Annotated in this window: 40 protein-coding genes (1 of these 40 running past the window's edge); 24 read left to right on the top strand and 16 right to left on the bottom strand. The window is 40.4% G+C overall.

Annotated elements, in window-relative coordinates:
• Positions 1–1,237, bottom strand: partial view of an SLC13 family permease gene (locus BM294_RS12695; RefSeq protein ID WP_091208982.1) — the 5' portion only. 41 nt of this gene lie to the left of the window's left edge; 1,237 of the gene's 1,278 nt are visible here — the first part of the coding sequence; it begins with the start codon at positions 1,235–1,237; its stop codon lies beyond the left edge, outside the window.
• 156 nt (positions 1,238–1,393) lie between these two features.
• Between BM294_RS12695 and BM294_RS12690 the strand changes: the two genes are divergently transcribed.
• From BM294_RS12690 to BM294_RS12680, 3 genes are all read left to right on the top strand, one after another.
• Positions 1,394–2,398 (top strand): LysR family transcriptional regulator, encoded by a 1,005-nt coding sequence (locus BM294_RS12690; RefSeq protein ID WP_091208979.1) that lies wholly within the window; start codon positions 1,394–1,396, stop codon positions 2,396–2,398.
• 108 nt (positions 2,399–2,506) lie between these two features.
• Positions 2,507–3,412 (top strand): LysR family transcriptional regulator, encoded by a 906-nt coding sequence (locus tag BM294_RS12685; protein ID WP_091208977.1) that lies wholly within the window; start codon positions 2,507–2,509, stop codon positions 3,410–3,412.
• A 143-nt stretch (positions 3,413–3,555) separates the two neighbouring features.
• Entirely contained in the window at positions 3,556–3,834 is a 279-nt protein-coding gene (locus BM294_RS12680; protein WP_091208974.1) for a hypothetical protein, read from the top strand.
• A gap of 301 nt (positions 3,835–4,135) precedes the next feature.
• Here BM294_RS12680 and BM294_RS12675 read toward each other — a convergent pair whose 3' ends face one another.
• The 4 genes from BM294_RS12675 to BM294_RS12660 all read right to left on the bottom strand — a co-directional run bounded on the left by BM294_RS12675 (position 4,136) and on the right by BM294_RS12660 (position 17,664).
• On the bottom strand, positions 4,136–6,163 hold the full coding sequence (locus BM294_RS12675; RefSeq protein WP_091208972.1) for an FAD-binding protein: 2,028 nt from the start codon (positions 6,161–6,163) through the stop codon (positions 4,136–4,138).
• Between the two features lie 413 nt (positions 6,164–6,576).
• Entirely contained in the window at positions 6,577–13,392 is a 6,816-nt protein-coding gene (locus BM294_RS12670) for a S8 family serine peptidase (RefSeq protein WP_091208969.1), read from the bottom strand.
• 66 nt (positions 13,393–13,458) lie between these two features.
• Positions 13,459–16,686 (bottom strand): N-acetylmuramoyl-L-alanine amidase family protein, encoded by a 3,228-nt coding sequence (locus BM294_RS12665; protein ID WP_091208966.1) that lies wholly within the window; start codon positions 16,684–16,686, stop codon positions 13,459–13,461.
• 303 nt (positions 16,687–16,989) lie between these two features.
• Positions 16,990–17,664, bottom strand: coding sequence for an RraA family protein (locus tag BM294_RS12660; protein ID WP_091208963.1), 675 nt, complete (start codon positions 17,662–17,664; stop codon positions 16,990–16,992).
• Positions 17,665–17,948: 284 nt separating this feature from the next.
• On the opposite strand from BM294_RS12660, the gene BM294_RS12655 reads away from it, so the two are divergent.
• Entirely contained in the window at positions 17,949–18,851 is a 903-nt protein-coding gene (locus BM294_RS12655) for a LysR family transcriptional regulator (protein WP_091208961.1), read from the top strand.
• A gap of 230 nt (positions 18,852–19,081) precedes the next feature.
• On the opposite strand, the gene BM294_RS12650 is transcribed toward BM294_RS12655, so the two are convergent.
• Both BM294_RS12650 and bcp read right to left on the bottom strand, forming a co-directional pair.
• Positions 19,082–20,332, bottom strand: a complete 1,251-nt coding sequence (locus BM294_RS12650) for an HAD family hydrolase (protein WP_091208959.1) — start codon at positions 20,330–20,332, stop codon at positions 19,082–19,084.
• A gap of 288 nt (positions 20,333–20,620) precedes the next feature.
• Positions 20,621–21,076, bottom strand: a complete 456-nt coding sequence (gene bcp, locus BM294_RS12645) for a thioredoxin-dependent thiol peroxidase (protein WP_091208956.1) — start codon at positions 21,074–21,076, stop codon at positions 20,621–20,623.
• Positions 21,077–21,409: 333 nt separating this feature from the next.
• On the opposite strand from bcp, the gene BM294_RS12640 reads away from it, so the two are divergent.
• Positions 21,410–22,324 (top strand): TrmH family RNA methyltransferase, encoded by a 915-nt coding sequence (locus BM294_RS12640; RefSeq protein ID WP_091208953.1) that lies wholly within the window; start codon positions 21,410–21,412, stop codon positions 22,322–22,324.
• A 146-nt stretch (positions 22,325–22,470) separates the two neighbouring features.
• On the opposite strand, the gene BM294_RS12635 is transcribed toward BM294_RS12640, so the two are convergent.
• On the bottom strand, positions 22,471–24,468 hold the full coding sequence (locus tag BM294_RS12635; RefSeq protein WP_091208951.1) for a flavocytochrome c: 1,998 nt from the start codon (positions 24,466–24,468) through the stop codon (positions 22,471–22,473).
• 308 nt (positions 24,469–24,776) lie between these two features.
• Between BM294_RS12635 and BM294_RS12630 the strand changes: the two genes are divergently transcribed.
• The gene (locus BM294_RS12630) at positions 24,777–25,523 is read left to right on the top strand and encodes a MurR/RpiR family transcriptional regulator (RefSeq protein ID WP_091208947.1); all 747 of its coding nucleotides are present in this window, start codon (positions 24,777–24,779) and stop codon (positions 25,521–25,523) included.
• Between the two features lie 913 nt (positions 25,524–26,436).
• Positions 26,437–26,652, top strand: a complete 216-nt coding sequence (locus BM294_RS12625; protein ID WP_091208945.1) for a hypothetical protein — start codon at positions 26,437–26,439, stop codon at positions 26,650–26,652.
• Positions 26,653–27,003: 351 nt separating this feature from the next.
• Here the strand turns inward: BM294_RS12625 and cobI are convergent, their stop codons facing one another.
• Positions 27,004–27,672: a precorrin-2 C(20)-methyltransferase gene (gene cobI / locus BM294_RS12620; RefSeq protein ID WP_091208942.1), complete on the bottom strand. Its 669-nt coding sequence runs from the start codon at positions 27,670–27,672 to the stop codon at positions 27,004–27,006.
• A 13-nt stretch (positions 27,673–27,685) separates the two neighbouring features.
• A complete protein-coding gene (locus BM294_RS12615) occupies positions 27,686–27,994 on the bottom strand; it encodes a hypothetical protein (protein ID WP_091208940.1) in 309 nt (102 codons plus the stop codon).
• A gap of 1,376 nt (positions 27,995–29,370) precedes the next feature.
• On the opposite strand from BM294_RS12615, the gene BM294_RS12610 reads away from it, so the two are divergent.
• From BM294_RS12610 to BM294_RS12570, 9 genes are all read left to right on the top strand, one after another.
• Positions 29,371–29,649: a DUF1653 domain-containing protein gene (locus BM294_RS12610; protein WP_091208937.1), complete on the top strand. Its 279-nt coding sequence runs from the start codon at positions 29,371–29,373 to the stop codon at positions 29,647–29,649.
• 274 nt (positions 29,650–29,923) lie between these two features.
• Positions 29,924–30,754: a ParA family protein gene (locus BM294_RS12605; protein WP_091208934.1), complete on the top strand. Its 831-nt coding sequence runs from the start codon at positions 29,924–29,926 to the stop codon at positions 30,752–30,754.
• Between the two features lie 12 nt (positions 30,755–30,766).
• Positions 30,767–31,987 carry a ParB/RepB/Spo0J family partition protein gene (locus tag BM294_RS12600; protein ID WP_091208932.1) on the top strand — a complete coding sequence of 407 codons (1,221 nt, stop codon included), beginning with the start codon at positions 30,767–30,769 and terminating at the stop codon, positions 31,985–31,987.
• A gap of 1,350 nt (positions 31,988–33,337) precedes the next feature.
• The gene (locus tag BM294_RS12595) at positions 33,338–34,621 is read left to right on the top strand and encodes a replication initiation protein (RefSeq protein WP_091208929.1); all 1,284 of its coding nucleotides are present in this window, start codon (positions 33,338–33,340) and stop codon (positions 34,619–34,621) included.
• Between the two features lie 163 nt (positions 34,622–34,784).
• Positions 34,785–35,138, top strand: a complete 354-nt coding sequence (locus BM294_RS12590; RefSeq protein ID WP_139225891.1) for a hypothetical protein — start codon at positions 34,785–34,787, stop codon at positions 35,136–35,138.
• Positions 35,139–35,162: 24 nt separating this feature from the next.
• Positions 35,163–35,765 carry a 5'-deoxynucleotidase gene (gene yfbR, locus BM294_RS12585; protein ID WP_091208924.1) on the top strand — a complete coding sequence of 201 codons (603 nt, stop codon included), beginning with the start codon at positions 35,163–35,165 and terminating at the stop codon, positions 35,763–35,765.
• Positions 35,766–35,906: 141 nt separating this feature from the next.
• A complete protein-coding gene (locus BM294_RS12580) occupies positions 35,907–38,378 on the top strand; it encodes an amidohydrolase family protein (RefSeq protein ID WP_091208921.1) in 2,472 nt (823 codons plus the stop codon).
• A gap of 150 nt (positions 38,379–38,528) precedes the next feature.
• Positions 38,529–39,431 carry a L,D-transpeptidase family protein gene (locus BM294_RS12575; protein WP_091208918.1) on the top strand — a complete coding sequence of 301 codons (903 nt, stop codon included), beginning with the start codon at positions 38,529–38,531 and terminating at the stop codon, positions 39,429–39,431.
• A 44-nt stretch (positions 39,432–39,475) separates the two neighbouring features.
• Positions 39,476–40,564: a polysaccharide deacetylase family protein gene (locus BM294_RS12570; protein WP_139225890.1), complete on the top strand. Its 1,089-nt coding sequence runs from the start codon at positions 39,476–39,478 to the stop codon at positions 40,562–40,564.
• Between the two features lie 304 nt (positions 40,565–40,868).
• Here the strand turns inward: BM294_RS12570 and BM294_RS12565 are convergent, their stop codons facing one another.
• Positions 40,869–42,101, bottom strand: a complete 1,233-nt coding sequence (locus BM294_RS12565) for a helix-turn-helix transcriptional regulator (protein WP_091208912.1) — start codon at positions 42,099–42,101, stop codon at positions 40,869–40,871.
• A 304-nt stretch (positions 42,102–42,405) separates the two neighbouring features.
• Between BM294_RS12565 and BM294_RS12560 the strand changes: the two genes are divergently transcribed.
• The 3 genes from BM294_RS12560 to BM294_RS12550 all read left to right on the top strand — a co-directional run bounded on the left by BM294_RS12560 (position 42,406) and on the right by BM294_RS12550 (position 46,641).
• Entirely contained in the window at positions 42,406–43,878 is a 1,473-nt protein-coding gene (locus tag BM294_RS12560; protein WP_091208909.1) for an MFS transporter, read from the top strand.
• Between the two features lie 34 nt (positions 43,879–43,912).
• A complete protein-coding gene (locus tag BM294_RS12555; RefSeq protein ID WP_091208907.1) occupies positions 43,913–45,658 on the top strand; it encodes a glycoside hydrolase family 3 protein in 1,746 nt (581 codons plus the stop codon).
• A gap of 149 nt (positions 45,659–45,807) precedes the next feature.
• On the top strand, positions 45,808–46,641 hold the full coding sequence (locus tag BM294_RS12550) for an HAD family hydrolase (RefSeq protein ID WP_091208904.1): 834 nt from the start codon (positions 45,808–45,810) through the stop codon (positions 46,639–46,641).
• A 125-nt stretch (positions 46,642–46,766) separates the two neighbouring features.
• Here BM294_RS12550 and aat read toward each other — a convergent pair whose 3' ends face one another.
• Positions 46,767–47,423, bottom strand: coding sequence for a leucyl/phenylalanyl-tRNA--protein transferase (gene aat, locus BM294_RS12545; RefSeq protein ID WP_091208903.1), 657 nt, complete (start codon positions 47,421–47,423; stop codon positions 46,767–46,769).
• A 584-nt stretch (positions 47,424–48,007) separates the two neighbouring features.
• Here aat and BM294_RS12535 point away from each other — a divergent pair.
• Together BM294_RS12535 and BM294_RS12530 are read left to right on the top strand one after the other, a co-directional pair.
• The gene (locus BM294_RS12535; protein ID WP_091208896.1) at positions 48,008–48,913 is read left to right on the top strand and encodes a DMT family transporter; all 906 of its coding nucleotides are present in this window, start codon (positions 48,008–48,010) and stop codon (positions 48,911–48,913) included.
• Positions 48,914–49,077: 164 nt separating this feature from the next.
• Positions 49,078–50,094, top strand: coding sequence for an asparaginase (locus BM294_RS12530; protein ID WP_091208893.1), 1,017 nt, complete (start codon positions 49,078–49,080; stop codon positions 50,092–50,094).
• Between the two features lie 157 nt (positions 50,095–50,251).
• Here the strand turns inward: BM294_RS12530 and BM294_RS12525 are convergent, their stop codons facing one another.
• Genes BM294_RS12525 through BM294_RS12515 form a run of 3 tightly spaced genes read right to left on the bottom strand, consistent with a single transcriptional unit; the run spans position 50,252 to position 51,835 of the window.
• Positions 50,252–50,827 (bottom strand): carbonic anhydrase, encoded by a 576-nt coding sequence (locus tag BM294_RS12525; protein WP_091208890.1) that lies wholly within the window; start codon positions 50,825–50,827, stop codon positions 50,252–50,254.
• A 1-nt stretch (position 50,828) separates the two neighbouring features.
• Complete coding sequence (locus tag BM294_RS12520) at positions 50,829–51,104, bottom strand: DUF1294 domain-containing protein (RefSeq protein WP_091208884.1); 276 nt, start codon at positions 51,102–51,104, stop codon at positions 50,829–50,831.
• A complete protein-coding gene (locus tag BM294_RS12515; RefSeq protein ID WP_091208882.1) occupies positions 51,098–51,835 on the bottom strand; it encodes an exonuclease domain-containing protein in 738 nt (245 codons plus the stop codon). Before BM294_RS12515 ends, BM294_RS12520 begins: the two co-directional genes overlap by 7 nt.
• Positions 51,836–52,029: 194 nt before the next feature.
• Here BM294_RS12515 and BM294_RS12510 point away from each other — a divergent pair, with 194 nt between their 5' ends.
• Positions 52,030–52,419, top strand: coding sequence for a PaaI family thioesterase (locus BM294_RS12510; protein WP_175494677.1), 390 nt, complete (start codon positions 52,030–52,032; stop codon positions 52,417–52,419).
• On the opposite strand, the gene BM294_RS12505 is transcribed toward BM294_RS12510, so the two are convergent.
• On the bottom strand, positions 52,400–54,415 hold the full coding sequence (locus BM294_RS12505) for a sensor domain-containing diguanylate cyclase (RefSeq protein WP_091208875.1): 2,016 nt from the start codon (positions 54,413–54,415) through the stop codon (positions 52,400–52,402). The genes BM294_RS12510 and BM294_RS12505 overlap by 20 nt on opposite strands.
• Positions 54,416–55,052: 637 nt before the next feature.
• On the opposite strand from BM294_RS12505, the gene BM294_RS12500 reads away from it, so the two are divergent.
• Positions 55,053–55,973 (top strand): FKBP-type peptidyl-prolyl cis-trans isomerase, encoded by a 921-nt coding sequence (locus BM294_RS12500; protein ID WP_091208872.1) that lies wholly within the window; start codon positions 55,053–55,055, stop codon positions 55,971–55,973.
• Positions 55,974–56,142: 169 nt separating this feature from the next.
• A partial coding sequence (locus BM294_RS12495; RefSeq protein ID WP_139225888.1) for an AAA family ATPase occupies positions 56,143–57,671 on the top strand: 1,529 nt, incomplete at its 3' end.

Below are 57,671 nucleotides of genomic sequence, written 5' to 3'. Positions count from 1 at the left end.
GTGATACCACTTCAATGATAAATAACGGTAGCGTGAACTTCAGTGTCTGACCAACATTAAAATTGCCTGTACCAAAAGCTATCATACTTCCGGCGCAGCCTGTAGGAAGCACAAATGCCATCCATGATGAGGCTGCTGTCACAAGAACAACGGTCTGAACATTGAAACCTCCGGCAAGTGCTGTTGAGGCTGCTATAGGAATCATGAGTGCCATGGTGCCCATGTTTGAAAGGAAGTTTGTCATTACCGAAGTAACTATGCAGAATACCGCGATTACAAACATTGGTGCAGGATGTCCGCCGAGAATCTTGAGAACTGTCTGTCCAATAAGCTCACCCACTCCTGTATTTCCAAGGATGGTTGATACCGCTGACATTCCGGCGATGAGGAATATCATATCGCTGCAGATTGTTTTCTGAACATCTTCAAGGCTAATAACTCCTGTCAACATAAGAGCAAGCACACCTGCTACAGGTATCACATTCTGAACCTCTTTTGATATCACATTGGACAGGAAGAATGCTCCCATGATAACTGCAAATACTACAAATACAACCGTTTCATGCTTTTTTGAAAGAACCTTTACTTCCTTAATACTAACTTCTTCCCTTTTTATGTCCGAGTCAGGTATAAGTTTGACACATGCAACGCAGTATATAAGTCCGAGTATTCCGGGAATAAGTGCCACTTTAAAATAATCAGCTATTCCAATGGCATATTCAGGCGCAACACCCTCGAAAAAGGCATTAATGGTACCCGGCATGGTTGCACCCATAGCTACAGGAATCTTTGAAGTCCACAGTGTGTTGATAGTACAAACTGCCATCAAAGCCTTTGCCGGAGTCACCTTGGCATCATCCTGTAAAGTCTGAACGAAAAGAAGCATGATGGATATGCATGCTACCTGCCCCATGAACTGTGAAAGCCCCAAAGTTACAAGTGCCAATGTCAGGAGTACCAGCATTTCGCCTTTACCCTGCATCCTGTACATAACGTTCTTAAGCCGTTGAACAACCGATGTCTTTGATAGCTGTGTGGCAACAACTATCATTGCCGCAACCATGATTGCTGTAGAACTGGAAAAACCCGAAAATGCTGTTTTGATATCCGAAACTCCTGTAAGAACAAATGCCGTACAACAAATCATCGCTGTAAGACCATATGGCAGTTTATGTGTCAGAAGCATTACCACCATAAAGGCAAGTATGCATAAAGTAATAACTATTTGCGTGTTCATTATCTCCTCCAGATAGACGTTTAGTTTTTTAATGCATCACTTAAAGTTCCGAACTTTTGATATTAGTATTCTACTTTATGTACTTTCTTGAAAACAGTAGCCTGAGCCTATATAATCTATAAGCAAAAACTATACATCTTTCACTATTACAGAACAATGGATATCAAAGAACTTATATATATCACCACCATAGCAAAAGAAAAGAATCTGTCTAAAGCCGGAAAAGCTTTGGGTGTTTCTCAGCCTACTTTAAGCGCATTTCTTTCCGGTTTGGAGGATCGTCTGGAAACCGATCTTTTCTATAGAGAAAAGAAGGAGCTTATCCCAAGCCCTGCCGGAAAAATCTATCTTGAAGCTGCCGAAAAGATCATTGCACTTAAAGAGCATACATATCTTTCTATACATCGTCTCAATACCACAGAATCAAAGGTACTTCGTATTGCAGCTTCACCTCATAGAGGTTCCTCCATGTTTGGAACAGTTTACACTGCCTTTTCCAAACGTTTTCCTGATATTCGTTTGGAACTTAAGGAAGCTTATATGAGTTCTATCCTGAATCTCGTTGCTGATGGCAGTGTTGACTTCGGTCTGGGAGCCTTTGCAGACTCAGAAAGTGACCGTTTTGACTATATCACAACCTCTCTCGAAGAAGTTGTGATCGCAGCTCCGGCTTACTATCGTGAACTTCTGAATGTTCCTGAAGAGCTTCCGCTAAATAATCCTGATTCCCGCTCCATGATAAATTCCATTCCAACTGTGCCCATATCAAGCTTCAAAGATTCAGCATTTGTCAGACTCAGTAAAGGTAATGCCATACGCATTGTCTCAGACAGCATCCTTGCATCTGCCGGCATCAATCCGCTTAATGCCTACGAAACCGGCAATAACCTCATCATCGAAAATATGGTGAAACAGGGAGTTGGCGTAGGATTTCTTCCGGCCACCAGAGTCAGCGTACCCCAAAAGGATATAGCATTTTTTCGTACAGACACCCGATACTATGTGAATCTGGGAATCATTATGAAAAAAGGCGCCGAGATGTCAGAAGCGATCCGTTACTTTGCATTTCTTGCATATCAGGCCGACAGAAAAACAAGAACTTATCATACTCCGACAGGAAGCGAACCTATATCTTCCATAATAAAGGAATTTGCTGAATAATACTTTTGGATTCGAAGCATCGATTTCATTTGGAAATCCATATCACCAGTCGAATCATCATGATAATGTATACCATTTTTCACTATACCCACAGGAGCCTGTTCCAGTATGAATACCAAACTGCTTGAATGTATCATAACCGTATCTCAGGAGCGATCTCAGTCAAGAGCTGCTGCGAAGCTTAATATATCTCAGTCAGCCCTTTCACAACAGATAAAGAAAGTAGAAAGTGATATAGGAACAGCTCTCTTCTATAAGGAAAAAAATGAACTGTTTCTCACCGACGCCGGAAAGATCTATATTAACGGTGCTCAGGGCGCACTTAATATTTACAAAAACGCGCTTAGAGATATTCAAAAGGTCAGAACCAGAAAAAATAAAGAGATTACCTTTGTCTACACAAAGGGATTACTCAAGGATCTTGCGGGAGTTCTGACCGAATTCAGAAAGATGCATCCTGACATATACATAAACACGCTTTATGGAACAGCTGCATCCGCGAAGGATTACCTGTCGAACGGAATTGCAGACTTTGCAATAACCGCCACAAGCGATCTTTCCAATACTTTACTGGGATATATTCCTCTAAGAACCACTGAACTTCAGCTTGCATTGCCATACGGGCACCCGATGATCAATCGTTTTCGAAAAGAAGGGGTATGTTTTGAATGTCTTGCCGAAGACATTTTCATACTGCCTCCAAATGAGACATTGTCTCGACAACTCAGTTCAAGAATCTTTCAGCAGAACAGATTTATCCCTCGATCTATTCGCGAAGTCAGTGAGATTGAATCCGCCATCGAACTGATGATAAGCGGAAACGGTATATGTTTTGTGCCAAAATTCCATGAAGCACGCGATCGCTATATTGCCTTTTCACTGGTACCCGGCGCGAATTATCATATAGTAATTGCATATATGAAGAGTAAAATCTTTAGTCCTGCGTTGAAGGATCTTCTCATGATACTGATGAAAACATATGACAGTTATACCGATGAAAGTGTGCGCCGATAGTCTTTCTGTGTGATTCTGTATGAAAATATAAAATTTCAATAAATATATTGTTTGCCATTGTATTGTTTGCAATATTCATTATATAATAGGTAAGGCCTGACAGAGATAATAAGATTTTTTAACATAGTACAAAGGAGAATAATATGAAGAACTACGCAAAAACATTATTGGCTACAGCAGCCATTGTCGGAACGATGACTGTTACTTCATTTGCCGGAGTAAGACATTTTGACTCATATAACAGTAACTACCGGAATCATCACAACAGATATACGAACTGTTACCAGCAGTATGATTGCAACGGTTACTACAGTCATCCGGAATACAGTTACAGAAATAACGGAAGATATCATGATACACCTTGCCATAATTCTTTCTACTCAGGCTCTCAATCCGGAAGATCATATAGAGGCTGTTACTGATATACTGAATAATAAGTATCTGACATGTAAAGAGTTGTTCAATAGTAAGCCTATCTTGTATTCATGGCAACACAGATGTATAAGATACTTAATATATGCTGTTACAGATGTAAGTCAAATATGTTTCAATTTGAGATGGACGTAAAAAATACTTTGTAGAAAAGATGAGCGTGTATACATCATTTTATCCTGATGTATACACGCTCATTACTTTTTAGAGTTATCTGGTATATCGCATTTTGTTCAAACGGTTTCCTTCGATCACTGACTATAAGAATATGAGTGACTTACTTCGAAAACATTATCCCTTGATATATGCTGCGGCTTCAGTAGCTGCAATATAGCCGGAATCAATGCAGAGTCCGTAGCAGTAGCCCGGAACATCATAATACGGGCTGTAGTAGAGGCTTCCGTTATCAGTTCCGACAACATAAAGTCCTTCCATAGGCTGATTTTCCGGATCGAGTGCACGGAGACAGTCATCGGTTCTTACACCACCAAATGTTGACCATGCTGAAGGCTCACACTGAACAGCATAGAAAGGTCCCTTCTCTATCTTTGAGAGATACCATGGTGATGTGCCGAACTGCTCATCAACTCCCTTATCACAGAACTCATTGTATTTCTCAACTGTTTCCTTCAGATTTGTAAGTCCGAACTTTTCGCCGAGTTCATCGATAGTATCTGCCTTGGCAAGCCAGCCTTCCTCAAGACCTTCTTCGATGTCTTCAGGAAGCTTGTCGAGGATTCTCTCCTTGAAGTAGTTTCCGATAAACCAGTTCTTTTCGTTTGCCCCCTTCTTTGTGGTGTACTCATAGAGACCCTCTGTCTGCATCGCATCAACATAGGCCTGATCAACTATTCCGTACCATGGCGCATTAAGAATGATCTGTTCCGAACCATAGCTCATAGGATAGTCGCAGAGAAGTCCTTCATTGATGAAACGCTTACCCTCTCCATCAACAAGAAGATTTCCGTAAAGACCAAACTTGAAGCAAAGATTCTGATCATACTTGTCCTGTTTTGCCGGTCTGGTTGCCTTACTGTTTGTTCCGCCGTATTCACATGGGCAATATCCGAATGTCTTGCTGAGAACAGCACCTGCATCGGAGGTCATAAGGATACCGTCTCCTGTACATAAGCTGTTTCCGCCTGCTGCGGCATTGAGCTTTCTCGTCTTAAGGAACTTCTCCTGAAGATCTCTGTTTCCAAGGTATCCGCCTGCTGCAACTATAACAGCCTTGGCATTGACCGTAACCCTGGTACCGTCAGCCTTCACTGCATGGAAGCCCCTGGCAGCTCTGCCCTCCATGATAAGGTCTGTTGCCTGTGTATTGTAAAGAACTTCAACTCCCGCATCCTTCAATGCCTTCTCCCACAGTTCAACTCTCTCGTCAAGAGGATTGGTTATAAGATGGAATCCTCCCTTCTCACCAATGAAAGGTGTCTCAAAACGGAAGTTGGCCTCCTTCATCTCGTATCCGATCTCCACAAGATTCTCTACAGCATTCTTTGACTCTTCGAGACATCTTCTCATAAGAGCCGGATTAGGTGTCCAGTGTGAATACTCCATGACATGCTGGAATACTTCATCTACTGTAAGTGTGGTTCCGCCTTCCTTGGCATGAAGAACTGAAGTATCTACAGCGAAAGGTCCGGAAACCTTGATTCCGTTTACGCCTGCAACAGAGCCTGCCTTTTCTGTAGTCAGAACCTTAAGCCCTGCCTTACCGGCTGTAATTGATGCCATAAAACCTGCCGCACCACAACCTATAACCGCAAGGTCCACATCATAGGTCTCATCTGCACCAGGAGTTACTGAAAGTGTCTTTGAAAGCCACTCGGACTTGTCTCCACCAGCCTGAGCTACGCAATCTGCAATAGCTTCTTTTACAGCGCGGGATGAGTTGGTTGCACCTGTAACAGCATCAACTCCGCCTGCCTGATTCTCAATAATGGCAGGAATAAGAGTATCCTCAACCTGCTTGAAGAGAACCGGTGTCTCTCCCTGCTCCAATACCTTAACTTCTGTAAGAGCACTATCACTAAATGTACACTGTACTTTTACATTGCTGATGTTTCCATAGGCACTTGCCTCATAGGTGCCTGCCTTGTAAATCCCCTTAACAGTTTCTGATGCAGCTTTTGTTGCTGCTTCTGTGGCAGCGGCAGTCGTTGCAGCCTCGGTCGCAGCTGCCGTAGTCGCTGCTTCTGTAGCTGCTTCTGTTGTTGTTGAAGGAACACTCTGTGAAGTACATGCTCCTAACAATCCTGTTGCTGCAAGTGCAGCACTGCCTTTCAGGAATTCACGACGCGTAATCTTTTGCATTTTCCACACCCCTCCTAATTGGTTCCGGAATAAATTTAAGCCCTTTTTATTCTAAACTCTATGGGCTAACCTTATGTTCAAAGCCTTATTGGAATTACATTCCATCCCGATATTCATCCAATGCAGCTTTGAAATTTTTTTCTCCATTTCGCTCGTTAGAGAAATAACTATATAAAATGATACCGCCCGAAAATCGTTTGGTCAATATGTTGATTGTAAGATGCTTTCATGCTGATTTGATTGTATATATTTTCAGCAATTGTTGACTATTTTTTAATATACACTGTTTCCTCATACAATTATTCTCAAACCCTTATCCATTGCCGTGTGAATGCCATACAAAAAAACAGAACCATGCTTTAGCATGATCCTGCCTTTTATTATTTAAATCTTGTGTTTACTTAATCCGTTTATCACTTCTGATATCGTAGTACAGTTCCGTCAGATCTTCTTACATCGTAGCCCTCTGTTGGTATAATATTTTCATTATCAGATTCAATGACGAAACGTCCGGAGGAAACGTTATCCCTGAAAGCATTTGCCGAAACATCAGTAATCTCATGAGGTAATATGACTTCATTCAAACGATTACCTCTAAATGCATCTGCAGGTATTTCAGTGAGTCCGTCTTCATAACCTTCCATCCATCCAAGTACATTTAGTTCCGAGATCATGTTATTCTCAAATGCTGAAACTCCGATTTCTTCCTGACGCGGTGAGGTTGTAAGCTTCTCAATGAAGTTATCCTTGAAGGCCTTGTCTCCAATATGGGAAGTATAGGTTCCAAGTATTAGTTCATTTATTGAATTATTTTCAAACGCTCCGGTTCTTATCTGATGTGTAAGCTCCGGAAGTTCTACTCTTGAAAGGTCATTATTCTTGAACGCATACTCATTTATATAAACAAGCTTAGCTTTATTTATATCTTCAAGATTCCATCCGAATTCAGTGAGACCGCAGTTCATAAATGCTCCGGTTCCTATGGACTCTATGGATGGTGTAAGTTCCACAGAGTAAACCGGAATATCATAGAATGCAAAGTCACCTATCTCAGTGATTTTTCCTGCGCCGTCAATGGAGTTTGGAATGGTTACAATACTTGAAAGACCTGTATATCTCTTAATGATTCCATCCTCTGCGCAATAATCCCCCTCCGGATCCTCGTAAACCGTTGCACTATAGCTGTTTTCACCGTTAACCTTTACGGAAATCTCCGTACCCGCTTTACCCGGATCTACAGCTATTTCAAAGAATCCGTCAGCATTGGCAGTTCCTTTGTACCCGTTTTCACCAACCCTGATCTCAATCTTACTGTTTGGAACCGCAAAACCAACCATGAATTCATCAGACTCGAGTACAGGTGTACGTAGTCTGGATTCATAAGCATGATAGTAAAACTCAACTACATTAACCTTCTTAAGCTTTATTTCCTTATCAGCATCTTCACTTGTATAGGACTTTCCGGAAGATAAAACATCCGGAGCCTTCACCTTGATGGTTTCACCCATTCTGTAGAACTTATCAGCAGATACTGTCCGGTTGATTTCAGTGTTGCCCTCACCATAATAGTGAACTTCTTTAAGAACCTCTTCGTGATCTCTTGCATTTAGTGCTTTTACAGTTACAACCGTAGGATTAATCAAATACTGATGATCCTTATTCTGAAGCTCTGTGTTTTCATCTGTATAAACTCTTGGATAAGTGAAATCTCTGTTGTTCATCTCGCCAAAAGCACCATCGGCTATTTCCGTAAGCTCAGGGGCTTCGATCTCAACATCATACATTGATGTGAAGGCTCCTGCTGCTATAGTTTTCACACCCGGGAATTTTCCGATAAACTTACCGTCTTTACCTGTTGCTGCCGCTGCAAATGTATCAGCCTCTATCTCCTCGATTCCTTCAGGATATATAACCGTAAAGGACTGATCCTTGAGATTGATCTTCCACTGCTGCGAAAAAGCTCCGCTTCCAATCTTTGTAACCTTTTCAGGAACTTCTACCTTCGTAAGCATATTGTTCTTGAATGAATCTTTTCCGATTTCTGTAAGTGTGTCCGGAAGTATGAGAGTTCTTATCTTTTCCTCATCCTCCTTTCCGGTTCCGTTAAAGGCATCGTCACCAATCTTAAGAACAGTTACACCATTTATCTTTGATGGAACATTAACCTTCTGATCATTACCGTTATACCTTATGATGGTTTGTGTCTCCTCATCAAATTCATACTCTTCTTCTGATGGTTTAACATTAACCTCATCTTCCATAAAGCCTTCTGCTTCAGGATTCTTTTCAGAGCCTTCCTCATAGAGCCATGAAGCCTTTATGCCATATGCTCCGGGAGTCGAAAGTGTTGATGTTTCCGTAAAGTCACCATCATATACAAAACTGTGCTTAATAGCCTTTTCCGAAGCTTTTTCATCGTAAAGGACACCCATACTATCAGCAATTGAAATATCATCCTCATAGGTTGCAACGATATAGACCGGCTTGTCTGTTCTCAGATTATACTCACTGAAATCTATGGTATTCCATTCATTCGGTGTAAGATTCCTGTACTCTCTGAATGGAACAAGTTCCACAAGACGTCCTGTGTTGTTATAAGAGAGAACACCGATTTCAATATGATTTCCATTGAAGTACTGATTATGTACTGCGAATATATCTGCGCTCTTAAGCATTCCTCCCTTAAAAGGAGTCTGAAACTTCACAGCTGCGCCCCTCACACCACTGGTAAAGAAAATGGTTTTGTAATATCCCTCTGAATCCTTTTCCGGCTTTATGCCATAATCAGCTGTAGCAGAAAGCATTGCCCCAAGAGGACTAAGTTTAACCGTATCAAGTGTATTCTCGCCTTCCTTCAGTACCACCTCTTTCTGCAGAGAAATGTAACCATCCTTAAAGAATCTGAGTATATGCTTTCCGGCAAATGCTTCCGGCATCTCGTATGTACCATCCTCCGCTGAAGTCATAAGCTCGTATCTGTCATCGTCATCCATACGAATGCTTACGCCTTGAAGCACTTCACCTTCGCTGTCAGTTACTGTTCCCTTAATGGATGCTTTCTTTGCTTCAGAAAGAACAAGCTGATCCTTAACTACATTGTCACCTGCATTTACGGTTACCTTCTTCTCAATAGTTTCAAATCCATAGCAGGAAATAACCAATGTATATTCTTTGGACTCTCCGCCCTTACCGGATGTTAAACTCAGTGCAAAGGAGCCGTCTATCTCTGATGCCTTGGTATATGCTCCGGTTTCTTTAACAGTAATGGTAGCGGTAAGAGGTACATGTCCCTCACTGTAAAGCCCGACTCCAAGTTCATTGAGTTCTCTTGTAGAGAACTGCTCTATGGTTCTGTCTTCTTCATCGGGAAGTTCTGTAGCCTCATCATACTTACGACCAAATCCATCTATTTTTTTGCCGGTTTCTGTTGAATCATCGTCCCTGGTTGTTTCCTTTGCTTCTCTGATCTCTTCCTTTGAAAGCACACCATCATGATCTGAGTCGATTAGTTCGTAGAAGAGATCTTCGAAGGAACCTTTTACGGTTTTAGTCTTTCTTTCCTCTTCATCCTCATCATATGTTTCATCTTCTACAGTTTCATCAGATATTTCCTCGTCATCTGCTTCATCGTCTGAATCGTCAGAAATGAGATCTGAAAGTTTAACTGTTATGGTTGAAGCACTGGCAACCTTCTCTTTTTCACGTGAGTCATTTGAATCATCGTCTTTAGAGGCAATGTCATTACTCTTTTCTTTATCTTTGTTTACTGTTTCTTCATCATCCTTTGGAATCTCGGATGCTGTTGCTTTCTTCTTGTCTCCGTATCTTTCGATAGCAAGTTTTTCGAACTCAACATTTCGATTACCGACATATACATTATCCAGATACCATCCAAGATTGTATCCGTCTATCCATACAGTTTTTGAAGTTTCCGCATGGAATCTTACAGACACTTTCTTACCAACATAATCATCAAGAGATTTCTTTATCTGATGCCATGTGAAGATATGGTCATTATCCATGACTCTCTCCGATGACACAAGTTCTGTCCAGCCTTCTGCACCATCAGGTCTTATCTCTACATAAAACTCTGTTCCTGCTCCGGTCATACCCATGGCACTGTAAGAATCAAAATAAAGATAATCACCCTTCTTTACCGTGAATTCAGGAATGAGAAGGTAACTGTCAAGTCCGTTTGATGCTTTACCAGAAAGGTTTGTACCAAATACATGAGTCTTATTCTTCGCAAGTCCCTGCCATGCTTTTCTGTAGAGAAGTGTCATTTTATTGATTTCATCATCTGACGGAAATTCAGGTATTCCCCACTCCCAGTCATCAGCGGCATCTTCTGTCACAACTCCATGTGTAAAGCCTGACTCATCTTTTTCAAGGTCATAGCTTACGGAATTTTCATAAGTATTGAACTCTATGGTTAATTCCTTTGAAGATTCACTCTTGTTACCGCTCTTGTCTATGGCAAAGACACGATAAATATAATTCTTTCCATCCTCGGCAGTATCATCGTAGAACTCGACACGATAGTGTGAATTGGGTCGATTCTTGTCCTCTCCCTTATTAATGAACCGGAAGGAATCAAGGTCCTGCTCAATCTCTTTTATCTTCTTGAAGCTGCTGCCCTCCGCATCTGTCTTTCTCTCGATTACGTAGTGATCAAGGTCGGACTCTTCATTGGCAACAAAATGTATCTTAAGTCCTGTATTGTCAATGGTTCCTCTCAGATCCTGAACCTGTCCCGGAGCCACATCTTCACCCTTTGTAATCTCAAGGTTATCAAGATACCAGCCCACTCCATCATCAGAATCATGTCCAAAGAAATAAAATCTGATCTGAAGAGGTCTTCCATCCTTGTTTATCTTCTCATCATCCGGTGCATCCTTGTCATCCACATACTTATCGAGAGGTATAGTTACATGTTCCCACTTACGATCCTTGATATCAGGTCTAAGGATAACATCATAGATATCCTCCCAGTCATCCTCTCTTCCGGTGAATGAAGCCTGAACCTTTGTGGTGGATATTCCGGTGAAACCATTGTACATATCAACAGAAAGCGTAGGTATGGTCTTTGGATCATTCTTATCTATCTGCACCGCTGTAAGATCCACAGGAGGAAGATAGAGACTGCTGTCTATGCGGCGCTCAAAATATGGATATCCTGCATCGATACCTATATAGGTAGTATTTTCAGAATCATCCTTTGATTTCGGGAACTCAGGTTCAGAAGCAGATTCTCTGTGTGAAATGCCCCAGCATCCATCCATGATGAATCCTTTAAGTCCTGTGTCTGCCTTTTCAAAATCCTCTGACCAGGGAAAGCTGACACCCTTTTGGATATTTATGTCCGCGTCTGCCGACACCTTGTTTTCTGCATAATCAACTACATCTACTCTGATATGAAGTTTTCCGACATTTAATTCTTCCGAAGGAATCGTAAATGAATATGTACCATCCTTCTGTGTTCCCTTCTTCACAGACATAAGAACCGTTTTTGCGTCAGCCTCATCAGAAAACCAGTAGGTAAGCTCCGCTGAACGAATTGATACATCGTCGGAGATTTCTGCATTAACAAGCACATCTCGTCCAATGTAGGCTTCCTCTCTGATATCAAGCTTTAGTTTTGGTTCTTCCTTATCATCTCCAACCTGAAGCACTGTACCTAGAACTCTGGCCTGTTCATCACCGGCTATCTTTGACACCGCGTCGTAAACATTGATGAGACCGGCACCGTAGGCATAGTTTGGAGACTCGGGATATTGGGCATCCGTAAGAGGCTCCGCAGTTTCCATAAGAAGGTCACGGATCTCGTCAAGCTCGTCATACTCTTCTTCTTTTCCATACTTCCTGGCTGCTGCACGTATAAGAGCCACAGCACCTGTAACGTGGGGTGCAGCCATGGAAGTACCGTTCCATGACACATATCTGCCCTTTGAATTAACAGAACGAACCTGAACTCCCGGGGCGGAAATCTCAGGCTTAGTCATGGAACTGTTAAAAGCTGATGGACCCTTGTTTGAAAAGTTTCCTATCTTTTTATTCTGGTCCACCGCAGCCACAGCAATAACATCGGAATAGTTTGCCGGATTTGAAATAGTTCCTTCTCCCGGAACTTCTCCGGAAGTATTACCTGCTGCAAATACGGGTATGATTCCCCGTGACTTCCAGGCTTTTGTTATCTCCTTGAACCATTCATCTGTATCAGCAGATCCTCCCCAGGAGTTGTTTACAACATCAGGTTTCATCTGATACATCCACTCAGCTGCTGCAATAAGGTCTGAAACTTCTCCTCCATCAACACCCATGGCACGAGCAGTGATGAACTTTGCTCCCGGAGCAACACCTATACGGTTTGTATGCTCCCCTTCTTCACCTACTATGGTTCCTGCAACATGAGTCCCGTGATCATCAGAGGATGTTTTCTGAGGAGTATCTGTTCCGTCTACAAAATCTCTGTAGGCACAACCCTCCCAGATATCTTTTGTATCAGGATCATCCTGCTTGTCAGTATTGGCTTTCCCTGTCGCAGGATCATAATCCAAAAACTTCTTCTTTAATGCCGGTAGTTCATAGTTTGCGCCTCCATCGATGATTCCTACTACCGTACCTTTACCGTTAATTCCAAAATCTTCCCATACCTTATCGGCATGAATCATGCTTACTCCCCATTCGATGTCCCTTTCATCAGGAACAAAAATATGTGTCTGTTGGGTTCTCAGCATCATGTCTTTGGAGTCATCTTCGACAGGTTCAAGATTATCAACATGACCGTTACCTGTAATTCTGCACACCTCAGGAAGAGCCATCACCTTCATAATGAGGCTTTTATCTTTGGTTTTTAAATGTATAGCATTGGTAATAAAGAATGACTCCCACTCAACCACCGATCCATCGTCATCCCTGACAGCTTTCTCGATGATCTTCTTTGCATTTTTCTGTGATATCTCAGCACACTTTTCCAACGATATTGTATCATCTGAAGGATTCTCAAACTTAATGAGCACATCATAGGGACTCTTCATGTCCATGAGAAGCTCTTCGGCTTTCTCTATCATCTCTGTATTTTCCTCACCGGATTCCCAGGTTTCGTTGAGGATATCTTTATGTTTTGCAGCATACACCGTTACAGGTGATGCACAAGAAAGTATCTCCGCAGCTGCCAGTACAATGGCGGTTCCCCTGGCTGCGGTTCTGTTTAATCTATTTAGTTTCATAACTACCCGCTTTTCATTAACCCTTTATATAATATTGACGCATTCTTAACATTCACTGAATATCTTTCAATATGATTGAGACGGCTTCAATGCTATATCAATATCAACGGTCTTATATCCCGGAATATATACTGTCACTGTATATACAGGATATTTATCTCCATCCTTTACAATTTTGTTGCCAAGTCTTTCCTTGTATGAGTAAAGACTGAAGTTTAACCACTTTTCCTTTGAAGAATAGCTTTCGACCACTCCGGAGTATTCACTGAGATAAACCGGAACTCCGGACTTAATGTCTTCTCCCTGTTTATGGAAAACACCTACTGCGTGCTTTAATACATCATTGGAAATACTCTTATCCTTAACTTTGATATAAACACTTCCTGTACCTGAGAAAACAGGGTACTTTTCATCCTGAAGCTCATATTTTGTGCCGTATTCATTAACATACGCTGTTTCAACAGGAGCATCCTCACCTGAATAATCCGGTATCACGATACTAAAGTCACTGTTCTTAAACTTAGGTTTTTTTATAGTGAAGTCAGCTTTGCCATCTTTCAGATACTTTTCAATGATTTCATACGGAATAACTATCTGTTCACTGTAATACCCGGATATCACTGACCAGCCACTTATCTTTTCCTCACCTGCATATATCTCTGTATCATCCAGACTCTCTCCGTACTCAAGGTTTTCAATCTTAATATAAACCGGTGTATTCGGTATAATGGTCTCAACAATCTTTACCTTTGCAATTCTATCCTTCTTGTACTTTATGGAAGTTTTTGCGCTTTCTTCATCTTCTTTAGCTTCCACAAGTACAGTAAATGTCATATCTTCATCAAGAGAATCTGTTCCAAGGATGCTTGAAGAAATGAGAATAATCTTCTTTTCTGCAACATCTATCTTATAGTCCGTTCCCTTAACAAGAATCTTTTCATTGTTTTCACCATCTATAAGCTTTACGTATAAATCATCAATTGAAGCTTTATCAAAGGAGAAATTTTTAAGTCCTAACTCTTGATCTTCCGCAGCATAGCATCCATCATACCTGTTTACATACAATGATGGATCCGGCATGGTATATATCCTGACAGATACAGGGAATACTGCTTCACAATAGATCGTAAATCCTATGCTTCCCAAAACAGACTTTATATAGTCCTTAGGAATTCTGAACTCATATACCCCTTCTTCGTCGGTCTTCGTCAATGAGAATTTATCCTTAAGATCTTCATTACCGCTTCTAAAGGATATATTCTTAATGTCTTCCTCCGGCACATTAACGAAGCTCACAGTTGTCACAAAATCTTTCTTTTTAGATATTCCGTTGTAGATCACCGTGCCTGACTTCTTATCCTTAAAAGTAATGTTTCTGTCTGTGGATATATATATTCTTGCCTGGAACTTCTTTACACCACTGACTTTTATCGTAAGCCAGAAATTTTCTGTCATACCATTAGGCATGAAATCCTTAACGGGCAAGGTTAACTCTCCACTTGTTTCATCATATGAAAGAGCATTTAGTTTCTCAGAAAAACCGACTGCTCCTGTGATCTCCACATCACTTCCGTCACCATCATAATTCTCGAGATTAATGGTGAGATCATCACCGTAAGCGTATTGATATTGATCATATGAAGAACCGGTAACAGCCGGCTCTCTGTCAAGACTTATCTTTATTTCTTTCTGATCAGCTACAGTATCTTTTTTCTTAAATCTAATGGTAAGTGTCGGTGTTCCTACACTATCAAAAGAATCAAAAGAAATCTGTCTTCTTACTTCATAAGGGAAATCATTAAAACTGTTATCACAGCGTACTGTGATCTCTCCTCCCTCAACCAGTCCTTCCTTGATACGTGTGAAACCGTCATACCACTTTGCATCAATTGTTATATCTGTACCGTCATTGGTTTTATAGATTACAGTCTTTGGAAAATACTGCTTGTAGCTGTCTAAATCAGAATCTATATAATCAAGTTCTAATACTTCAGGCTGAACATATCCTGTGATGGTCCAGTCATCAGGATGTTTGTTTTCATAAGCAGTTGTCGACTCTTCTGTACCTGATTCTTCCTGTGTAGGATCTTCATTAGGAGCTTCCGTAGTTTCAACAGGATCTGATATCTCTTCCTGAACATTTCCTTTCAGGATATTTATCTTCTCTTCTATATCAAGCTTCTCAAACTGTTCCTGAATGTTTTTATATCTGTCTGCGACTTTTAATGTTTCAGGTTTTGCAACCAATGTTTTCCCGATCTCTGCGGTTCCTTCTATCTTCCAGCCTGTTGCAACCGCTGTGGTTCTTTTTCCGTTTGACAGATAAACCGTGACACCACTGTTTTTGAGTTTATTCTCTACAATGTTTAAAGTGCTGTCCTCTGATCCCTGATATGGAATGTTAAGGGTCTTCATAGCCTTAAATCCTGTCACCTTCACATCGCTATCTTTTGCAGTTTTTTTATCAGAATCCTTTTCGGTTTCCTTTGAAGGTATAGTCTCAGGTTGTGTTTTAGGATCCGACTCTGTTTTTTCATCGGATTTCTGATTTGGTTTGTCTTTTGGTTCTGTCTTTGTCTCCGGCCTGGATGCATTTTCATCATCTGCGTTATTGCCTGCATTACCGTTGTCTTTAATGGGTTTTGTATCCTGATCGGAATAAGATTTATTATCCTTTTTATCTTCATCTTTTACCGAAGAATCCGAGGACTGTCTTCTTCTGCTTCCCGAGCTTCCTGATCCGCCGGAACCACCTCCGGATGTCCTTGAAGTCACAAGATTGACTCTTGATTCACCAAGTACATTAGCCGTACTTAATCCCTTACCTGATACGAAGTGTGCCGTTCCGTCACTCTCTGACCACTGCCCGTTTGCATTTACATAGAATCCGTCAGGAGTATATGTTCCGAACAACATTTTTCCTGCGGCATCGAAATAATAGCAGTATCCATCGATCCACTGCCACCCTGTAATCATTTTCCCCTTTGTACCGTCACTTAAGTTGTTGAGAAAATACCAGTTTCCGTCTGATTTAAGCCACCCTGTACGCAGCTTGCCGTTAACCGGGTCAAGATAATACCTGTTTCCGTCAACTTCAGTAACCCATCCGGTTTTCTTCTGTCCAAAAGCATCCATATAGAACCAGTCCGTTCCGTCGAACTGAAAACCAATATCTTTCTGCAGCGCCATTGAATTATTCTCTGCTGCATAAGCCTTTGTGACTGATGAAAAGGGTGCACTAACCAGAGACAATGTCAGCACCGCTGCCATCACCTTATACATTTGCTTTTTCATCTGTACTCCTTATCCCCTTCGGACATCAACCATTTTAGAATTTGCCATATGCACAGGCTGATGATCCATGCCAGCAATATAACTGACATAAATGTTTATATGGTTAGTGCGCACTAACACTCGGATTTTATCAAAAGAAAAAGAGGTTAGCAACTGCTAACCTCTTAAATTTAAACTTTTATATATGTTGTTTAATTATTCTTGTTTTGTCTGTTAATACTTAACAGTATCATCAATAAGATAAAGCATAATTTAAAGACACAGTACAGAACCGCGCCGACGGGTTCCTTGCTGCACCTGGCATCAGACAATCGTACAACCGATCTGCTCAAGTCTCTCCCATACAAATGTCTGTGTCATTGAGCCTGTCTCTTCAAGCTCCTGAAGAAGCTTCTCTTCCTTCTGCTTTGTCTTGATGGTGTTCTCATAAACCTCTCTTGCATACTCCGGCTTGATGAAAACAATTCCATCCTGATCACCTACAACGATGTCTCCCGGATTCACGAGCTGACCACCGCAAACGATAGGAACATTAACCTCTCCCGGACCGTTAAAGAAAGGTCCGTTAGGACTTACTCCCTTAGCAAATACAGGGAAATCAAGCTCTGAAAGTACCATACTGTCACGAAGTGCACCGTCACAAATGATTCCTGCTGCTCCCGCCTTCATGGCATACTTTGTTGTAACTTCGCCGATAACCGCACGATCCTCAAATCCACCGGCATCGATTACGATAACGTCACCCGGCTTTACATACTTAAGTGCTGCTCTGAACATAAGGTTATCACCATGAGGAAGCTTGATGGTAAATGCTGTTCCTACCACAGTCTTTCCTGTAAATGATGAGATCTTATGGAAAACAGCCTGTGTCCTTGACATGTTGTCGTCAAGATCGGCAACCTGCAGTCCCTCAAAAAGATTTACCAGTTCTCTGTCCGGTCTCTCGAAATCCGTTATTATCTGACATCCAATTGACATATATATCTCCTTACTACCTATAGTATATACTCTGTAACTTATAGCTTTCTGACCCAAAGCCGCCACGGAATAATACTTACTTTTTGTTCAAATGCAGAATATCGAAATCTTCTGTATATCTCTGACCTGATATTCGTCGCGACATACTATAAATCCGAACCATACATTTGAAAAATACAGGATTTTTATATATTATTAGTTTTATTAATATATATGCCTTTTTATCATTTTTATTATAGTATTCATCTATAGTTTCATACATTACGCTGAAGAAAAGAGAAAATATGATAACAATAAAACAAATGACCTATTTCCTGTCTGTATGTCGGACAGAAAACCTGAGTAAATCCGCAAAGGAACTGTTTGTTTCCCAACCGACACTTTCCGTTGCAATAAAGGAACTGGAACAGGAGACATCAACACATCTCTTTATGAGAAAGGGAACTCATATAACATTAACAGAAGCCGGGAGAAAACTTCGGGAGGAAATAAAAAGAATCATGGAACAATACAACAAGATGAACTCCATGATTGAATCCGGAATACTCAGCACCGACTACCTGCGACTTGGATACTCAACCATCATAGGAAGCGAATCTGTTCCGATCATATATAGAAAATTCACAGAGAGATATCCATCCATTCACCTTGAAATTTCCGAGGGAGCGGGATGGAATCTTCTGCAAAAACTGGATGAAGATGAGCTGGATGCAGTTCTTACCGTAGAAAACTATTCTCAGGAAAAGCTATGGAAAAAGCGCTTTGAAACCAAGCAGATCAAACCTTCAATACTTGAATACTGTGTTAGCGAAAAGAGTTCTCTTGCGTCTAAGGAAACTATCACTCTTGAAGAGATTTCAAAGCATCCACTGATTCTGTTTGATCATGTATTTCCTCTTTCCGGTACCATAGAAAACATATTCAGTGACAGAGGATATAACTTAGACGTAGTTCTCAGAAGTTCTCAGATTTTCATGGTATCACGTTTTATAGAAGAAGGTTTGGGAGGAGGTTTTCTTCCTGCATCCGCCTGTCGCGAAAATGTAAAGCTGGTTCCTTTGGAGTGCCCCGAATTGAATCAGTCTGCCGGAATGGAAGCAAGAGTGTACTGGAAAAAACATTCTGCACCGGACAAACCTCTGGCACTATTTCTTGAGTTACTGGATTCAACAAATTTTGATAGTTAAATGTTACTTAATACTGGTAAAGCTAAGATGCCTTTTATCAAAAAGTAAAACAAAGGGGAACTGATTAGCTCAGTATTTCCTTAGAGCCTCCGATGTTGTGGCACGGCTTTTTCCAAAGAAATGCTACCCGTAAACGATAAACCAAACACTAAAAAAGGTAACCACTCCGGTTCATAACTGAGAGTAGTTACCTTTTAGTTAATAAGCTGATTATTTATTCAAATTATATTTTACGCTGCCGTCTTCTCTTCATTTGCTGCATTTTTCTTTGTCACGCTGTCACCATAGATAGTGGTCCAATCATTTTTCATTGATACCGGAACCCAACCATTCTCTGCACAAAGATCATACATCTTCTGAGCCTTTTCAAGATTGCCGTTTTCACGCTGAAGATCATCACAGCAAAGCATAAATGCGAGACTTTCATAAGGATTATCGGAGATGACATACTCTGCCATGCTGGAATCTCCTGTACTGTTTCCAAATGAGAGAACAGGCTGTTCACCTATTTCCTTTGCGATTGCAGTGACCTTATTCATCTTGAGATTCTTTATGATAAAATCTCCGCCGGTAACCACCTTATCATCTGTTTTATAGTTGTAGTTAAGACCATCCTCATCATCCTGTCCCGTAGCCACAAGAGATTCATCTGAACCGATAACATGGCTCATAGGCATGTGAGCAAGCGGCGAGTTTTCATCATTAATAATACTTCTTACGATAAATCTGTCAGTTCCGCTGACGATGTATACTGTGAAATCATTAACCTCAAGATAGTTTATGATCTGAAGCATAGGAAGATACCATCCGAAACCTCTTGTCATACCATCGTAGCTAAGCATTGGTGTTCTCATAAAGTCATGAACATAAGTCTCAAACTCATCTATCGTCATACCCTTAAACGAAGATGCAATGCTCTTGCCATGGTCGGTTTCAAGTCCTTTGAATGACTCACCTGTTTCATTCTGCTTTACGATCTTATCTGCAGTCTGCTTTTCAAACTTGCTGGCTTTGTCCTTATAGTTTTCATCTTCAAGTACCCTGTGTACAAGTAGCATATAATCAAAATAATTGGGATCTGTTTCGCAAAACAATGTTCCATCAAAATCAAAAACAGCGATTCTTTTCTCTACCGGAATATATTTTGAACCACTCTCGTCTGTGATATCTTCCATAAAAGCGATGAGTTTCTGCTTTGTCTCTGAATCATCCTTCCAGTAGCTGAGGATCTCTGCACCTGCTGCACGGGCTTTATCTCTTGATGATAATGTCTCTGTCGCAGCTTCAGTCTCCGGTATCTCAGCTTCCGTTTCCGCAACCGTTTCAATAACCGCAGTCTCTGCTGAACATTCTTTGTTCGCAGCTTCTTCCAGTCTGCTGTTCACCATTGTAAACATTGCCGCCCCGAGAGCCACAACAATTGCGATAAGTACTATCGCCACATACTTCCATAAGTCTGATGTTTTCTTTTCCTGATTCAATATTCTTTTCCCCTTTTTTATTTATAGTAAGCAGCCGGAAGACAATTCCGGCACTCACTTCTTTTCATACTACGGCCAAACACTAATGCGTCATTTGCTTTCAAAATTAAAAGAACCTTAGAGAAACGCTGATTAAAGCGTTTCCCTGGCCGGATTTTCGATGTAAAGCATCAATTTCCTTTGAAAATCCGTGCCCCGACGCCGGAGGCTCTGAGGAAACACTGATATAATCAGTGTTTTCTTAGATCTCGTGTACTGTCAGATACAGATTCATTTACACCCAAACACTCACCCCAGCTCTTTCAGCATCTGAACCGGATTGTCTGCCGCCTTTACTTTTCCAAAAGCCTTTATAATCACGCCTTCTTCATCGATGAGATATGTGGAACGCACTATACCCATGTAGGTCTTTCCATAGTTCTTCTTTTCCTGCCATACACCATAATCCTGAATAGTCTTAACCTCAGGATCCGAAAGAAGTGTAAACGGCAGTCCGTACTTCTCTTCAAACTTCTTATGAGAAGCAACTGTATCCTTGCTTACTCCAAGAACAACAGCTCCCTTCTCTCTGAACTGCGGATATAACTCTCCGAAGGCACAGGCCTGTTTTGTACATCCTGATGTCATATCCTTTGGATAAAAATACAGAATAACTTTCTGTCCCCTGTAGTCTGACAATGAATGCATCTCTCCATTCTGATCCGGTAATGTAAACTCCGGTGCCTTTGTTCCTACTTCAAGCATAGTTTATCTCCCTTCTTATTGAAAATTTCAGTTAATTGATATTATGGTTAATGATGGCTTATCTATAGTCTCACAGAACCGTTTATAATCTCACGAATCCCCAGGATTCTGATACCTGGAATGTAACGAATACATATCTCTGTCAATAATTATACAATACAAGCCTTCAAACCGATGTAGTATGTTATACTGAATTTCCTGTATAGTTTAGATTATATCAATTTACAGATCTATCCTGAGAAACACCATCAGCATTTCCTCGGGAATTTTCAACCTGATAATACCTATGTCGACATTTTCAAGACATAGTTTAGAAAAACGACGGAGACCATTATGAATCTTGATTTTATAAATATTTCAGATATAAAAGATAGCAAAGTTGCAGTTTTTTCTCAATATAATGAAGGTCAGCTTCTTCATTATAACGAGCCGGATACAGGCATTTTCATCGCAGAAAGTCCAAAGGTAATATTTCGCGCACTCGACGCAGGATATGAACCGGGTTCACTTTTAGTGGAAGACAAGACCATAACCGGTCGTGAGACCAAAGAACTTTGGGAACGTTTGAAAGCATTGGAGATAAGACCATCTTCTGCCGAAGAATCCAACATGGAATTTGCAGGAACTAAAAATCAAAAAAATAATTCCCAAGACCCGGAACCCCTTCCTGTATATGTAGGAAGCTCTGAACTTTTATCTCAGATCACAGGCTTTAAACTTACCCGTGGTGTATTATGTGCCATGAGAAGGAAGGAGCTTCCCGACGTGCACGAGCTTTGCAAAAACTGTCGACGTATAGCGGTTCTTGAAAATGTTGTAAACCCGACAAATGTTGGTGCGATATTCCGTTCTGCTGCTGCCCTTAATATTGACGCAGTGCTGCTCACCGGAGGATGCAGCGACCCACTCTACAGAAGGTCTGCAAGAGTAAGTATGGGAACAGTTTTCCAGATTCCATGGACATATGTTGATTCATGGCCATCGGAAGGGATGAGTCTTCTTAAGGATATGGGATTCAAGACTGCAGCCATGGCACTCCGTGACAGATCCGTAAACATTACCCATCAACCGCTTCTTGATGAAGAGAAACTCGCTATCATACTTGGAACCGAGGGCGAGGGACTTATGAATGAAACTATTGAATCCTCCGACTACGTGGTAAAGATTCCAATGTCCCATGGTGTTGATTCTCTTAATGTTGCCGCAGCCAGTGCCGTTATTTTCTGGCAGTTGGGACTTAACGCTTAAACTGTAACAACTTTTCCCCGGTTTTCACCTTTTAACATCATACTCACTTTTGATAACATTTTGGATAGCAAAAAAGCATCGGATACGGAGCTAAAACTCCATATCCGATGCTTAATTTTAATTTAAAACATCACTTTTACAAATGATTATCCGATATATGCTACAGCGCTGTTTCCTGCGATCTCACCAAATACGATGATATCAGTTACAGCAGTTCCGCCGAGACGGTTTCCGCCGTGAACGCCTCCGGTAACCTCACCGGCTGCGAAAAGTCCAGGGATAACCTGTCCGTCAGTATTGATAACCTCTGTAGCTGTGTCGATCTTAAGACCACCCATTGTGTGATGGATTCCAGGTGTAACAAGAATTGCATAGTAAGGTGCTGTTGCAAGGTCATTGTCATTAGAGAATGATGTACGTCCGAACTCTTCGTCCTTCTTGTCAGCCCAAATCTTAGCCCAGCCTTCCATAGTCTCCTTAAATGCATCTGCAGGAACACCAATTGCCTCAGCGAGCTCTTCATAAGTCTCACCCTTTATGCCATAACCTGCATCAAGGTATCCCTTATATACAGCAGAATTGTCGATCATCTTCTGATCAAGAATGAGCCATGCAGAACCATCTGTCTGCTCGATCTCAGCTGCAGAAACCTTATCTCTTGTAGAAACCTCATCGTAGAAACGCTTTCCTTCCATATTAACAAGGATAGCACCGTCTCCACGAACACCTTCTGTAATAAGGTGAGCATTTCCATCCGGATCAACATGAACTGTAGGATGAATCTGAATCTGATCAAGATCAACTGTATCAGCCTTTACATCATCAGCAGTTGCCATTGTGATACCCTGGCCCTTGGCACCGTCAGCATTTGTTGAAACGAAGCCCTTAAGGTCAGGTCTGTACTGCTCAACCATCTCAGCATTTCCACCGAAACCGCCTGTTGCAAGAATAACTGCCTTGGCATTAACAGTAACTGTGTTTCCTGTCTCGCCTTCAGCAACTACACCCACAGCCTTACCATCCTCCATGAGGATCTTATTAGCTGTTGTGTTGTAATAAACATCAATGCCTCTGTCCTCAACATTCTTTGTAAGAATAGGAACAATGTAAGCACCAACTGCTGCTGTCTTACCCTTATCATCTACCGGACGATGGATACGCTTTACAGAAGCACCGCCTGCTGCTCCAACCTGTGGAAGATCAGCGCCATGCTCCTTAAGCCATGTGATCGCACCTGCTGAGTTCTCTGTAAGTGTCATAAGAAGCTCAGGATCGTTGATTCCATGTCCGCCAATGATTGTATCAAGTGCCATAAGCTCTGCAGAATCGAAGTATCCTTCAGGAGCAGCCTGGTAAGCATCCCACTGCTGCTGAACAGTAGCTGCAAGCTTTGTAATTGTCTCGTTGTCAGCCCACTTCTCCTTAGCTGTAGCAAGTGTCTTCTCAACACCGTCAGCCTCTGTGAACTCATTAGACTTCTGCTCTTCTGTTCCTGCGGCATTAAGTCCACCTGTTGAACGAACAGTATTTCCGCCGCCCATGGCCTGAGACTCAAGGATAACAACTGACTTTCCTGCGTCCGCTGCTGTGATAGCTGCTGTCATACCGGCACCGCCCATACCAACAACTACAACGTCAGCATCAACTGACATATCTTCAGCCTGTGCAGCTGCAGCTTCAACTTCAACTGATTCAAGATCTTCCGGCTTAAGTCCTGCCTCAGCAAGAGCAGCTGTTGCAGCCTCAACGATAGCCTTTGAAGTAATGGTAGCTCCGGAAATTGCATCAACAGTAACTGTATTGCCTTCAATCATCTTGGCAGGAAAATCTTCGATGGCTTTGCTTCCGATACCAGGTGTCTCTTTCTCACCAACGATAGCAACATCCTTGATCTTTCCGTCTTCAAGGGTAAGTGTTACCTTTACAGGTGAGCTCTCACCACCCATACCAACTGCAGTACCCTCAAAAGTTCCGGATACTCCGCCTTCGGCTGCCTTTGTATCAGCCTCTGCAGCTGCCGCTGTTGTTGCTGCAGCTGTGGTCTGATTTGTGTTACCGGCGCCACATCCTGCAAGTGTAGTAGCTGTCATGGCACCTGCCACAACAACTGAGGCTACTTTTCTCCCTAAGCTTCTATTTTTCATACTTTCTCCATTCCGCCACTGATCCAACGTGGCATGCATAGTTATAAAGAGACAATGTCTCTCTTACTACTAAAATCTTAAGCCCATAGATAATTTTGTCACATGGACACAAGTTTATGTGGGAATATTATCAAAGTCCTATAGATAATGCAATACATATCTGTTATATTATTCACGAGTTTAGTGAAAATTCATTATTAACAGACAGTTTTCCTAGTCTCACACTATAGGAACATATTTATACAGCCAAAATTGGCGGACTCAAATCCACCTGACGCTGACTTATTATTTATATCGGAGATTTTTTTATGAATATTATAGATAAGATGGAACAATTTAAAGATGCTTATACTTCTAATGAAAGAAAGCTCTACAATGTTATCTCCAGGAATCCCAATATCATCCATAGCTACACCATCTCACAGGTGGCCGGCTATGCAGAAGTATCGACTTCAGCTATGCTTCGTTTCTGCAAGCGCCTCGGTTTTAACGGTTATAAGGAATTTAAGTATGAAATGGAATCCTGGCTTCACTCCGAGAACATTAAAGCATTTTCTGATGAACCTTTACAAAGAATTGCTAACGCTTTTTCTGAGGCAATACATGCCATTCCGGAATACTGTAATAAGGATCTTCAATGTCTGGCTAATGACATTATAGACTCAGACAAAGTCATCGCTCTTGGACGCTATAGAAATAAATCCGTATCCGATAAGCTGTGTATGAACCTCACGAATCTTGGAGTATCATGTCAAACCGCTTCAGATCTTCTGACTTATGAGCATTTTGAAAAGATTATTACCAAAGATACTACTGTTATTATTTTCAGCGTACTTCATGATATGAAATCCTATATAAATATTATAGAAGAAATCGCTCAGCTGACTGATAAATTCTGGCTCGTCACAAGTACCGAAAAAAAAGCAGATCAACTGGGATTCAGGCATGTTACAGTTCTTCCTTCAACGTCCGGAGGAACCGGTTCTTTAGATCAGCAGGCTGTTATGATGGTGTTTGTAGAGATGCTTACCTATCTATTACGACAAAAAATATGATGCCTGGGTCAAAAGTACCAAATCATGTACTTGTTCATTCGAGACTATATTACCCTCCCTGAACACCAATGTGTACATTAGCTCTAATCAGTGTGTAACAAATACTTGTGACACTCACTGATGATGTAGATTCAAAGTCAAACAAAAGAGGATGTGAACCGGGTTCACATCCTCTTTTTATGAAGGGTACTTTATGTTAAATCAGGTTAGGTAAAGATATCGGCGTCCTGATCTAAATACGCATCGATACCATTAATATAGAAAATCGAATACACTGTTATTCGTTAATCACAGTTCAATCGTGAATCATCTCATTAAATACGTACTCACAATACTCTGAATTACACTCATACTCGCTGGCAAGACGTACGCACTTAGAAAAATCTTTAAAAAACTTGATCAATGCTCTCATTTCGTAATCCTTTCCGCTTTAGATGAAATCCAAATATCAAGTCTAATCTCTTTCGCGTGTTCTAAAGCAATCAAACTAATCGGTTCGTCTGTAACGGTGGTGTATCCTAACACTACGAAGCACTCGTGTCAATCACGTATTTCAATTTGTACAATTTTGGGCTAACAATATGTGCAACATGCACAATTCATTGTCTATTCTCATTTTTCAACTATAGTGAAATAACGATTTAAATATGATGTATCCCCCTTCGATTTTTAAATCTATAAGGATTCCTGCTCAATGTACACGAATGTGTACATTGACGATAATCACTGGCAGATATTGATTATCCGATTATTACTTAGAACATTGTCATTATTATATTTATGTCTAAATTTCTTTCGTTTTTTATACATTTTTTATACTTTTTTCATAAATAACTTATTATAATTTTATTAGCGACGAATATTTCTTTATCAATAATTTATTTATTGAATCTATTTTTAAGGGGAGGCAAAAATGGATATTATTATTATGAACGGAATTCTCACATTGGCCATTGTTTCAATCGGTTACTACATCCTTGAGGCATTCATTTCACTCTTTATGTATCAGTCTACCCCTTTGGAGAGGGCTAAACGCAGAAGAAATATGTTAAAAGCATTTTCTGTAATAAACGGAACGACCAGAAAACGTAAGAGTGGTCATCAATTAAAAAGAGTGGTTAATTCATGATATAACGCATTTTTTCTATATTAAAATATGATTTTAAGCCTTATATAGTAAAATGCTTCAATGACACTTTTCAGTTATTATTTATCAACTGATCTCAAGGTAAAAAAAAGGAATACTTTAACAGTACTCCTCTCATACAGATCTGTTTTGTCACTGTGATGTAAGCATTTTACACTCTAAAGTGAACGTGCTCTACACATCTGTGAGTGACAAACACTTTTGTATTTCACAACTAAATATGAAATCATAAACTCGTCCTCTAACTTGGAAACGTGTCCCCTCATAACAACTTAGTACAATTTACGGACGAACCATAATATTTATCTCCGGGAAGACGTGAAATTGTGCCCTTCACGTCTTCTCACTTTTTATAATCAGTGTAGAAAAATAACCTGCTTTATCAGGTATTTCTTCTGAAAATAAGTTCTCATTTTCCATTCCACAGTTTTCAATAAGATACATCTTTCTATCCCGAAACATCTTTTTCAATTCCTTCAGATGATATCCTGACTTCATTATAACCATTGTGCCATCAAATGATGTAACAATCTGTTCCGGTGTTGTAATTATCAGTTTTTCATCCTTCATTGCAAGGCTGATCATTGACTTTGCCGCAGCTGCAGAATATGAATTGATTCCGTTTATGATTTCTGTTTCATAACCTTTACTTTCTATTCTTTCAAAGACATAAAATGCAGTTGAATAAATACAGGGATCTCCAAGGGTAATCATAGATACATCTTTTCCTGTATTAAGTAAATTGATAATATCATTTGCAGCATTATCATGTGATTTTTCCAACTGTTTCTCATCTCTTGTCATTGGAAATTTCAGATAAATCGTTTTCTTTTGCCTGACCTCAGGAATTGCCTTACATGCAATCTGATATGCCGTACCCTCTTTTCTCCCATCTCCGGGATATGCAATGATATCTGCATTCTTTATATTTTTATATGCTTTTATCGTCATCAGTTCCGGGTCTCCGGGACCAACACCCACTATATAAAACTTTCCTGCCATACTTTATATATTATCAGCAGCCCTTTCCATCTATAGAACATGTCTGACCGTTTTTTATAACATTGTATCCTTCGTTTATTAGAAAGTTCTCCCAATCTAGTATCGCCTCTTTGTTTTCGGTGATTATGACAGGAATACCTATTTTACCTGTTCCTTTTATATCGGTAAAAGCATCATTAGTATCTCTAATCTTCAGGAACACTGCCATATCATGCAGGGATTTTCCTATATCTCTAAAGTCATACTCTATATCTGTCGCATCCAGACTTTTCTTGAAATTGATACAATCAATGCAATCATCTCTTCCATATACCTTAATCATACTTTCCTCCTTGCTGAAACACTAAGATGAATAAGAGAATTATTCGTATTTCAATTACTACTTTATTAAAAACGCTAAGTAAAGCGTTTCCCTGGCCGGGTTTTAGATGCGAAGCATCAACTTCCTTTGAAAATCCATACCATCCACCAGATGCTCTAAGGAAACACTGATATTATCAATTTTTCCTTAGTTATCCCATTAATCATCTTATCATTATTGGTTCTGTTTCTTATTAGTTACTTTTCTATATACTCTATCATATTTTTACTCTTTATATAATGTAAGGTCAAAAGTACCAAATCCCGTGATTGCAGATTGATTTGAGACTTTATGCTCCGGCTGTACTGTTACTTTGTGAACCGGGTTCACTTTTTTCTTGAATGTGTATCAAGATACTTTCTCTTACTTTCTTCATAACGCTCAACACGTGTCATGTAGTAATTTACTTCGGAATCCGACACATATTACCAATACTCGTGAAATGAGTGTAAACGGCTTACCTTCCTTGCAATGTAGAGAAGCCCATAAAGTACTTAGGAAAATTCAAAATATTCATAACATAAGAATACTGATCAGAGTGCTCCCTGGCTGGATTTGTGATTCTAAGCATCAATTTCTTTTAAAAATCCGTGTTTTGACTCCGGAAACTTTAGGGAAGACTGATTTAATCAATGTTCCCCGGAAATAATCCTGTTTGAAGCGCTGATAAATGAAGATCAAGATTCCCTTCTTAATATGTTTCACGGAATCCGGAGAAACGTTTCACAGAGTTTCAATGCACTATATATATGTATCACGGCATCGTCATTATCCATATATAGTGTTTTTTATATATTTTTTATATTTGCTTTATATATGTTTCACGCTATTAGATGGCGTTATTTTACGAAATTTTTTTATACTAAAATTCAATCAAAATCATATTCGAATACTGTTTTTACATTATTTAATCATCTAAAGATTTCTATATAAACAGATTCAAAAATTGAACCGGGTTCACTTTTTGGGAATGCTTCCATTCATATCATTATTTTGATTGCTAATAAGTTTCATGAAGACAGACTCACTAGTACGCTTACTAAAAGTGGGATGTAACTACATGATACGCCCCACATGAATTATTTAATATTCCTTTAAAATTATGCACTACATCTCCAACCTCTCGACACGAATTAAATTGGTCTGACATTTCATGCAACGTATAATGAAAAGCCGTACGAAAACGACTTTTAAACCATAAATCATATGTAAAACAAACTAATAAATTATAATGTTCTTTATCACTTTAAAAATATCGTTAAGACATGGTTTATAATGTAATAAAAGATTGAAATATTTAGTATCAATCAATATCTACAATAAAAGGAGAATTATATATGAGCTCAACTGAAAGAAGATTTAATCCCGGAGATATAGTTAAGCATTTCAAACGAGAAAAATGTGAACCGGGTACACATTTATATCTATACCAGATTATCGGAACAGCTATACATTCTGAAACAAGGGAACAAATGATAGTTTATCAGGCATTGTACGGTGATTATAAATTATTTGTAAGACCCTACGATATGTTTATGGGTGAAGTAGATCATATTAAGTATCCTGAAATAAAACAGACATATAGATTTGAAAAATATAACCCTGACAGACAATAATCAGAAATAAATTAATGAAACTCTGATTAAAGCGTTTCATTGGTCGGATTTTTGAAGTGAAACATCAATCTACTTTGAAAATCAGTGCTTCAAAGCCTTCGAGCAGCAAAAATATCATAACAAATCCAAAACAATACCAATATTCTCTATTTAAAATTAGTAAAGTAAAACTAAATGTAACGAATTTTTAAAGCATAAATATTTCATTTACGCAAAAAATATAGTACAATAAATAGAATCAAAATTTTTTCCCAAACATTTGTATGGAGGAATCATGAGTATATTATGTGCTTTCAATAAAAAAGGTGGAGTAGGCAAAACAACAAGCTGTGTAGAGCTTGCATGTATTCCAACATTAGTCGGTAAAAAATCCCTTATAGTCGATATGGACTGTCAGGGAAATTCCAGTCAGGTATATCGCGCCTTTGATGAAGAAAAGCCTGATGTTACTGATCTCCTCTTCGGTGATGCCACAATAGACGAAGTACTGGTTCATTCAGAATTCGGAGTTGATGTATTACCCAACAACAAGCATGTCAAAAGACCGGATCAATACTTTTATAGTAACGGTTTTCAGGAAAAGGATCTTTATAGACTCAAAGACATTCTTGATAAGCTTAAACCTGAATACGATACGATAATCATCGATAACAATCCTGCGGCAGACAGTTTTTCTGATATGTCTCTTATTGCTTCTGACTATGTTCTTATACCGGTAGATTCTGCAAACTTTTCCTATGATGGAATTTCCGATGTAATTGAAGACTATTACAGAATTCAATCAGACTACAACAGTGATCTGCAAATACTTGGTGTCCTTCTGGCACATGTTAAGGCAAGAACAACACTGGTAAAGCAAAAGTATTCTGCATATGATTCAATGTTCCAGAACATAGCACTTAAGTCAGTAATCAGAGATGATAACAACATTGCAGAATCTCTATCGAGATATATGCCTATCTATTACTACGATAAAAAAACTAATGCCGGCACAGATTACATAAATGTAGCTCAACAATTATCCCTTATAAACCTGGATGATTACAAAAAGCTTTTAAAAGAATATTCAAACGCCAAAACAAGATTTGACATGGAACAAAGATAAGGAAGTAACCATATGGCATACAAAAAAGAGCCTGCACCATTAGGCTACAGTAACCAAAAAATATTATTACAAAATACACAAAAGAAACTGGATACAGTGAGTCTTGATCTCGGTAACGGATCCAAGATTGAAATGCTTCAGTATGAGAAACTGGTTTCTTTCCCGGATAACCGTGATATAGATGATACTGATATAGATGTATTTGCAGAAAACATCGAACGTAACGGATTTCAGTCGGCAATCGTTGTAGCCAGAGAATTTGATGGCGGTGAATCAAGAACAGGAAAGCCAACAGGAAACTATATCATAATATCAGGTCACAGAAGGTATGCTGCTTTCAGTATGATACTAGAGAAGAATCCTTCTTTCATGCATAGAAAGATTCCGGCACTTATTCTAAGAGATGATATACCATGGCCTGAACTTGAAGAATTAAATCTTCTCATGAACTATGATGCGGTATCTGAAGCATCTCATCCGGGAGATATGCGAAAAAGAGTTGCAAGACTTATGGAACTCCTTCAGAAAAGAGGCATTGAAAAGAAGTTATATGATAGAATCGCAGAAAAGCTCTCTATATCATCCAGGCAGATACGTAAGTATGATTCAATAAATAAAAATCTCATCGTAGGTTTACAGAATCTCCTCGATGAAGAAAAAATATCAATAAATCAGGCAAATCAGTATGCCTCAAGAAGTATCTCTGTACAGAATTATATACTGGACTTCATTAATGAAAAGGGTGAAGCTCTTACTGAAGATGAATATCAGCAGCTAAAGTCTCAGGATGAAGAAAATATCAGACTTCAGAAAGAGGCTGAAGAAAGATTAAAAGAAAATGAACTTAAACTCAGAGAACAGGAAGATGAAATCAAACGCCTGAAAAATAAAACTATTGAACTGGAGTCTTTGGTTAATGATGATCAAGATATAAATGAAAAGGCATCACAGGAGCTTATTAACACTCAGGCACAATTAAGACGTGCAAGAGAAAAAGCTGATAAATATCAGAAAATATTGAAAGATGCCAAGGAAGCAGATGCAGAACAGATTAATAAAACTATAGGTATATCCGCTCCTATCGCAGTCAATGAAATGCTTTCAAAGATTAATGATAATGTAGTTAAGCTTGGAAAACGAAAAGAAAAAAGAGGTTACCAGTTCAGTAAGAATGATGTACAAAAGATCAGATCAATTATAGATGATCTAAAAGCGCTTATCGAGGAAAACTGATAAAACCATTTACACCTGATAGTGATAAATCATACTAAAGTAGTACACTTATTTTCATACTAATAAAGAAATATCATAAACCGGATATAACATTACACGATAATGTTACTTCCGGTTTTTTTATATAAAAAGTTCAAATAATAAAAACTACTACTACATTGTATCCCAAGGATTTTATTCAGAAATCATTATTGCGTAATTCTGACGTTATTGTAGTAGTAGATAATCTTAATATATCTATTTTATTTATTTTATCATCTTATAGAAGAAATCCTGTCAGAGTTGAGTCAGCATACGTTGAAAAGAGAGTGGAATTACGGAATAAATTGAGTGAATGTACGATAGGATTTGCGTTAAAATACGGGAGAGTTGAGTGCTTATACGGTACGTATGTTTGGAAGTAAAATCACTCAACTTCCGTAGAAAACATATAAAAGTTTAGAAGATATGCGGAATTATATAGTTGTTTTACGCCAACTTATAGCAAAATTACGGTAAGGTTGAGTGATTATACGTAACTAATAATTCGTGTAAGATGTAAATTTAGAGAAAATATACGGAAAAATACTATCACTGATGTGAAACTGTTGAGTTTTTATACGGTTTTAGGTGAAAAGAATAGAAAAAAACGGTTACAGGTTGAGTTCCGGGGCGTATGAAAAGCTGGAATAAGAGTGAAAGTAGAGTGAAAATACGGACGAAGGTTGAGTTGATTTACGGTGGAATAACATCAATAAAGTTTTTTATTCAGAAAATGATCTCAAAAAGTATTTAAAGTTGAGTAAATGTACGGTTACAAATGACAGAAAATCGATAAATAAGCGATTTCTGATTATGAAAGTTGAGGGAAGTTACGGTAATTATAACATTTGTACGGTAAGTTGAATGGAAATACGGTATATTGTAGAAATATACGGAAGTTGAGTGCAAAATTTGAGAGAATTAACGGTAGATATTTGATTACAGTTGAGTTATATTACGTCTACTGCTCACTCATCAGGTGAAAATGCGAAAGTTGAGTAAACATACGGTTTATTTATAGATAAATTGGCGTATAATGACTCATGAAAATAGCTTTTTCGTATAAAAGTTGAGTGAATATACGGATATTATTGTTGCCAGATCACGTGAAAGTTGAGATTATTTACGGTTCACCGGCCCAAAAGATATCGAAAAGAGAGTATATATACGTATAGTTGAGAAAATATACGTCAGAGTTGAGTAAACTTACGGTACTTGTTTTATTGAAATAGATAAAATATTAAATTAAAATGGAAATTAAGAAAAAAGAGAGAGTTATCCGTACAATCACTCAACTTTTATTTATGAATTACAGGAGTTTATGATTTTATGAGTCATGGTATAGAAAAAGCTCGTAAGCAAAAAGTTGCAAAAAGCACGAAGATGGTGCAGGAAGGAAAGTTCTCGCTTACACTGGTTGAAAGTAAGGCTGTTAACTATCTGATTTCAAAGATAAAGCCTACAGATGATATCAATACGGTATATACATTTAACTGCAGCGAGTTCCAACAGATAATTCATAGAAGTGCTTCGGCCAATAAGCTTAGCTATACAAATACAAAGGCTATATTGAATGATATAGGACAGAAAACATGGTGGATCACACTTGAAAGCGGAAAAGAGGCGATGGTTCACTGGCTTAATGTCGTTCATATGGATCCGGGAAGCGGAGATGTAGAGATAAAGTTTCATGAAGATATGTTTCCGTTTCTCTATAATCTGATGACGGATAAAGAAAAATACTACATAGCTCCACGTCTTGAGGAGACATCTTTGATGACTCACAAGTATTCTCCGAGAATATTTGACCTTTTAAGATCATATCAGTTTAACAATAAGACATGGACCTTTGAACTTGGAACCGGAACAGATAATGACTTTATGAGAAAGATTGCTGACTGGGAGCCGGATCCGAATAAGAAGGGAAAAAATGTTGCCAAGATTCCAAAGAGCTGGTCAAAGTTTTCATTTTTTGAAAGAGATGTACTTGCGCCTGCAAAGGAAGAGATAAATCATTACACAGATATAAAGATCGCTTATGAAGCTTTGAAAACAGATGCGATGGGAAAGAAGTACAGAAGACCTGTGCGCATCAAGTTTATTATGCTCCCCAAGACAAGTGGAGAACTTAAAGAAACTCAGAGTATACTTGATTCAGAGTACAATGGTAACTTTGACAATATTGTAGATGATATGGAACCTCATCAGATGACTATAGAGGAGTCTTTCTTTATGCAGGATAAATTGCAGAGAGAAAAGGAAGAAGCTGAAGTTGTTGAGGTTGTGGTTGAGCCTGAGAATGCAGACGAGTTAGCTGAAAAGAGAGCTGAGGAAACACCATATCCTATTTTCTACATGGCCATATATAAAGATTTTACCGAGAGAGAGATTGAGAATCTTTATCACGCATGTATAAGAAATCTGGAACCAAGACAGATACGTATTGACGCTTATGATGCATGGGCAACAGATTATATGTCTCATTATTATCAGTGGATACAGGCAACTCCGGAAGATACTAAGACAACAACCTATAAGCGTCTTTTGGCTAGTCTTGTTAATGATTACGATAAGATTGCACAGGAACCCAGTATGTGGGACAGGAAAGACTGATTATTGATAAACCCTGAAGGATACTATTATATGAAGAGATAAGACTCGATTATGTCGGAAGTTATGGTCATAAATCAGCATTAATAAGTTCCAGCAGGGGTGGTTTTGTAGTGTGGGCATTGGATAACGATTTGTGTCGTGCAGGGCACAAGGGATGGAGAAAATGGCAAAATTAAAAGAATACAAGAATGGAATCGTCGGAATAAAACATGGAACTTATTATGTAGTTGCAGGTACCGGTGATACATTTGATATTATAGATAAAGAAAGAAATATTATTGAAAACGGATTCAGCACTATAGGAGATGCAGAGTGGAGAATCGATAAGATTTCCGCAGATGATGAGCTTTCAGAGTATATTAAGGAAGCGTCACAGATGACTATAGGACAGCTTACCGGAAAAATGATGGAGATATTTAACGCCTGGGATGGAAAAGTTATGCCTAAGGATGAGAAGAAAAAACTGGATATAGTTGAGACAATAAGAAACAGAAAAGCCAAAAAGCAGGAGATATAAGTCACATTAAGCATTTGGAGAATCATGGAAAGACATACATTTTTTGCCACAATTTCTAGAATGAAGTATATAGAGAGATGGGCCCTGATGAGAAATTCAAGGCCCGAAAATTTGAGCGAGCATGCGGTAGAAGTATCCATGATCGCTCATGCTTTATGTACGATTGGTAATATAAGATACGGAAAGCACCTGAACGGAGAAAAAGCAGCACTTATAGGTGTATATCATGATGCAGCTGAAATCATCACAGGTGATATGCCTACACCTGTTAAATATTATAATAAGGAAATTCGCGAAGCATACAAATCTGTAGAACATATAGCAGAAAACAGTTTGCTGGAGAGATTACCGGAAGATCTGAGACCTTCATTCAGAAGTATATTTGAAGCAGATGTTTCTGATGAGAATGACGCATATATGCGTAAGCTTGTTAAGGCTGCTGATAAGATTTCCGCATTGATAAAATGTATAGAAGAGGAAAACTCAGGAAATCGTGAGTTTACTACCGCTAAGGAAACAACATTAAAATCATTGGAGAAGATGAGGGACAATTATCCGGAAGTCAGGGATTTCATGGAAGAGTTCCTTCCTCCATACGGAAGTACTCTGGATGAATTGGCGATATAAGAAGAAAAAGTTGCGGGGTAAGAGTGCTCACAGGACAGAGACATTATCCATAAACATATTTTTATGATGTTAGGGTCAAAGGTATCGGATCATATAGCTATGCTATGATTTGACACACATCATTTTTTAAAGGTAAAGATTATGACTTATTTTGGAAAATTCTATCTTGATAAGGAAAAAGACATTATCGTTTCACTCTTTTTGGATGATGAAAAGATGTCTTATATCCTTGAAACACCAAATCACGGAACCGGTAATCTTATCACCAACCTTGCAAAGGTTTGCGAGTTGCCAATCACTTACAATGCTGAGGGACTGAAGATCATAGAAGGCAAAGTTCCATGCTACATTAATGGTGATAACCGTAAGGTTTATATTCTGAGAATGGGAAATACAAAGGTTGCCAATATCTATCCCGACGGGCAAATCGAGAGAAAGGCATATATTCCTGCCATCTCAAAGACCTTCATGAGTCAGACCAAGGACTATACCTTCGATATTAATAAAACTCTGGTGAAGACTTATATATTTGAAGATGTGAAGTTCCGTTCAGACTTACATACGCACAGAAGCGCAAATCTTAGCCCGGATGTACTCATTGCGCTGGGTATTCATCATCAGATCAGATATCCATACTATTATGTTAAGAAACTGGGGCTTAAGATAACTCCGGAACAGAGAGAGGCTCTGGAAAAACAGAGGGCAGAGGTTGCGATAAGATTTAAAGATTGTGGTCTCGAGGGTAAATATCTGGACAGAAAGATAGATGACAATACTGAGATCAATTTCGCTGATCTGATACTGAACAATATTTCCGGAAGCAGATACAACATTCCGAAAATCAGAGCATCCCTTGCGGTTATGAAGGATGGTCAGGCGGTATTTACTAATCTTGAGAAAGTTTATATCTACAGATATGTATTTACAAAGGGTGTTCCCGCCGGAGAGAGAATAGAGATTAAAAACTTTGAAGCGATACCGGATCGGGATATAGTCGAAACACTGAAGCAGATGGAGCGCGACAGAAGAAATCCTGACTACGCTGATAATACACTTTATCAGGATGGACTTCTCTGGGTAGCGAGAGCATATCAGAATAATGGTATCACTTATGCAGAGATGTCGGATACGGCACTGGTTAAGAAATCCGAAGCAGCTCAAACCCTTAGGGAAATACATGAAGTGATGCCCAGGATTACAAGAGAAACCGGTGTCACTATCAGATTCCTTGCCGCCCTTAGGCGTATACCGCTCACGATATTAAAGGATCAGGTGGCACATGGTAATTATTTCACCGAGAATCTGCAGGTTTTGAAAGCTGTAGCTGTTGATCCATATGTAGCGGGTAGTGATTTCGTTGGAGAAGAGATAAACGATATTCTTGAGCTTAAGCCGGTTATAGGAGCTGTTGTGGATATCGCAAGAGATATTCCTTCATATGTTATCAGAATACATGCCGGTGAAAATGATTCTCTTCCGGATAATGTTTATAACAGTATAACCTGCGTTGAGGAGTCTCTCAATGAAGGACAGAGATTCCCGCATATGAGAATAGGTCATGGTCTTTATACAGCGGATCTTTGTACAGAAAAGGGTAGAACCCTTCTCAAGAAAATATGTGAATACGGTGTGACACTTGAGTTCCAGATCACATCCAATGTAAGACTTAACAATCTTTCAAGACTTGACACGCATCCGTTAAAGCAGTATCTGAAAACCGGTATTTCATGTGTTCAGGGTACTGATGGAGGTGCACTTTACGGAACGGATTCCATAGATGAACAGTTATCGCTTGAGCGTATGCTGGATCTCAGTCATGATGAACTGTTTAAGATGAGAACCTCCGAGGATGAGATCGTACAAAGATCCATGAAGGAGTTCAATGACAAGATTCAGAGTTTCTATGCAGCCTGCGGCGGTATGCCAGTTGAGGATTATCTCAACAAACGAATACGCGATGAAGCGGATGACTTCATGGATATGGATGGAGGAGAAAGACAGTATGACAGCTCCGTAGAGCTTCATGATAAGATACGTGAACTTCCTGAAGGTAAGGTACCTATAGTCGTAGCCGGTGGAAGCTTCAATAATTCGGAGCATGTAACCGAGGTTAATGAAAAGGAGCTGAGTCTTTTGGATGACCTTCTTCAAAAGGGGGATCCGGACAAGATGTTTTTTGTGATTGGACCTGGCTTACTTGGGTACGAAAAGCATGTTCTTGATAAGGGTAAGGATAAGTTCGACATATTTGCTTTTGTACCTGCAACACTCACTGAAAGCGAGATGGAAACTCTCAAAAACAGTGATGTAAATGTAAGAGTCTCAATTGAGTCATCTCCGTTAGGTACATATAAGAGCATTGCCTATGAAGTGTTCAAACGTCGCCAGTCTGTGATGATAGCACTGGACGGAAACAGCGCGGCATGTAATCTGATGCAGGATGCAAGAAACAGTAAGTATGAGAGCCGTATATTTGTTGACGAGGCATCTGATGTTCTTAAATCAAAGGCTGAATCGCTGCAGGGTTACATAACTTTCATAAATGACAGTGGTGATACGGATGAGATATTGAGATATGTTGAGAAATATTACGGTATATGTAATGATCGGTAAGTGATTTTACGCTCAGGTAGTTTCTTTAGAGCCTCCGGCCTATGGCACGGATTTTCAAAGGAAGTCAATGCTTCACATCGAAAATCCGGCTCGGGAAACACTTTAATAGGAGTTTGCATAAGTATCACATTTCAGAAGGACAGCATAGATATGACAGAGTTTTTAAATACCGGAGAAAAGAATATAAATATTTTTATCAATGTCTTTCGGAAGATGCTGCTTTGTGCATTTTTGATTTTCATAAATGTTTTAGTTGTCAAAGCTGAAGATCTGGATGATCCATATCTTGATGTATCTGTAAATCTGCAAAACATTACCAATCCTGCAGAGAGAGCTGCGGCAAAATATCACCCGATATCGAATCCGTTACATGCGGCGGGCATGCTTGAAGCACAGGAGGCGGCAAGAAATAATGGTGTATTCAGCAGTTTTATGACATGTCCAGACGGATTTCTGAGGTATTTCAATGAAAACGGAGAAATGCTTCGTGATCAGCTTATACCTGACAGAAGTGCTTACGTAGACATTGATGGTATAAAGCTGGATCCAAAGGACAACAATATCAACAGGACTTTTATGAAGTACGCAAGTCACGGACGAAGGGCACTTGCGTATGATAAGTCCTCTCATTATATGGAGTTGTGGTTCAACGGGAATATGGTAAAATCCTACATGGTCACTTCCGGCGCTGCTGAGGGAGATAAAGAGAAACAGGGAGACTATCGAACACCGGTGGGATATTTCTATATCTGTGAAAAAAAGGTTTCTGACTCTTTGAAAGAGGAGATGGGACTTAATTATCCGAATATAGAAGATGCGAGAAGGGGACTTAAGTCAGGACTCATCAGCAGTACAATTGCAGACCAGCTTATATCAGCAAGCAGGAATCTACAGAAGCCGTTATGGAACACTGCACTTGGCGGTGCTATAGAGGTTCATGGGCAAGGTGAGCTGATGGATGCTACCAGAGGCTGCATCGGAGTGTATAATGAATGGGTCAAAGAAATATATGATGTGATGGAAGTGGGGGACAGAGTATATATAGTTGAGTGATCATACGGTTGTTGGGTGACTCAAATTATGTATATCAGCAGAGTATGAAAAAAATCAGTAAACTTTTTATGTTACCATTGGCAGGATCTGTTGCATGGGCTGTAGCAGCCTGCGGAGTGATGGGGATTCCGGAAGGAAAAAAGGAAACAGTAGTAGAGAGTACATTGGAGACGGATACATCCGATGAATCCGGTAATGCCGGCGGAGATGCTGCCGGTACAGAGACATTGGCATCTGACTCAAAGAAGATTGAAAGAGTCAGCTTTCCGTATCCGTATACAGCAAGAGCGCTTACGGCAGTGAACATACATGTTGATTCAGAAAGCGATTCTGATGTTCTGGGAATCCTTGATGAAGGGGCAGCCGTATCCGTAGAGAGAAACATCGAGGGATGGGACCAGTTCAGTGTGGATGGTAAGTCAGGATATGTACTTAAGAAATATCTGATTCCGGATGACTACATCGCCATGAATAATCAGTTCCTTGGAGCGGATGTGGATCTCAGTTGGATAGATCCGACAAAGCCTATGATAGCATTGACTTTTGATGACGGTCCTAAGGCTGAGGTCACAAACAGGATACTTGATTCACTGGAAGCAAACGGAGGACATGCTACATTTTTCATGCAGGGAAGCCGTGTTGTAGGCGATAATAATAACTGTGTAAAGAGAATGGTAGAGCTTGGATGTGAGCTGGGCAATCATACTTACACTCATGATTATCTTGATTCTATTCCTGTTGAGGATATTCGTTCTGTTATAAGAAAGTGCGACTACATGGTTGAAGAAACCGTTAAGGTGGCGCCAACAGTATTCAGACCGCCAGGTGGAAACCGTTCGGGAGATATAGCATCAGCTGTAGGAAATCTTGGTCTTCCTATGATTATCTGGTCGATTGATCCGTTAGATTACTCAACCAAAGATCCGGACAATACCTTTAATGTAGTTATGGAGAAGGCTCAGGACGGAGATATCGTACTGATGCATGATACTTATGAGGAAACTGCAGAGGCGGCCGAACGACTCATTCCGGCTCTTAAGGAAAAAGGCTTCCAGCTTGTGACGGTCACTGAGATGGCCCAGGCAAAGAAGTACCCGATGATACCGGGAAATGAGGTTTATCATATGAGATAAAAATATCATAAAAGCGACTTCTTCGTATGCTTGCATAAAAGGAGAAGTCGCTTTTCATGATATGCCCCAAATGGAGCACGAAAGTACGCAACAGCGGACTGAAAGTGCGGAATGCGGTGGAAACGCGAGAGCGCAAGGCGCGAAGCGTTTCTTTATCGAAAAGAAAACCATTGAGGAAGGGGTCCCATGGATTACGAATGTTTTGCAGGATTGCGAGAGCACGAAGTGCGAAGCAATCCGTATTGTCTCATTATATATAAATAATTTTAATGCTCATGAAATTTCAATCAACAGAAACTGGATTTCAGTTTCTGCTGATTTTTTTTCTGTATTCATTTGGAGAAATACCTTTAACCTTCTTAAATATTCTCGTGAAATAATTGGAATCCGGAAATCCGCATTGTTCGGCGATGTCCTGTATGGTGTTGTCGGTAGAATTCAGCAGCATGGTGGCTCTTCTTATACGGATAGAATGAATGTAATCCGTAAGTGTCATGCCGGTTTCCTTGTGAAACTGTGCCGATAGATATCCGGGAGTGACATTACAAAAGGAGGCCAGAATCTCAAGAGAAAGCTTTTCCTGATAAAGAAGATTTATCCGATCGGTACATTTGGCAATCAGGGCGGAATAATCTTTGGTGGAGTGGTTGTTTACCAGCATGGAATACTTTCTCAGCATTGTGGTAGCAAGGTTTTGAAGCTGAATGACGTTGTTGGTGTTTTCAATATTGATAGCAAAACTTCTGGACAGCTCATCAATGTAGTAAGGATGGACTTTGGCCCGCCGCACAGCTACCCTAAGCTTCGTATTAAGAATGATCATCCAGTTCTTGTAATTCCGCACTTCATTCGGAGTTCTCGGAGCAATGTTAAACTGTCTGAAAAGTCTGTAGCTGGAGATTGCATCGTTAACATTGCCCATGGCAACCGCATCAAGAACCCTGTCTTCTGCATCATATCTGTCAGCGATGGCTTCAAAGGAGGTGCTGTTATCAAAGGCATTGAGATCGATGGTCATGTCCTGTTCAGTGTTGTTCATACTGTCATAGAGATCTATGAATCTGTAATCGTTGTAATTTCCGAAAAGAGTTTTTATCAATGGAGTGACAAGAGACACCCAGAAGTCGTGCGTAGGCAATGATGGAACTCTGTTATAAAACTCGGAAAAGTCCTTTGTGAGAGCAACCGGTAATCTGTGTTCTTTCATAATCTTCGTAATCTCTGAATCAGGGACAAAACCGAATATAACAGGTCCGATCAAAGCATACTCGGCATCATACTGTTCCTTAAGATCTTCCGGAAACTCAAAAAAGCAGTAATTAAGCAGAAAATCATCTCTGTAAAAGTAGAGTTTTATTTCGGCAGAATTGCGCAGGAGCATCTGAAAGTAATCACCGTAGTCATAGTCTTTAAACAGTCGTTGTCTGAATCCATAATCAGTTTTTTCCAATTCATTCCCATCTTTCTGCAATAACCGGAATTGTATGCCCTGGGCAGAGAGGATTTCTTTGTAAATGGTAATAAGATCTACAGTCATATAAACACCTAGCACAAAAATAATCTAAAAGCGCACAAAAACACTATAAATTGGATTATAGCATAAAAACGTGCTTATACAACCAAATAAAATGCTAGAGATAACCCCGGGTTTTTCTATAATAGAAACATAATCAAGAGACCCAAATAAGATTTGTGATTTCAGGTATAGCGTTGTCCATTAAATCCGCGGAAATGGAGTATGGAAACACTGATATAACAGTTATTCCCTAGGTTATCATGAAGAGAAGGAAACAGATCGGGTAAAAAATCATCGGGTAAACGCCCTTGGAGGAATAAAAGAAATGGAAAAACAGACCGGTGCTATTCACCGAGCAAAAGTTTGGCAATTGTTTGGATTTTCGCTTAATAACGTGGCCACGAACCTGTATCTCTGGGAGATGACATTTATCTCATATTTCCTGACCGGTTTTGTGGGAGTCGGAGTTGTTATGGCATCTTCTCTGGTGACTTCTATGAGAATATGGGACGGCATAACGGATCCGTTTATCGGATTTGTGGTTGATAAAACCAATGGCAGATTTGGAAAAAACAGGCCTTTTATCGTTATAGGACAGATCATCATGGCGATAACAAGTGCAGTAATGTTTTTTGTTACACCTACACTAGCAGAGTCCCTCAGATTTATCGGGTTTATCGTAATCTATGCTATCTATATCGTAGGATACACCCTTCAGTGTGTTGTTACAAAGTCAGCACAGACCTGTCTTACCAATGATCCGAAGCAACGTCCGATGCTTGCTGTTTTCACAGGAATAGGTTCTGTTGTTACATTTTCGGTTTTACCGTATTTATCCTACACTTATCTTTTGAGAAAGCATAATTTCCAGTTCGATACAGGTTTTTTCAGTGAGCAGTGGCTGATATGCAGCATCGCTTCTGCCATCCTTTCTGTTGTGGTCATCATTTCTCTCATCGAAAAAGACAGAACAGAATTCTATGGAACAGGAGAAAGTTTCAAGACATCTTTTAAGGACTATTGGGAAATTCTCAAAAACAACCGTGCGATTCAGATGCTTGTGATTGCGGCTTCAACCGATAAGCTTGCAACCCAGGCCAAGAGTGATGCAACGGTGACTATGATTGTATATGCCATCGTCTGCGGGAATGCGGCAGTTTCAGGTATGTTAAATGTTTACACGCTGGTTCCCAACATTGTGTTCATGATTTTTATAGCAGGTTTCATAGCTGCAAAAATGGGACAGAAAAAGTCAATCGAAGTATCTTCATGGGGTGGAATCATTTGCTGTGCAGGTTTGATACTACTCTTCATATTCGGTGATCCAAAGACTCTCAGTCTTCCGGGTGACGGCGTATTCACAGGATGGTCATTCTTTACAGTTGTGTTCATGGTACTTACTGTCCTGTATGGAAGTTTCAATAATGTTAACACCAATGTAGTCATTACCATGACAGCGGATTGTGCGGACTATGAGGTTTACAGAAGCGGAAAGTATGTACCGGGAATGATCGGAACACTTTTCAGTTTTATCGATAAGCTGGTTTCCTCACTTTCAGCAACTGTGGTTGGTCTTATGTGTGCAGCCATCGGATTCACTCAGGCACTGCCTGATGCAAATACAGAGTACAGCACAGGAATCTTCATCGTGGGAATGGTTGGAATGTATGGTTTGGTTCTCATCGGACTTATCTGTAATATCATCGCAATGAAGCATTACCCTCTGACCAAGGAGAAGATGCAGGAGATACAGGAAGAGATCGCAGCCATCAAGGCAAAGAACAGACAGATAGCCTGAAGGCATATAGATAGAAAGGAAGCAGGAAGTTTACATGGTAGATTTAAAGGCAAAGCCGTTTTACTTAAGTGATGAAAAGATAAAGTGGGTTATGGATACCCTTAAGGGCATGACTCTTGATGAAAAGATAGGACAGCTTTTTGTCCTTCTTAAGGCAACTCCCGGCATGGATGAGGGGAAGATAAAGGGAGACCTTTCGAAGTACAATCAGGGTGGTCATCGCTGGCAGGGCGGAAATGCTGAAGCGGCATTCGAGCAGAACAGGGTTTTTCAGATGAACAGTAAATTCCCTCTTTTCATCGCGGCAAACTGTGATGACGGCGGAATCGGTGCTGCGCCTGAAGGAACATTCGTAGCGACAGCTGCCGAGTGCGGTGCAGGTGAGGGCACTGATAATGCCTACCACCTGGGATATGTGGCAGGAAAGGAAGCATCTGCTGTGGGGTGTAACTGGATGTTTAATCCCGTAGTTGATGTATATAAAAACTGGAGAAATACCATTGTAAATACAAGAAGCTTCGGATCCGATCCTGAGGTGGTTCTTGCCAATGCAAGAGCCTACATAAAGGGAGTGAAGGATGCAAATCCGGATATGGCCTGTACTGCAAAGCATTTTCCGGGAGATGGTGTGGAGGAGTTGGACCAGCATCTGGCACTTGGAGTCAACAACCTTTCAGTAGAGGAATGGGAAAAGAACTTCGGCTATATTTACAGAACTCTCATTAATGAAGGGCTCGAAACCATCATGGTTGGACATATCGCGCTTCCTGAGATGACAAGAAAGCTTCGACCGGGAATCGAGGATAAGGACATAAAGCCGGCAACTCTTTCACCTGAACTTCTCACAGATCTTCTGAGAGAGGACATGGGATTTAACGGAGTCATCATTACCGACGCTTCTCATATGGTTGGAATGAGTGCCACAAGCAGGAGATGCGATGCAGTTCCGGGAGCGATCATCGCCGGATGTGATATGTTCCTTTTTGCAAATGATGTGGAAGAAGACATTGGTTTCATAAAGAAAGCATATGAGGAGAAAAGGCTTACCGATGAGAGACTGAATGATGCTGTTACAAGAATTCTTGGAATGAAGGCTCATCTCAATATGGAAGTTCCAGGCAGAAACTTTCCGGAGAAGTCAGCGCTTTCCTGCATCGGTTGTGAAGAACATCAGAAGTTTGCGAGAGAGGCTGCGGACAGCTGCATTACCCTTGTAAAGGATACGAGAGGATATCTGCCTGTAAATCCTTCTGAGAAGAAGCGGGTTTTCCTTGTATATGTAGGGTCAACGCCGACAACTCTCGGTTACAGGAAGGATCCTGTGAAGCAGATGGTGATTGATGAGCTTTCGGATGCCGGATTCGAAGTGGATGTCTGTCCGAACTACTTTGAGCTGGAGCTTGATAATGGCATCTCTCCTATGAATTTCGTAAAAATGCTCAACCATCAGAAGCGTGAGGAGTTCATAAAGAATCACGATCTTGCGCTGGTTGTGATCAATGTTAAGGGATACGCACAGGAGAATAATGTGCGTGTACGCTGGAGTGTAAACCACAGCTGCGAGCTTCCGTGGTACAACGAGGAAATCCCAACCATCGGAATGAGCCTTAACTATACAAATCATCTCATCGATGTGCCTCAGCTTCATACATTCATCAATGCCTATGCGCCGAGGAGAGAGCATATAAAGGCAGCGATAGAGAAGATTACAGGCAGGAGTGAGTTTAAGGGCAAAGCGGACGATAGTGTATTCTGCGGAAGATGGGATACCAGACTGTAAACTGCCAGAGACGTACAGTCATATACAGGGAAACGCTGATCAAAGCGTTTCCCCGGCCGGTTTTTCGATGGGAAGCATCAATTTCCTTTGAAAATCCGGGCCATCATTAGAGTATTGGAATGTGAATATAGATATAGATGGAGCTTGTAATGTCAAAATTTGATGAATATAGCAAAAAGAATAAAAAAATTGTTTGCATAGATTCTGACGGCTGTGCCATGGATACCATGAACATCAAACATATCAGATGTTTCGGTCCGTGTATGGTTAAGGAATGGGAACTTAGTCAGTGGGAATCTGAGATTCTGGAACGTTGGAATGAGATAAACCTTTATTCAATGACCAGAGGTATCAACAGATTCAAGGGACTTGCCATGATGCTTTGTGAGATTAATGAAAAGTATCGTCCAATCGATGGAATCAAGGCGCTTAAGACCTGGGCTGAAGAAGCTCCGGAGTTGTCAAACTCTGCTGTTCAGAAAATGATGACAGAAGATGACATTTTCAGAAAGGCCCTCAACTGGAGCAAGGCTGTCAATGTTTCCATCGGTAATCTTCCAAAGGAAGAGATAAAACCCTTTGAAGGAGTGAAGGAGGCTTTTGAGAAGATCCATGAAAGATGCGATATAGCTGTGGTTTCCAGTGCCAATCGTGAGGCTGTCGTGGCTGAGTGGGAAAGATTCGGACTGCTTCCATATGTAGACATTCTTTGTACCCAGGATATGGGAAGTAAGGCATTTTGTATCGGTGAGATACTGAAGAAAGGCTTTGAAACAAAGGATGTGCTTATGTGCGGAGATGCACCGGGAGATGAAGCCGCAGCGGCTGAGAATGAGGTTTCCTTTTATCCGATTCTTGTAAATCATGAAAATAAGTCATGGAAAAGGCTTAAGGATGAAGCTTTGGAAAAGTTCCTTGAAGATGCCTATGAAGGAAACTATCAGAAAAAGATGATAGAAGAGTTCCGGGAAAATCTGAAGTGATGAAGGAAAAGTAAAAAAGTCATGGAAAGCATCAACTTCCTTTGAAAATCCGGATCCCGACGCCGGAGACTCTAAGGAATCCCTGAAAACCTCACTTTAGAGCATACGAAAGAGTGTGCCGCGCATCATCTCCAGTCTATTCCTTCAGCCAGGAGCCTGTCATACTCCTCATAGCTTATGTAACAGCCGCCCATGCTCTCAAGATGGTCTGTGTGGAACTGGCAGTCAATCATATTAAATCCATTTTCTTCCATCAACATTGCAAGGAATATCAGTGCAAGCTTGGAGCCGTTTTCCTTCGCACTGAACATACTTTCACCAAAGAAACATTTTCCTATGGAGACTCCGTACAGTCCTCCGGCAAGTTCACCATCTATAAAGGATTCAACGCTCATGGCATATCCGGCCTTGAATAATCGCCCGTAGGCTTCCTCCATTTCATCGGATATCCAGGTGCCTTCTTTGAACTCGCGCTGAAGCCTGCATCTGTGCATGGTATCTCCGAAATCCCGGTTCAGTTTAATGTTTACATCATGATGACGTATAAATTTCCTCATAGAATGGGAAATGTGTATCTCACTTGGACGTATGATATATCGCTTATGCGGGCACCACCAGAGTATCTCTTCACCGGGGTTGAACCACGGAAATATTCCATGAGTATATGCAAGGATAAGTCTGTCTAATGAAAGATCTCCTCCTACAGCGAGTAATCCGTCATCCTCTGCCTCCGATGGCATCGGAAACCATATTTTCTTTTCATCAAGCTGATATATAGCCATATATTTATTTTCCTTACATCATCAAATGACGTGAGTGTCAAAAGTATTTGCCACTCACTGATGATGCGCAGCATGCACACATTCGTGTGCAATGTGCTGCTGAACACTCATAACTCACGTCCTTTTGCTATGCAAAACGACTACGTTATTCGTGTTCGGGCGGGTCATAAAGTCTCAAATCAACGTGCAAGCACGTGATTTGGTACTTTTGACCCTTACATCATCAAATATTAAAACATTGTTCTCGATGTCATCAGTGAGAGGTAAAAGCCGATATCGGACCGCTTCGCGCCATACGCTCTCGCGTCTACGTTCCACTTCGGTCGGCGCTAAGCGATGATCCACTGGATCATCAGCGCCCTTCCACATTCCGCACTTCCAGGCTGCAAAAAGCGTCCTTACGTGATCCATGTGAGACAGCCTTATGACACTTATATAGTATAAGTATATTAAGGAATTTCATCGTACATTTTTGTATGTATATTGTAAATACCACCAATAATAAAAATATACTTAATTCATCTTCGTCTTCATGTTATGATACACTGAACGTTTGAAAGATTGACATAACATCGGAGACATCTATGAGTAAACATTTTCAGGGAAATTTAATGCTTCTGATCGCCTCACTTATCTGGGGATCGGCCTTCGTGGCACAAAGTGCGGGAATGGACTATGTAGGTCCCTTCACCTACACCATGGTGAGAAGCTTTATCGGATTTTTGGTTCTGGTTCCTGTCACACTTTTCTTCAGAAAAAGACGAAACAGATATCACCCTCTTACTGCAGGTGAGCGGGATCTTCTCAATAAAAACTCAGTTATCGGCGGTATATTCTGTGGTATGGTTCTGTCAGTGGCAAGTAATTTTCAGCAGGTGGGTATAAGCACCACAACTGCAGGAAAGGCCGGATTTATAACCGCTCTTTACATTGTGATCGTACCGATTCTTGGTATATTACTCGGCAAAAAGGTAGCAAAGATTATCTGGGTTTATGTATTTATAGCAATGGCCGGTTTTTATCTTCTGTGCATCAAAGAGGGCTTCTCCATAGGCAAAGGAGACTTTCTGTGTCTCCTGTGTGCTTTTTCATTTTCGGTACATATCATGGTTATAGACCATTTTTCAACGGGATATACGGATGGAATAATGATCTCATGTGTACAGTTTCTTGTGGCAGGACTTATATCACTGGTTCTCACATTTTTGTTCGAGACACCATCGATTTCATCCATTTGGGCGGCTAAAATAACAATTCTTTATGCCGGAGTTCTTTCGAGCGGTGTTGCATTTACTCTTCAGATAATGGCACAGCGAAACACGGATCCTGTCATCGCACCGCTTATCATGAGTATGGAATCTGTTTTTGCAGTTTTCTTCGGCTGGCTCATATTGCATGAAAGTATGACATTGAAGGAGATGCTGGGGTGCATCATAGTTTTCACGGCAGTTGTGCTGGCACAGCTGCCGGCACCGGCAACCCAAAAATAAACAGTCACATGCTGCGCATCATTAGTGAGTGGCAAATACTTTTGACACTCACGTCTTATGGTTATTTGATAAAAAGAGTCATAATGTACCATCTTTGTTGTTTATGTAAAACTGCTTATGTATAATGTTGAGCAGAATTATTTCCATATACAAGGAGAAAACAAATGCGAAAAATACTGATGATTGGAACCGGCGGAACTATCGCATGTAAGCAGACTGAGGATGGTCTCACTCCGGGACTTACGGCAGAAGATGTTCTTGCCTACATTCCGGCGGTTAAGAATGTTTGTGATGTTGAAGTCACTCAGGTAATGAATATTGACAGTACAAACATGACCCCCGAGTATTGGAAGAAGATAGTGAAGGCGATAGAGGATAACTATGACAATTTTGATGGGTTTGTCATTTGTCACGGAACGGATACTCTTGCCTACACAGCGGCGGCTCTGAGCTATATGATTCAGGATTCCGAAAAGCCTATAGTTATCACGGGTTCACAAAAGCCGATCAACAGAGAGATAACGGATGCCAAAACAAATCTTCTGGATTCATTCATTTATGCGGCAGACGAGGAATCTCAGAACGTATGCATCGTGTTTGATGGCAAGGTTATCTGCGGAACGAGAGCAAAGAAGGACAGGGCCAAAAGTTACAATGCTTTCTCCAGCATTAACTTCCCTTATCTTGCAGTCATTCAGGACAATATGCTGATAAGGTACATAAAAGAGACGAAGACAGGTAAGACGGTCAGGTTCTATTATGATATGTCTGACAGAATCTGCCTGCTTAAACTTTTTCCGGGAATGAAGAGCGATGTGCTCAGCTATATATTTGCAAATTACGACGTGATAGTTCTGGAAAGCTTCGGAGTAGGTGGTATTCCGGAAACTCTCATGGAGACATTTTACAAGGAAATGGACAGATGGCGTGATACCGACAAGCTTGTGGTAATGACAACACAGGTTGCAAATGAAGGCAGCAACATGACAGTGTATGAAGTGGGACGTAAGGTGAAACATGACTTCCATATGATAGAAGCCTACGATATGACACTGGAAGCAACCATCACAAAGCTCATGTGGGTGAAGGGTATGGGGTGCAGTAATGAGCAGCTTCGTGACCTTTTCTATACTGAGATAAACAGAGATATGCTCTTTGCAGGTAAGAAAAGGGCTGTATGAAAATATGATGTAAGGGTCAAAAGTGCCAAATCACGTGCTTGCACGTTGATTTGGCACTTTTAACCGCCTGCACACGAATGTGTGCGTGCTGCGCATCATACGTGTGCAATACTTTTGACACTCGCGTCATATTTTGCATGGAACCAATCAGTTAAATTCAAAGAAAATCAACTTCTCCGGTATCGATGTGATAGACAGCACCGACTACCTTGAGGCTGTGTTCATGTTCTTCTTTTTGAATCTCGAGACTTTCTTCAACCGCTTCAATGCTGTGTTTTACATTCAGGATACAGGCCTTTTCGGGATCTGTTTCATTCCCGATGGCTGAACGGATCTCATGCAGGATAAATCTGATGTATTTGTTATCATCGTCAGGATGATAAGCTGCACCGATGGCACCGCAGTTTGTATGTCCCATGATGACAATGAGCTTTACTCCAAGATGACTTGCGGCATACTCAATGCTGCCGAGCTGGTGATCATCGATGACATTGCCGGCAACTCTGATAACGAAAAGTTCACCGATTCCTGTAGAGAAGATGGTCTCAGGCAGAACTCTGGCATCAGAACAGGTGACAACTACCGCAAAAGGTTCCTGACCGTGACCTGAAGTCTTAAGTCTTATGGCAGGTGATACATCTCCGTTGCTGAGACCTGTCTCCATGTATCTTTTATTGCCTTCCTTAAGGCGTTTCAATGCTTTGTCTGCTGACATAGTGATCTTATCTGTCATGTTACCTCCAATTTCCTGTTACAACCAATAAACCCGCAGTCCATATCACAAGGAACAATGGCACCAGAATCTTGAATTTCCACTTTCTGGTTTTGTGATGCCAGGCTCTCATGCCTGCCAGTGCACCGGCACCTCCGCCAAGAGCGGCAAGTGTGATGAGAAAAGATTCGGAAATGCGCCATGCTCCTTTGACTGCTTTTATTTTATCGATTCCATACATGATAAAGGCAAGAACATTTATCACTATAAGATAAGTAAACAGAGCATCTTTTAACATGTTATAGTCTCCTTTTGATCGATATACTCGAAAAATGAAGGGAACTTTTCTCCCTTGTTTATCCGATCCAAAAGATCTTTCAGGTCTGTTCCGTGAACTCTGAGACTCTCCATGAGCTGTTTTGCGGTAATGAAGTCATTGCGGTGACCTTCAAATTCATGAAATTCCCTTGAACGCTTGTAGCTGAACTGCTTAAGCTCGGTTTTGTTCACTATCTCATAGAGGGATCTTGCATCGTCTAAAGCATTGTGCCTGTCACGGGACGGGCAGCAGCAAATGTATGATGCGTTCTCCAGAGATGTTACTGCCTTTGTACCTAGTTTACTACATATCTCCGGTGCTATGTCAACGAACATGCTGAGAATGTCACGTTCCTCCATCGGAATCCTGTAAAATTCACAGTTCCATCGCATCATGGGAACGTCGCTTCCGCCCCAGGTGAAAATCCTGGTGATATTGTTTCGTATAATGTAATCACGGAATGCTCTGTACACTACAGGAAAGCTGTCAGCCTTATCTATAACCGACTGGGGAATGTTTGTGAGCTGCTGTATATGCCGGTAGACCTTTCCTCCGTTCTTTTCCGGTCGCGAAAAGGACTGAAAAGGTTTTTTTGTAGGTATGGATTTTTTACTTTTGCAAGGTATGACAGCAATGTCTATGAGGCTGTAATCAAAACTGCCGTCTGCCTGTTTCAGAGAATTGAATTCTGCGTCAAAAAAACCGATCATTAAATGCTCCTGAAAAAAGTAGTTTAGTTTAACGCCTTATAATAACACTTAGACTTTAAAAAGAACAAGTGTATAATTGAAAAATACAACATAAGTATCATGGAGCAGCAATTTAAGTGAGCCAGAGGGTCTTAAAAATCCTGCTTCTGATGAATGTCATTATGTTACAGATATTTCATAAAGTGAGGATAGATATGACAGGAAAAGAGATAATTGATTATTACAACCGCAGTCGTTTTGTAGAGACCTGCAGGATTGAGTTTGAAGAAAATACAAGAGATGGGTCGATATGTTCGAAGGTTGAGGTATTACCGATGCATATGAACGGAAGCGGGCACATACACGGAGGAATGCTGTTCACCATAGCGGATTCCACAGGAGGAGCCAATGCCAGAAGATATGCTGACAAAGTAACCACTCTTGACAGTGATTTTCATTTTCTGACAAGCAAGACGACGAGATATTTGTACGGCACCGCCGAACTTGTAAGGAACGGCGGCGCAGTTACAGTACTTCGTGTAAAAGTAACAGATGACAATGGCGAGACATTTGCGGAAGGAACATTTACATACTATAAGCTTTGATCTGATTCTTTCCGGCATTTTTTGCCTCGTAGAGACGTGAATCGGCACTCCGGTAAAGATTCCACATGGAATTTATATCTTCGCTTCCGGCATCTGCCATTCCGATGCTTATAGTGAGACCGGCAATATTACCGTTATAGCTGATATTCATGTTGGAAACACGTTCCCTGACCAGATTCATTCGTTTTACAAAGATATCGTATGGTATAACCGACGGGTTCAGAACCATGAACTCGTCACCGCCCATGCGGATAAGGTGTATCTCTGAGTCCTCTCTGAAAGAGCCTTTAAGCTCCTGAGAAAGCTGTTTCAGAACTTCATCTCCGAAATCATGGCCGAAATCGGTGTTGAAGTGTTTAAAATCATCAATATCAAAAAAGGCCATGGACATTCCCTGCTTCTTCCGGGAATCATTAAATAATTCATTCCCTTCTATATTGAAAAAAGCACGGTTGAGAAGACCAGTTAGACCGTCTATATAGACCACGTCATTTAAAAGATACTCCGTCTGGTCAAGCATGTTGCCGATGTCTTCAATCTGAAGGTTAATGGCCGCGAGACGATCTGCCATAAGATGACTTCCGACCAGTATCCTTTCGGCGTATGCATGGATCTCTTCCGGGTCATTGTTTTCAAGGATCTGACTGAGCCTTCGTTGAATAGTCAAAAGCCCTTTAAGTACGTAGGTTTCTCTCTGAACTATGTTGTCCTTAGTCTTCATGACATAATGAAGCATGAAGTCAATAGGATAGATTCTTGCATTCAGTGTTTCTTTTAACTGCTTTCGCTCCTCCTGTCTGATCTCCGAAGAAAGAGCATTGACGGTACCGAGATCACAGGCAGCATCGTTTGATATAAGGGCGCTTTCATTTGACTCATCGACTTTATGAGGATAATGCTCAAATATCGCAGTGATCATGGTCTGATTGGAGTGCTGGAAGCCGTACTGTTCTCCGGCGCCTATGATACCAAGTGTGTTAAGTCCAGAGTTGTCCAGCATTTTTGCATACCAGTCAAGGGTACCTTCCTGCTTGAATAGCAAATATCTGTAAATGCAGTCTATGGAAAGTATGCTTGCGGCATGTGGTATAAGTTCCTTCAGACGAGTGAAATGATCATTAATTATGTTTTCGTAATCATCAAGATCTGAAATATACAGAAGGTCATTCTGATTTATCTGTTTACATAGCTGTAAACTACCTCCATCGGTGTGGCCTCTTATGGAAACGAGATAGTTATCTTCACCGATGCACTTGCTTAGCGGGTGGTATGGATATGCCTTTTCAATGTCATCAGGAGATATTCCAAGCTCTTCACAATAAACTTCAACGGCTGGACGACCATCAAGTTCGATGATTGAACGGCTTTCTTTATCAACTTTTGTTGCTATGTACATCTGACCGTTCTTATGATGCTTGTATATGTTTTGAGAAAAAGTTTTTATCTTACCATAAAGGTTCTTTATCAGTATATAGATGCTTGCATCATCATAATATAGACCGTCATAATAAACTGTTCTATTGCTTACATCTTCCAGTGATTCAATAGTCGCTCCGAAAATCCGTATGCCGAAATCCATCATGACTGAGTTTAATGTTGTCATCAGGCGTTCTTCACCACCGGTACAGAATTCAAGACAGATAGTATCTTCAATTCCGGGATGTATATCGGCTACCTGCTTTTGTATATTGAGGATATTCTTGGCAGGATCGGTGCTGACGTTTTCTATAATTCCATAGTTATATCGAAAATCAGACGGCTCTTTTTCGAGCATGATAATAATAGTTCCGCTGTTTCTGAATTCGCCCTGGCGGAACATATATGAGTGTATGCCCATAACATGTGAGTATGGAAATGCATCATGCACTTTATCGGCAACATCATCTATGACATCGGAAGTGATGAAAAGAACCAGCTGTATATCGCTGTTTTCGGTACCATGTTCTGATAATAGTGCATCAAGATTTTTTTCGTGGCTTGTCTCGGCAAAAACCATAAAAACTCCGTTCCGCCGTCATTGGGGAGACAGCTTGAGGGTAAAGTTCCAAATGGGGTATGTGCTGTTTGCAGTGCACATTGCACACAAATGCGTGTTCACTATATCTTTAGAGGGACAAATACTGCCGGCACTCAAATCATTCTGCGTGATATGAAATCATAGACTTTTATATCATCGGATGGCAGACGAGAATGATGGCAGTATGCTCATTTCGCCAATCAAGGTTTATCAATTATCTTATCGGCGTTTTTCGGGTTGAGATTATAAGTGAAAAAATAAAAAAATGAACCGGGTTCACATTTAACGAGGGAGAAGGGTGAGTGGATAGCGGCAGAATGAAAAAACTGAGGCGATTCAGATATAGAAGATTTTGCTTTTAAAAAAATGACATATACTTTATACTTTAGAAGCTGCATACATGGATGAAAGACTTCATATATGCGGTTTTTGAATGGTTTTATGAGCCGGGAAAAGGCGTCCTCTGTCATCTCATGGATGGTTTTCGTGAATGGGTAAGATGTTCAAGATGAAGAGTACAACGTTCATCTATATTGGCTCGTTTGTCGAAAAATCAGGATTATGAAGCAGGAATCAAATGGATGCTTTTTGATTCATTTGTCTATGGAGGAAAGAAATGAAGATAGCGGTAACTTATGAGGATGGTCAGGTATTTCAGCATTTTGGAAAGACTAAGGAGTTTAAGCTTTATACTGTAGAGGATGGAAAGGTTGTTTCAAATGAGATCCTTGGATCAGGCACAGCAGGACATGAGGCACTTGCAGGTGTTCTCAAGGATGCAGAGGTTGAGACATTGATATGCGGCGGACTTGGCGGCGGCGCTCAGGCAGCACTTGCTGAGATGGGCATTGAGGTAATATCCGGAGCATCCGGAAATACAGATGATGTTGTCGAAAAGTTCCTTGCAGGTGAGCTGATTTCTCAGGGCGTTAACTGTGATCACCATCACGAAGAACATCATCATGAGGAAGGCGGCTGTGGTGGATGCGGACACCATGATGATGAAGAAAGCTGTGGTGGTTGCGGAGATGACTGTGAAGAAGGATGTGGCGGCTGCGGAGGCGGTTGCGGCGGCTGTGGAAGTCATGAGATGCGAATCATTTATGAGGGTAAGAATGCAGGCAAGTCTGTAAGTGTTCATTATACAGGAACTCTCGATGACGGAAGCAAGTTTGACTCATCATATGACAGAAATGAGCCGTTATCATTTATCGCAGGTGTCGGCATGATGATTCCCGGATTCGATCAGACAGTTGTTGATATGGAAGTCGGAGAGAGCAAGAGTATCCATATCGAGCCGGCTGATGCTTATGGTGAATACAATGATAAGAAAGTTCTGGTTTCCAAGATTTCGGACATTCCGGGTGCTGAGAATCTTGAAATCGGTCAGAATGTCATGCTCATGAACGACATGGGAATGCGTTTCCCTGTTACTGTAATCGAAAAGACTGAGGAGTCAGTTACATTTGACGGAAACCACAGACTTGCCGGTAAGGCGCTGAATTTCGACATTACACTTCTTGAAGTGGCAGGATAATGAGACCTTTCGTTTCGGTGATTTAAAAACAACATTTTTAATAGGATTATAATATGCTACGATATAGGCAGATTACAGAATTCTCGATATGCCTGTATCGTAGCTTTTGTTTGTATGAAAATAAATGTGAGACATTTTGCATGTGTATCACAGGAGGAGCTTTGTACATATGGGAATATATTTTAATCCCGGTAACGCTGGTTTTTCGGAAAAACTGAATACTGACTATGTGGATAAGACAGGGCTTATAAGTATTATCAATAGTACGATAGACACAAACAATAAACTGACATGTGTCAGCAGACCTCGTAGATTTGGGAAGTCGTATGCGGCACAGATGTTGTGTGCATATTATGACAGATCATGTGATTCGCATCGATTATTTTCCGGTTATAAGATCAGTAAAGATAAAAGCTATGAGTCATTTCTAAATAATTACAATGTCATCTATCTTGACATGACAAATATTCTTGGGAAAATTTCTGCTGAAGGATTAATTGGTTTTATAGAAAAGAATGTCGCAGAAGAGATAACCTGTACTTATCCGGAGATTAAAACAGGTGCTTCATTTGATGAAACCCTTGTAAATTGCGTTGAATATACCGGATGCAAAATTGTCATGATAATAGACGAATGGGATGCTCCTATCAGAGAGGTGCCGGAAATAGAAAAAGAGTATCTGAGATTTTTAAGGATGCTGTTTAAGAGTAGTGGAACCACATCGAAAATTTTTGCTGCGGCATATATAACTGGTATTTTACCAATAAAAAAAGACGGGTCTCAGTCTGCAATTTCGGATTTTAAAGAATATACCATGGTTAAACCTCGCAGGTTTGGTGAGTATGTGGGATTTACAGAAAGTGAGGTCAGGAGTCTATGTGACAGGCATGGTATGGATTTTGACCTTATGAGAAAATGGTATGATGGATATGAATCATCTGATGTTGGCGCTATATATAATCCTAATTCAGTTATGCAGGCTATATATAATGACGATTTCGATTCCTATTGGACAGAAACCTCTGCGGCAGAAGGGCTCATGAGTTATATCAGTAAGCCATATAACGGAATGGCGAAGACTATAGCGGAGCTCATAGGTGGTGTGGATGTCAATGTTGATACCGTTGGATTTGCCAATGATCTTGTGACATTTAGAGGAAGGGACGATGTTCTGACATTGATGATACATTTGGGATATCTGGCATACGATTCAGAAAAGAAAACTGCGCATATTCCAAATGAAGAAATACGTCTCGAGTTTCAGCGAGCCATCAGAAATGTGGAGCATGAAGAGACTTCAAAAAGACTTCGGGAAAGTGATCAGCTGTTTATAGATACCATAAATATGAACGAGGAAGCAGTTGCCGCGCAGATAGAGAAGATTCACAGAGAGGAAACATCGCCGCTTCATTACAACAAGGAAGACAGTCTACGAAGTGTGATCAAGCTTGCGTATTATACATATAAGGATAATTATCTTCAGTGGGAAGAACTTCCTTCAGGAGATGGTTATGCTGATGTAGTCTATCTTCCCAAACATGATTCAGGTCTGCCGGCACTGGTTATAGAACTTAAATGGAATAAGAGTGCCGAAGGAGCCATAGAGCAGATAAAGCAGAAGCATTATCCTGAATCACTTAAGGGCTATGGTAGTGAGTTGTTATTGGTTGGCATAAATTATGACAAAGATAAAGCTCC

It is taken from the genome of Oribacterium sp. WCC10 (assembly GCF_900113415.1).
In the GTDB taxonomy this organism is placed as follows: Bacteria; Bacillota; Clostridia; order Lachnospirales; family Lachnospiraceae; genus Oribacterium.
Note: the sequence above shows the minus strand (reverse complement) of the source record. Positions and strands in the feature narration are given on the sequence as shown.

Excerpts from the sequence above, each read along its gene's own strand:
- BM294_RS12610 (WP_091208937.1), top strand. The coding sequence starts at position 29,371 with ATGAGCTCAACTGAAAGAAGATTTAATCCCGGAGATATAGTTAAGCAT.
- BM294_RS12690 (WP_091208979.1), top strand. The coding sequence starts at position 1,394 with ATGGATATCAAAGAACTTATATATATCACCACCATAGCAAAAGAAAAG.
- BM294_RS12565 (WP_091208912.1), bottom strand. The coding sequence starts at position 42,101 with ATGACTGTAGATCTTATTACCATTTACAAAGAAATCCTCTCTGCCCAG.
- BM294_RS12685 (WP_091208977.1), top strand. The coding sequence starts at position 2,507 with ATGAATACCAAACTGCTTGAATGTATCATAACCGTATCTCAGGAGCGA.
- BM294_RS12630 (WP_091208947.1), top strand. The coding sequence starts at position 24,777 with ATGAATATTATAGATAAGATGGAACAATTTAAAGATGCTTATACTTCT.
- BM294_RS12665 (WP_091208966.1), bottom strand. The coding sequence starts at position 16,686 with ATGAAAAAGCAAATGTATAAGGTGATGGCAGCGGTGCTGACATTGTCT.
- cobI (WP_091208942.1), bottom strand. The coding sequence starts at position 27,672 with ATGGCAGGAAAGTTTTATATAGTGGGTGTTGGTCCCGGAGACCCGGAA.
- BM294_RS12520 (WP_091208884.1), bottom strand. The coding sequence starts at position 51,104 with ATGTTAAAAGATGCTCTGTTTACTTATCTTATAGTGATAAATGTTCTT.
- BM294_RS12580 (WP_091208921.1), top strand. The coding sequence starts at position 35,907 with ATGACTTATTTTGGAAAATTCTATCTTGATAAGGAAAAAGACATTATC.
- BM294_RS12660 (WP_091208963.1), bottom strand. The coding sequence starts at position 17,664 with ATGTCAATTGGATGTCAGATAATAACGGATTTCGAGAGACCGGACAGA.
- BM294_RS12530 (WP_091208893.1), top strand. The coding sequence starts at position 49,078 with ATGCGAAAAATACTGATGATTGGAACCGGCGGAACTATCGCATGTAAG.
- BM294_RS12525 (WP_091208890.1), bottom strand. The coding sequence starts at position 50,827 with ATGACAGATAAGATCACTATGTCAGCAGACAAAGCATTGAAACGCCTT.
- BM294_RS12575 (WP_091208918.1), top strand. The coding sequence starts at position 38,529 with ATGACAGAGTTTTTAAATACCGGAGAAAAGAATATAAATATTTTTATC.
- BM294_RS12510 (WP_175494677.1), top strand. The coding sequence starts at position 52,030 with ATGACAGGAAAAGAGATAATTGATTATTACAACCGCAGTCGTTTTGTA.
- BM294_RS12505 (WP_091208875.1), bottom strand. The coding sequence starts at position 54,415 with ATGGTTTTTGCCGAGACAAGCCACGAAAAAAATCTTGATGCACTATTA.
- BM294_RS12535 (WP_091208896.1), top strand. The coding sequence starts at position 48,008 with ATGAGTAAACATTTTCAGGGAAATTTAATGCTTCTGATCGCCTCACTT.
- BM294_RS12605 (WP_091208934.1), top strand. The coding sequence starts at position 29,924 with ATGAGTATATTATGTGCTTTCAATAAAAAAGGTGGAGTAGGCAAAACA.
- BM294_RS12570 (WP_139225890.1), top strand. The coding sequence starts at position 39,476 with ATGAAAAAAATCAGTAAACTTTTTATGTTACCATTGGCAGGATCTGTT.
- BM294_RS12675 (WP_091208972.1), bottom strand. The coding sequence starts at position 6,163 with ATGCAAAAGATTACGCGTCGTGAATTCCTGAAAGGCAGTGCTGCACTT.
- BM294_RS12550 (WP_091208904.1), top strand. The coding sequence starts at position 45,808 with ATGTCAAAATTTGATGAATATAGCAAAAAGAATAAAAAAATTGTTTGC.
- BM294_RS12615 (WP_091208940.1), bottom strand. The coding sequence starts at position 27,994 with ATGATTAAGGTATATGGAAGAGATGATTGCATTGATTGTATCAATTTC.
- aat (WP_091208903.1), bottom strand. The coding sequence starts at position 47,423 with ATGGCTATATATCAGCTTGATGAAAAGAAAATATGGTTTCCGATGCCA.
- BM294_RS12500 (WP_091208872.1), top strand. The coding sequence starts at position 55,053 with ATGAAGATAGCGGTAACTTATGAGGATGGTCAGGTATTTCAGCATTTT.
- bcp (WP_091208956.1), bottom strand. The coding sequence starts at position 21,076 with ATGCTTGAAGTAGGAACAAAGGCACCGGAGTTTACATTACCGGATCAG.
- BM294_RS12555 (WP_091208907.1), top strand. The coding sequence starts at position 43,913 with ATGGTAGATTTAAAGGCAAAGCCGTTTTACTTAAGTGATGAAAAGATA.
- BM294_RS12655 (WP_091208961.1), top strand. The coding sequence starts at position 17,949 with ATGATAACAATAAAACAAATGACCTATTTCCTGTCTGTATGTCGGACA.
- BM294_RS12560 (WP_091208909.1), top strand. The coding sequence starts at position 42,406 with ATGGAAAAACAGACCGGTGCTATTCACCGAGCAAAAGTTTGGCAATTG.
- BM294_RS12680 (WP_091208974.1), top strand. The coding sequence starts at position 3,556 with ATGAAGAACTACGCAAAAACATTATTGGCTACAGCAGCCATTGTCGGA.
- BM294_RS12670 (WP_091208969.1), bottom strand. The coding sequence starts at position 13,392 with ATGAAACTAAATAGATTAAACAGAACCGCAGCCAGGGGAACCGCCATT.
- BM294_RS12515 (WP_091208882.1), bottom strand. The coding sequence starts at position 51,835 with ATGATCGGTTTTTTTGACGCAGAATTCAATTCTCTGAAACAGGCAGAC.
- BM294_RS12635 (WP_091208951.1), bottom strand. The coding sequence starts at position 24,468 with ATGAAAAATAGAAGCTTAGGGAGAAAAGTAGCCTCAGTTGTTGTGGCA.
- BM294_RS12590 (WP_139225891.1), top strand. The coding sequence starts at position 34,785 with ATGGCAAAATTAAAAGAATACAAGAATGGAATCGTCGGAATAAAACAT.
- BM294_RS12600 (WP_091208932.1), top strand. The coding sequence starts at position 30,767 with ATGGCATACAAAAAAGAGCCTGCACCATTAGGCTACAGTAACCAAAAA.
- BM294_RS12625 (WP_091208945.1), top strand. The coding sequence starts at position 26,437 with ATGGATATTATTATTATGAACGGAATTCTCACATTGGCCATTGTTTCA.
- BM294_RS12640 (WP_091208953.1), top strand. The coding sequence starts at position 21,410 with ATGAATCTTGATTTTATAAATATTTCAGATATAAAAGATAGCAAAGTT.
- BM294_RS12595 (WP_091208929.1), top strand. The coding sequence starts at position 33,338 with ATGAGTCATGGTATAGAAAAAGCTCGTAAGCAAAAAGTTGCAAAAAGC.
- yfbR (WP_091208924.1), top strand. The coding sequence starts at position 35,163 with ATGGAAAGACATACATTTTTTGCCACAATTTCTAGAATGAAGTATATA.